Source organism: Streptococcus devriesei DSM 19639 (assembly GCF_000423725.1).
Taxonomy (GTDB): domain Bacteria; phylum Bacillota; class Bacilli; order Lactobacillales; family Streptococcaceae; genus Streptococcus; species Streptococcus devriesei.
This window is the reverse complement of the sequence record NZ_KE384085.1, coordinates 35,713-93,383: the sequence shown is the minus strand read 5'-3', so window position 1 is coordinate 93,383 and position 57,671 is coordinate 35,713. Positions and strand designations below refer to the sequence as shown.

General features: G+C 43.5%; 51 protein-coding genes (1 of these 51 running past the window's edge). 40 read left to right on the top strand and 11 right to left on the bottom strand.

Annotated elements, in window-relative coordinates; translation table 11 throughout:
• The 3 genes from G573_RS0110650 to G573_RS11360 form a co-directional block, all read right to left on the bottom strand.
• Nucleotides 1-1,077 carry the 5' portion of a tetratricopeptide repeat-containing protein gene (locus G573_RS0110650; RefSeq protein WP_027976719.1) on the bottom strand. 165 nt of this gene lie to the left of the window's left edge, so the window shows 1,077 of its 1,242 coding nt (coding positions 1-1,077); it begins with the start codon at nucleotides 1,075-1,077; its stop codon lies beyond the left edge, outside the window.
• 501 nt (nucleotides 1,078-1,578) lie between these two features.
• Complete coding sequence (ald, locus tag G573_RS0110645) at nucleotides 1,579-2,676, bottom strand: alanine dehydrogenase (RefSeq protein WP_027976718.1); 1,098 nt, start codon at nucleotides 2,674-2,676, stop codon at nucleotides 1,579-1,581.
• 604 nt (nucleotides 2,677-3,280) lie between these two features.
• Nucleotides 3,281-3,457 (bottom strand): DUF3042 family protein, encoded by a 177-nt coding sequence (locus G573_RS11360; protein WP_084522397.1) that lies wholly within the window; start codon nucleotides 3,455-3,457, stop codon nucleotides 3,281-3,283.
• A 72-nt stretch (nucleotides 3,458-3,529) separates the two neighbouring features.
• Here G573_RS11360 and miaA point away from each other — a divergent pair, with 72 nt between their 5' ends.
• The 15 genes from miaA (at nucleotide 3,530) to rfbB (ending at nucleotide 18,281) form a co-directional block, all read left to right on the top strand.
• The gene (gene miaA / locus G573_RS0110630; RefSeq protein WP_027976716.1) at nucleotides 3,530-4,426 is read left to right on the top strand and encodes a tRNA (adenosine(37)-N6)-dimethylallyltransferase MiaA; all 897 of its coding nucleotides are present in this window, start codon (nucleotides 3,530-3,532) and stop codon (nucleotides 4,424-4,426) included.
• Between the two features lie 214 nt (nucleotides 4,427-4,640).
• The gene (gene hflX / locus G573_RS0110625) at nucleotides 4,641-5,885 is read left to right on the top strand and encodes a GTPase HflX (protein WP_027976715.1); all 1,245 of its coding nucleotides are present in this window, start codon (nucleotides 4,641-4,643) and stop codon (nucleotides 5,883-5,885) included.
• Nucleotides 5,872-6,507 (top strand): hypothetical protein, encoded by a 636-nt coding sequence (locus G573_RS0110620; RefSeq protein ID WP_027976714.1) that lies wholly within the window; start codon nucleotides 5,872-5,874, stop codon nucleotides 6,505-6,507. Before hflX ends, G573_RS0110620 begins: the two co-directional genes overlap by 14 nt.
• Before the next feature lie 37 nt (nucleotides 6,508-6,544).
• Nucleotides 6,545-7,474: a ribonuclease Z gene (gene rnz / locus G573_RS0110615; protein ID WP_027976713.1), complete on the top strand. Its 930-nt coding sequence runs from the start codon at nucleotides 6,545-6,547 to the stop codon at nucleotides 7,472-7,474.
• Nucleotides 7,471-8,235 carry an SDR family NAD(P)-dependent oxidoreductase gene (locus G573_RS0110610; RefSeq protein ID WP_027976712.1) on the top strand — a complete coding sequence of 255 codons (765 nt, stop codon included), beginning with the start codon at nucleotides 7,471-7,473 and terminating at the stop codon, nucleotides 8,233-8,235. Before rnz ends, G573_RS0110610 begins: the two co-directional genes overlap by 4 nt.
• A complete protein-coding gene (recJ, locus tag G573_RS0110605) occupies nucleotides 8,232-10,442 on the top strand; it encodes a single-stranded-DNA-specific exonuclease RecJ (protein WP_027976711.1) in 2,211 nt (736 codons plus the stop codon). Before G573_RS0110610 ends, recJ begins: the two co-directional genes overlap by 4 nt.
• 219 nt (nucleotides 10,443-10,661) lie before the next feature.
• A complete protein-coding gene (locus tag G573_RS0110600) occupies nucleotides 10,662-11,174 on the top strand; it encodes an adenine phosphoribosyltransferase (protein ID WP_027976710.1) in 513 nt (170 codons plus the stop codon).
• A gap of 113 nt (nucleotides 11,175-11,287) precedes the next feature.
• Complete coding sequence (gene metA, locus G573_RS0110595; RefSeq protein ID WP_027976709.1) at nucleotides 11,288-12,232, top strand: homoserine O-acetyltransferase MetA; 945 nt, start codon at nucleotides 11,288-11,290, stop codon at nucleotides 12,230-12,232.
• 9 nt (nucleotides 12,233-12,241) lie between these two features.
• Nucleotides 12,242-12,943, top strand: coding sequence for a DnaD domain-containing protein (locus tag G573_RS0110590; RefSeq protein ID WP_027976708.1), 702 nt, complete (start codon nucleotides 12,242-12,244; stop codon nucleotides 12,941-12,943).
• Nucleotides 12,933-13,643: a tRNA (adenine(22)-N(1))-methyltransferase gene (locus G573_RS0110585; protein ID WP_027976707.1), complete on the top strand. Its 711-nt coding sequence runs from the start codon at nucleotides 12,933-12,935 to the stop codon at nucleotides 13,641-13,643. Before G573_RS0110590 ends, G573_RS0110585 begins: the two co-directional genes overlap by 11 nt.
• Nucleotides 13,621-14,409, top strand: coding sequence for a Nif3-like dinuclear metal center hexameric protein (locus G573_RS0110580; RefSeq protein ID WP_027976706.1), 789 nt, complete (start codon nucleotides 13,621-13,623; stop codon nucleotides 14,407-14,409). The genes G573_RS0110585 and G573_RS0110580 overlap by 23 nt, the downstream gene beginning before the upstream one ends.
• Nucleotides 14,410-14,460: 51 nt before the next feature.
• A complete protein-coding gene (locus G573_RS0110575) occupies nucleotides 14,461-15,564 on the top strand; it encodes an NAD(P)/FAD-dependent oxidoreductase (RefSeq protein ID WP_027976705.1) in 1,104 nt (367 codons plus the stop codon).
• A 61-nt stretch (nucleotides 15,565-15,625) separates the two neighbouring features.
• On the top strand, nucleotides 15,626-16,495 hold the full coding sequence (rfbA, locus tag G573_RS0110570; RefSeq protein ID WP_027976704.1) for a glucose-1-phosphate thymidylyltransferase RfbA: 870 nt from the start codon (nucleotides 15,626-15,628) through the stop codon (nucleotides 16,493-16,495).
• A complete protein-coding gene (locus tag G573_RS0110565) occupies nucleotides 16,495-17,088 on the top strand; it encodes a dTDP-4-dehydrorhamnose 3,5-epimerase family protein (RefSeq protein ID WP_027976703.1) in 594 nt (197 codons plus the stop codon). Before rfbA ends, G573_RS0110565 begins: the two co-directional genes overlap by 1 nt.
• Before the next feature lie 146 nt (nucleotides 17,089-17,234).
• Nucleotides 17,235-18,281 carry a dTDP-glucose 4,6-dehydratase gene (gene rfbB, locus G573_RS0110560; RefSeq protein ID WP_027976702.1) on the top strand — a complete coding sequence of 349 codons (1,047 nt, stop codon included), beginning with the start codon at nucleotides 17,235-17,237 and terminating at the stop codon, nucleotides 18,279-18,281.
• A 438-nt stretch (nucleotides 18,282-18,719) separates the two neighbouring features.
• On the opposite strand, the gene G573_RS0110555 is transcribed toward rfbB, so the two are convergent.
• The 3 genes from G573_RS0110555 to G573_RS0110545 all read right to left on the bottom strand — a co-directional run bounded on the left by G573_RS0110555 (nucleotide 18,720) and on the right by G573_RS0110545 (nucleotide 20,820).
• A complete protein-coding gene (locus tag G573_RS0110555; RefSeq protein WP_027976701.1) occupies nucleotides 18,720-18,914 on the bottom strand; it encodes a hypothetical protein in 195 nt (64 codons plus the stop codon).
• 63 nt (nucleotides 18,915-18,977) lie between these two features.
• Nucleotides 18,978-19,793 (bottom strand): sugar phosphate isomerase/epimerase family protein, encoded by an 816-nt coding sequence (locus G573_RS0110550; protein WP_027976700.1) that lies wholly within the window; start codon nucleotides 19,791-19,793, stop codon nucleotides 18,978-18,980.
• Between the two features lie 4 nt (nucleotides 19,794-19,797).
• The gene (locus G573_RS0110545) at nucleotides 19,798-20,820 is read right to left on the bottom strand and encodes a lactonase family protein (RefSeq protein WP_027976699.1); all 1,023 of its coding nucleotides are present in this window, start codon (nucleotides 20,818-20,820) and stop codon (nucleotides 19,798-19,800) included.
• Nucleotides 20,821-20,903: 83 nt separating this feature from the next.
• Here G573_RS0110545 and G573_RS0110540 point away from each other — a divergent pair, with 83 nt between their 5' ends.
• The 5 genes from G573_RS0110540 to budA all read left to right on the top strand — a co-directional run bounded on the left by G573_RS0110540 (nucleotide 20,904) and on the right by budA (nucleotide 26,376).
• The gene (locus G573_RS0110540; RefSeq protein ID WP_027976698.1) at nucleotides 20,904-21,383 is read left to right on the top strand and encodes an NUDIX hydrolase; all 480 of its coding nucleotides are present in this window, start codon (nucleotides 20,904-20,906) and stop codon (nucleotides 21,381-21,383) included.
• A gap of 61 nt (nucleotides 21,384-21,444) precedes the next feature.
• On the top strand, nucleotides 21,445-22,614 hold the full coding sequence (locus G573_RS0110535) for an AI-2E family transporter (protein WP_027976697.1): 1,170 nt from the start codon (nucleotides 21,445-21,447) through the stop codon (nucleotides 22,612-22,614).
• Nucleotides 22,604-23,833, top strand: coding sequence for a tetratricopeptide repeat protein (locus G573_RS0110530; protein ID WP_027976696.1), 1,230 nt, complete (start codon nucleotides 22,604-22,606; stop codon nucleotides 23,831-23,833). The genes G573_RS0110535 and G573_RS0110530 overlap by 11 nt, the downstream gene beginning before the upstream one ends.
• Nucleotides 23,834-23,965: 132 nt before the next feature.
• Nucleotides 23,966-25,645: an acetolactate synthase AlsS gene (gene alsS / locus G573_RS0110525; RefSeq protein ID WP_027976695.1), complete on the top strand. Its 1,680-nt coding sequence runs from the start codon at nucleotides 23,966-23,968 to the stop codon at nucleotides 25,643-25,645.
• Between the two features lie 14 nt (nucleotides 25,646-25,659).
• Nucleotides 25,660-26,376, top strand: coding sequence for an acetolactate decarboxylase (budA, locus tag G573_RS0110520; RefSeq protein WP_027976694.1), 717 nt, complete (start codon nucleotides 25,660-25,662; stop codon nucleotides 26,374-26,376).
• Between the two features lie 127 nt (nucleotides 26,377-26,503).
• Here budA and G573_RS0110515 read toward each other — a convergent pair whose 3' ends face one another.
• Entirely contained in the window at nucleotides 26,504-27,907 is a 1,404-nt protein-coding gene (locus G573_RS0110515; protein WP_027976693.1) for an amino acid permease, read from the bottom strand.
• 150 nt (nucleotides 27,908-28,057) lie between these two features.
• Nucleotides 28,058-29,707: an Rqc2 family fibronectin-binding protein gene (locus tag G573_RS0110510; RefSeq protein WP_027976692.1), complete on the bottom strand. Its 1,650-nt coding sequence runs from the start codon at nucleotides 29,705-29,707 to the stop codon at nucleotides 28,058-28,060.
• A gap of 148 nt (nucleotides 29,708-29,855) precedes the next feature.
• Here G573_RS0110510 and trpX point away from each other — a divergent pair, with 148 nt between their 5' ends.
• The 4 genes from trpX (at nucleotide 29,856) to G573_RS0110490 (ending at nucleotide 34,462) form a co-directional block, all read left to right on the top strand.
• Nucleotides 29,856-30,848, top strand: a complete 993-nt coding sequence (gene trpX / locus G573_RS0110505) for a tryptophan ABC transporter substrate-binding protein (protein ID WP_027976691.1) — start codon at nucleotides 29,856-29,858, stop codon at nucleotides 30,846-30,848.
• Nucleotides 30,849-30,976: 128 nt separating this feature from the next.
• The gene (locus G573_RS0110500; RefSeq protein ID WP_027976690.1) at nucleotides 30,977-31,846 is read left to right on the top strand and encodes an ABC transporter permease; all 870 of its coding nucleotides are present in this window, start codon (nucleotides 30,977-30,979) and stop codon (nucleotides 31,844-31,846) included.
• Nucleotides 31,843-32,604: an ABC transporter ATP-binding protein gene (locus tag G573_RS0110495; RefSeq protein WP_027976689.1), complete on the top strand. Its 762-nt coding sequence runs from the start codon at nucleotides 31,843-31,845 to the stop codon at nucleotides 32,602-32,604. Before G573_RS0110500 ends, G573_RS0110495 begins: the two co-directional genes overlap by 4 nt.
• A gap of 196 nt (nucleotides 32,605-32,800) precedes the next feature.
• Complete coding sequence (locus G573_RS0110490; RefSeq protein ID WP_027976688.1) at nucleotides 32,801-34,462, top strand: ribonuclease J; 1,662 nt, start codon at nucleotides 32,801-32,803, stop codon at nucleotides 34,460-34,462.
• Between the two features lie 64 nt (nucleotides 34,463-34,526).
• On the opposite strand, the gene G573_RS0110485 is transcribed toward G573_RS0110490, so the two are convergent.
• Nucleotides 34,527-34,844: a CHY zinc finger protein gene (locus G573_RS0110485; RefSeq protein WP_027976687.1), complete on the bottom strand. Its 318-nt coding sequence runs from the start codon at nucleotides 34,842-34,844 to the stop codon at nucleotides 34,527-34,529.
• A gap of 87 nt (nucleotides 34,845-34,931) precedes the next feature.
• Here G573_RS0110485 and G573_RS0110480 point away from each other — a divergent pair, with 87 nt between their 5' ends.
• From G573_RS0110480 to G573_RS0110440, 8 genes are all read left to right on the top strand, one after another.
• Nucleotides 34,932-35,723: an alpha/beta hydrolase gene (locus G573_RS0110480; RefSeq protein WP_027976686.1), complete on the top strand. Its 792-nt coding sequence runs from the start codon at nucleotides 34,932-34,934 to the stop codon at nucleotides 35,721-35,723.
• A gap of 92 nt (nucleotides 35,724-35,815) precedes the next feature.
• Entirely contained in the window at nucleotides 35,816-36,343 is a 528-nt protein-coding gene (locus G573_RS0110475; protein ID WP_027976685.1) for a DUF1307 domain-containing protein, read from the top strand.
• A 160-nt stretch (nucleotides 36,344-36,503) separates the two neighbouring features.
• Nucleotides 36,504-37,202 (top strand): M57 family metalloprotease, encoded by a 699-nt coding sequence (locus G573_RS0110470; RefSeq protein WP_027976684.1) that lies wholly within the window; start codon nucleotides 36,504-36,506, stop codon nucleotides 37,200-37,202.
• 341 nt (nucleotides 37,203-37,543) lie between these two features.
• Nucleotides 37,544-38,692: a non-hydrolyzing UDP-N-acetylglucosamine 2-epimerase gene (wecB, locus tag G573_RS0110465; RefSeq protein WP_027976683.1), complete on the top strand. Its 1,149-nt coding sequence runs from the start codon at nucleotides 37,544-37,546 to the stop codon at nucleotides 38,690-38,692.
• Between the two features lie 7 nt (nucleotides 38,693-38,699).
• A complete protein-coding gene (locus G573_RS0110460) occupies nucleotides 38,700-39,488 on the top strand; it encodes a hypothetical protein (protein WP_027976682.1) in 789 nt (262 codons plus the stop codon).
• Between the two features lie 145 nt (nucleotides 39,489-39,633).
• Nucleotides 39,634-40,944, top strand: a complete 1,311-nt coding sequence (locus G573_RS0110450) for a glycosyltransferase family 2 protein (protein ID WP_027976681.1) — start codon at nucleotides 39,634-39,636, stop codon at nucleotides 40,942-40,944.
• A gap of 11 nt (nucleotides 40,945-40,955) precedes the next feature.
• Nucleotides 40,956-42,065, top strand: coding sequence for a family 8 glycosyl hydrolase (locus tag G573_RS0110445; RefSeq protein ID WP_027976680.1), 1,110 nt, complete (start codon nucleotides 40,956-40,958; stop codon nucleotides 42,063-42,065).
• 152 nt (nucleotides 42,066-42,217) lie between these two features.
• Nucleotides 42,218-44,125, top strand: a complete 1,908-nt coding sequence (locus G573_RS0110440; RefSeq protein ID WP_027976679.1) for an ABC-F family ATP-binding cassette domain-containing protein — start codon at nucleotides 42,218-42,220, stop codon at nucleotides 44,123-44,125.
• A gap of 222 nt (nucleotides 44,126-44,347) precedes the next feature.
• Here the strand turns inward: G573_RS0110440 and gatD are convergent, their stop codons facing one another.
• Together gatD and murT are read right to left on the bottom strand one after the other, a co-directional pair.
• Complete coding sequence (gene gatD / locus G573_RS0110435) at nucleotides 44,348-45,136, bottom strand: lipid II isoglutaminyl synthase subunit GatD (RefSeq protein WP_027976678.1); 789 nt, start codon at nucleotides 45,134-45,136, stop codon at nucleotides 44,348-44,350.
• On the bottom strand, nucleotides 45,136-46,479 hold the full coding sequence (gene murT / locus G573_RS0110430) for a lipid II isoglutaminyl synthase subunit MurT (protein WP_027976677.1): 1,344 nt from the start codon (nucleotides 46,477-46,479) through the stop codon (nucleotides 45,136-45,138). The genes gatD and murT overlap by 1 nt, the downstream gene beginning before the upstream one ends.
• A 109-nt stretch (nucleotides 46,480-46,588) precedes the next feature.
• On the opposite strand from murT, the gene cdaA reads away from it, so the two are divergent.
• The 8 genes from cdaA (at nucleotide 46,589) to G573_RS0110390 (ending at nucleotide 57,547) form a co-directional block, all read left to right on the top strand.
• Nucleotides 46,589-47,443, top strand: coding sequence for a diadenylate cyclase CdaA (cdaA, locus tag G573_RS0110425; protein ID WP_027976676.1), 855 nt, complete (start codon nucleotides 46,589-46,591; stop codon nucleotides 47,441-47,443).
• The gene (locus tag G573_RS0110420; protein ID WP_027976675.1) at nucleotides 47,436-48,392 is read left to right on the top strand and encodes a CdaR family protein; all 957 of its coding nucleotides are present in this window, start codon (nucleotides 47,436-47,438) and stop codon (nucleotides 48,390-48,392) included. The genes cdaA and G573_RS0110420 overlap by 8 nt, the downstream gene beginning before the upstream one ends.
• 52 nt (nucleotides 48,393-48,444) lie before the next feature.
• Nucleotides 48,445-49,794 carry a phosphoglucosamine mutase gene (gene glmM / locus G573_RS0110415; RefSeq protein ID WP_027976674.1) on the top strand — a complete coding sequence of 450 codons (1,350 nt, stop codon included), beginning with the start codon at nucleotides 48,445-48,447 and terminating at the stop codon, nucleotides 49,792-49,794.
• A 197-nt stretch (nucleotides 49,795-49,991) separates the two neighbouring features.
• On the top strand, nucleotides 49,992-52,568 hold the full coding sequence (locus G573_RS0110410; protein ID WP_027976673.1) for an ATP-dependent Clp protease ATP-binding subunit: 2,577 nt from the start codon (nucleotides 49,992-49,994) through the stop codon (nucleotides 52,566-52,568).
• Nucleotides 52,569-52,803: 235 nt separating this feature from the next.
• On the top strand, nucleotides 52,804-54,141 hold the full coding sequence (lpdA, locus tag G573_RS0110405) for a dihydrolipoyl dehydrogenase (protein ID WP_027976672.1): 1,338 nt from the start codon (nucleotides 52,804-52,806) through the stop codon (nucleotides 54,139-54,141).
• Nucleotides 54,142-54,167: 26 nt separating this feature from the next.
• On the top strand, nucleotides 54,168-55,241 hold the full coding sequence (locus G573_RS0110400; RefSeq protein WP_027976671.1) for a thiamine pyrophosphate-dependent dehydrogenase E1 component subunit alpha: 1,074 nt from the start codon (nucleotides 54,168-54,170) through the stop codon (nucleotides 55,239-55,241).
• 16 nt (nucleotides 55,242-55,257) lie between these two features.
• Nucleotides 55,258-56,289: an alpha-ketoacid dehydrogenase subunit beta gene (locus tag G573_RS0110395; protein ID WP_027976670.1), complete on the top strand. Its 1,032-nt coding sequence runs from the start codon at nucleotides 55,258-55,260 to the stop codon at nucleotides 56,287-56,289.
• A 13-nt stretch (nucleotides 56,290-56,302) separates the two neighbouring features.
• The gene (locus G573_RS0110390) at nucleotides 56,303-57,547 is read left to right on the top strand and encodes a dihydrolipoamide acetyltransferase family protein (protein WP_027976669.1); all 1,245 of its coding nucleotides are present in this window, start codon (nucleotides 56,303-56,305) and stop codon (nucleotides 57,545-57,547) included.
• The last annotated feature ends 124 nt before the right edge of the window (nucleotides 57,548-57,671 follow it).

Here is a 57,671-nt window from a genome sequence, read left to right as displayed (position 1 = left end):
CCAAGTGTCATCAAAATTGGTTTCTTCTCGTCTGATATTTGCAGCTTCAGTTATACATGTTTTAGCAAAATGAACAGCTGTATAATAATATTCTTTAATCAATTCAATATCTTTTGTTATCATATATTGTTTTAAGAGAAGGGAGCAATAATTTCGAGCGCAATATAAATTACCACTCTCAAAGTTGGAACCATTCTTATAGTATCTTCTTGCTTGATCTAAATATCTAGCTTGGCCAGTTTGATTAAAGATGTTTTTGTTAATAGCAGCAATGATACCTAACAAATCTTCATGGGTTGTGGTTGATAAGTCAATTTTATTGTTAACGTAAGATAACGTTGACAATAGATTGTTTATAGATAAGTCCTTTTTATAACGACATAATATGTATTGAGAAAATACATCCTCGTCAAAAGTTAAACCTAATACTTTAAAATAATATTCTTCTGCCTTTTTAAAATCTTCATTTTCTTTTAATTCATTAGCTTTTAAAGTCAATGTTCGTATTGAATTACCTTGATCTATTGATTTAAGTTTTTTCTTTAATATGGGTTCTATCCTGTATAGATTTAAATCAAATACAGGACTATCAACATATTTATCATCAGCTTCGATACAAGTTTTTAATATTTGTTCTAATTTTTTTTGAATTGATTGCTTATATACTTCATTAGATAATATTTTCTTTCTGTGATACCTTAACTGTGGATTCATAGAGATATCAAAGAATGGATGTTTATTAATTGTATCCTCTTCGCAAAGAATTATTGTTGACTTTGGCCTCATTGCATGTCTTAATCCTAATTCATAAATTGCATTTTGATTAAGTGTACTAATATCAGCAATTACAATATCTGATAAAAATATTGACTGAATAAAGCTTTTACTAATAGAAATTGTAGTAGGCACCTCATCTCCACGATAAGCTTCTGTAGAATATATAGATTTTAAATGATTTCTTGATAATACAGGCTTTATAAAGTTAAAATAAATATCATCTAAATTCAGTTTAACTAAGGTTCCAGGAATCTTTTTTGTACCATACCCCATGACAACAAAACACGTTTTTTCCGTCATAACTTATCATCATCTCTTTTATTATTGTTTATGCTAATAGTATATTACTTTATAAAATATTTCAACTCTCATGCGTTCCAATGCTATATTAATCTTAAAACTAATATGGCCAAACATTAAGCTAATAAGTGTTCGTTGTAGTAACAACTGAAAAATGCTTAACTTTTTGAAGAACTATTTGTTTGATAATTTATCAATATAGTTAATCTTATTCAACTTGCGTAAGGTATTGCCATTGGCCTTAGCAATATCCTCACCACTCACCTTTAAGCATCAATTGTTTTTAGTAGTGATTTTATATTGTGACTAGCCATAGCTTTAACAATTGATATAGCCCAAATTAAAAGTTTGATTATCGAAACCTCCTCTTTGTTTATTCAATATTGACTATTCATAGTATAGAAGTTACTTGTCAAATGTTAAGATGTAAAATAAAAACTGTCAAAAAACCACGAACATCTCACCAGCTAAAGGCTTGAGAATAGTTCGTGGTTTTTGCTATTATAAATCGCTGTATTCCAGTCCCAGCGAGTCGGCTACGGCCTTGTTAGTTACTTTGCCGCGGTAAATATTGAGACCGGTGCGCAGGGCTGTGCTTTCAGCCACAGCTTTATCGGCGCCTTTGTCAGCTAATTCTAGGGCGTAAGGCAGGGTAGCGTTTGTCAGAGCGAGCGTAGATGTGCGAGCGACAGCTCCGGGCATGTTGGCAACGGCATAATGAACCACTCCGTCAACCAGATAGGTCGGGTCATCATGAGTTGTTACGCGGTCAGCTGTTTCAATGATACCGCCCTGGTCAACAGCAACATCAATGATGACAGAACCAGCTCTCATTTGTGCGACCATGTCTTTGGTTACCAGTTTTGGTGCGCGTGCTCCTGGAATCAAAACTGCTCCGATGAGAAGGTCAGCGTCTTTAACGCTTTCGGCGATATTGAGCGGATTAGACATAAGTGTCTGTACCTTGCCATCAAACTGCGCGTCCAGTTCAGCCAGGCGTTTTGGATTAACATCAATAACAGTGACTTTGGCGCCTAGTCCGACAGCCATTTGAGCCGCATTGACACCGACATTGCCGCCGCCGATGATGACCACATGGCCTTTTTTAACACCGGGAACACCGCCGAGCAGAATACCTGATCCGCCTTCGATTTTGGTCAGGAACTGAGCACCGAGCTGAGTTGCCATGCGTCCTGCCACCTCACTCATAGGATTGAGCAGCGGAAGCGTACCATTGTCGACAACGGTTTCATAACCGATGGCAATGACGTCTCCGTCAATCAGAGCCTGCGTCAATTCCGGTGCCGGTGCCAAGTGCAGGTAGGTGAACAGCAAAAGACCGGAGCGGAAGAATTGGTATTCACTTTCTAAAGGCTCTTTAACTTTGATGACCATATCAGCTGCCCAAGCTTCAGCAGCGCTTTCTTTGATAACAGCCCCCTGTTCTTGATATTCAGCATCGGTAAAACCCGATCCAAGACCCGCATCCTTTTCGACCCAGACGTCGTGTCCGGCTTGTTTGAGCGTCAGCACACCGGCTGGTGTCAGACCAACTCGATTTTCATTGTTTTTAATTTCCTTAGGTACACCAATAATCATATTGTAACCCCTTTCATTTGATAAAAGTATTTTCCCATATTGACAGGCAATAGTCAAGAAAAAATCAAAAGACACTTGAAAACAAAAGGGGATATGACTGTGCTGCGCGAACCAAATCTGCTTTTCTTAGTCTCATTGTCAGCTGTTCTTTTGTTTGCTGTAAGCTCAGTAATGAAAGAGACGAGAGGAGCTCTTGTGATTATACTGGGCGAGGAGAAGCAATACTTGTTTGGGAAAAATATTTCACAGGAAATAAAAAAATCGTCCTCAGAGACGATTTTTCAGGTTGTAGACAAACTTCCAAAACTAAATTCTCTCTAAAATTTCATCATAGAATAGTATCACTTTTCATTTTTATAAGGTGATACAAACATGAGCGAAGCCTAACCCGATACTTTCCGATGTAGCAAAAGAGGCAGAAACATTGAGTTTCTGACTCTCGGAGATTTTGAGACCCAGGCTCAAAATCTAGGTATGGAATTCCAAAGGAAGTCGCTACCGTCCGTGCTACCTAAGGAAAGTATCATAACAAAATATTATTTTTTGAGAAAATAGACTTTTTCTTCAGTCTAAAAAAATCGTCCTTAGAGACGATTTTTGTGTTTTAGTGAGTAACGCGGCGGCGGGCAGCTTTTTTACGATTTTCTTCAATAAAAGCGGCTTTCTTTTCTTCTGGGTCAATAATTGTTTTTTTAACAGCGAAGACAGCTCCGGCCACTGTTGCAGCAGTACCGATAACGCCTGTCGCAAGACCTTTAGCAAATGCGTGTTTTTTAGCCATAAATAAGACTCCTTTTATATGTTATAATAGTTATTATCTTAAAATTTACCGTTTTTTTCAAGGAAAAAGTACATGAAAGAAAAAATACTTGTGGTCCTAGGTCCGACAGCAGTCGGCAAAACGGCCTTGGGCATAGCGTTAGCTCAAAAATATGGCGGAGAAATCATCAGCGGAGACAGTCAGCAAGTTTACCGTAAACTGGATATTGGAACAGCCAAAGCAAGCGCCGCTGAACAGGCAGCAGTCCCTCATCATCTGATTGATGTGCGTGATGTCAGTGACGGTTACTCGGCTTTTGATTTTGTTGAGGAAGCAAAGGCTGCTATTAATGATATTGCCAGCCGCGGCAAGCTCCCGATCGTTGTAGGGGGAACCGGCCTGTATCTACAGAGCTTATTGGAAGGCTATCATCTGGGCGGTAGGGTTAATCAGGATGACGTTTTAAATTATCGTCGTGAATTAGAGAAGCTGTCGGATCAAGAGCTCTTTCATTTGCTGAAGGTTGAGGGCATTGAACTGCCGGAGTTAAACCGCCGCCGTGCTACGCGAGCACTGGAGCTTGACAAATTCAGCCAGGGCGTCCGCAACCATGAGAAGTCTTATGATTTCTTGGTGATTGGTCTCAGCGATGACCGTCAAGCACTGTATGAGCGGATTAATGAGCGGGTTGACCAGATGCTGGAACAGGGTTTGTTAGATGAGGCGAGATGGCTCTATGAGACTGCCCCTCAATCGCAGGCCAGCCGCGGTATCGGCTACAAGGAGCTTTTTCCCTACTTTGCGGGAGAAATAAGCTTGGAGGCAGCAGTCGCTCAGATTAAGCAAAATACTCGGCGTTTTGCCAAACGTCAGCTGACTTGGTTTAAAAACCGCATGGCAGTTGATTTTTATATGGTCAGTGAGGCAGGCTATAAGGAGAAGATTGATCAGGCGGTGGCTGATTTTTTAGGAGAAAATCCGTCGCTTTAGAGTAAAAGAGCACAGCGTATTTTTGGGGGAAATGGCTTTCTTCTTGAGTATATTTTTCTTATTTTAAATGTGTTTTACATTCGTTAAGAGCCTATAAAGAATAGAGAAATTGTCTGACTTTTTCAGGCAGCTGTGATATAATAATGTTTAAAATTACTAGTCTAAATGGCATAGAAAAGACTTCAAAACGGATGAAAGCGAGGGGCAGGAATGAATGATTGAAACCAGTCAAAAACAAGAGCGTGTTATTCTTGTCGGTGTGGACCTGCCGGATAGTGAGAATTTTGAAATGTCCATGGAAGAACTAGCCAGTCTCGCACAGACAGCAGGAGCCGAGGTCATCCATTCCTTTTCTCAAAAAAGAGAACGCTGCGACAGCAAGAGTTTTATCGGATCAGGAAAATTACGGGAAATCAAGCAGTTCATTGAAGCTGAGGCTGTTGATACCGTGATTGTCAATAATCAGCTGACACCTCGTCAAAACACTTATTTAGAGGCTGAATTGGGTCTTAAGGTAATTGACCGGATGCAGCTGATTTTGGATATCTTTGCCCTGCGGGCCAGAAGTCACGAAGGAAAGCTTCAGGTTCACCTGGCCCAGCTCAAATATATGCTGCCGCGTCTTGTCGGACAGGGAGTTATGCTTAGCCGTCAGGCTGGGGGAATCGGCAGCCGCGGTCCGGGTGAAAGTCAGCTGGAGCTTAATCGCCGCAGCATTCGCAAACAAATTGCCGATGTTGAAAAACAGCTCAAAGCTGTGGCTAAAAATCGGGAAACTGTTCGTGAGAAGCGGCTGGATTCAGAGACGTTTAAGATTGGCTTGATTGGCTACACGAATGCCGGCAAGTCAACAATCATGAACATTTTAACTGAGAAGAGCCAGTATGAGGCCAACGAACTCTTTGCAACACTCGATGCAACGACCAAGCAAATTTATCTGCTTGATCGTTTTCAGGCAACTCTGACAGATACTGTCGGCTTTATTCAGGATTTACCGACCGAACTTGTCGCCGCTTTTAAATCAACGTTGGAAGAGAGCCGTCAGGTTGATTTGCTGCTGCATATTGTTGATGCCAGTGATCCTAATCATGAGAACCATGAACGCGTTGTTCTAAATATCCTGTCTGATCTTGGGATGTCAGCTATTCCGCGTTTAGTAGTTTACAATAAGATGGACAAGGTTAAAAATTTTACGGCCAGTCAGTATCCTTATGTCAGTCTTTCGGCTAAATCTCAGGAAGGAGCCTCAATTTTACGTCAGGCTATTGTGGAGAAATTAAAGAGTATGTTTGTGCCTTTCACTCTTAAGATAACTGCTGAAAATGCCTATAAACTCTATGATTTGAGCCGCATAGCTCTGCTTGATTCCTATGATGTTGAGGATGGTAAAGAGATTAAGGGTTACATTGCAGAAAAAAACAAGTGGAGGCTGGAAGCATTTTATGTTGAACTATCTTGAGTTAGCTCTTAAATATGGCGGTTTTACCAGCTTAGATAAGGTTTATTTAAAAAACAAACTGGCGTCTCTGTCTGATGCAGATAAACTGGCCTTTATCACACCGCCGCCGAGTGTTATCAACGCCTATTTTGCTGAAATTTATCAAAAGCAATCGCCTCAAGCAGCAACAGACTATTATTTCGATTTAAGTCAGCAGCTGCATCTGCTGACTGATCAGCCTTCCTTTGACGAGCAAAAACCTTTTGTCCGCCTTAATTTGTCCGGGAAATCCTACGGTTTTGCCTATGAAAATGACGAGGAAGTTGCTCAGGTTTTCAGCGAGCAGGACGAGCCGGTTACAGATGGGCTTTTGTTTGAGCTGGCTCAGATTTTTCCCCAGTATAAGGTTTTTGTGGACGGTCAGATGATAAAAATGAAACCCTTAGCAGTTGAAGAAAGTGAGAGTGAGACAGTCGAAAATAAGTCAGCCCTTCTGACTGATATCCGGAAACTAAAAGATGGTTCCGTTAAGATTTCAAGTTTCAATCAGGAAGAAATCATGGAAGTGGCTAAGGCCTACCAAGGCCAGCGATATTACAGCTATGCTCAGCATCAGGCTGTGCTTTATATTATTGAAGATTAACCAGTATAGAAAAGTATAAACAGAAAGTATAGTCAGTATGGAAATTCAATTTTTAGGAACTGGCGCCGGTCAGCCGGCTAAGGCCAGAAATGTATCAAGCCTCGTTTTAAAACTTTTAGATGAAATCAATGAAATTTGGATGTTTGACTGCGGCGAAGGAACGCAGCGCCAAATTTTGGAAACAACAATCAAACCGCGTAAAATTAGAAAGATTTTTATCACCCACCTGCATGGCGACCATGTGTTTGGTCTGCCGGGTTTTTTAGCAAGCCGTGCCTTTCAGGCCAATGAAGAGCAGACAGATGTTGATATTTACGGCCCTGTCGGGATCAAAGGGCTGATAATGAGCAGCTTGCGGGCTTCGGGTGCCCGTCTGCCTTATCGCATTCATTTTCATGAGTTTAACGAGAAGCATCTGGGTAAGATTCTTGAAACCGATAAATTTACAGTCTATGCCGAAAAGTTAGACCACACGATTTTTTGTGTGGGTTACCGCGTCGTGCAAAAAGATTTGGAAGGCACGCTCGATGCTGAAAAGCTGACTGCTGCCGGTGTTCCCTTTGGTCCGCTTTTTGGCAAAATCAAAAACGGTCAGGATGTTGTTCTGGAAGACGGAACAAAGATTATTGCCAAAGATTATGTTTCAGCTCCCAAAAAGGGGAAAGTCATCACAATTTTGGGAGATACCCGCAAAACGGATGCCAGTATTCGTCTGGGTTTGGGTGCAGATGTCTTGGTCCATGAGTCGACCTATGGCAAGGGTGATGAAAAATTAGCCAAGCGTCACGGGCACTCAACCAATATGGAAGCAGCCAAGGTGGCAAAAGCTGCTTCGGCCAAGAAACTGCTGCTCAATCACATCAGCGCTCGTTTTCTGTCGAGGGATATCAGCAAGATGAGAAGCGATGCTCAGGAAATTTTTGAAGATGTCCACGTTGTCAGGGACTTAGAAGAAGTAAAACTATGAAAGAACGTATTATTGTTATCACCGGAGCGTCAGGTGGAATTGCTGAGGAAGTGATTAAGCGTCTTCCTCAGACAGACAGACTTGTATTGCTCGGCCGGAGCAAGGAAAAATTGGAAACTATGTATGCTCATCGCAGACCAGTGAGCTGTTTTTCAGTCGATATTACAGATGATGAGGCTGTAAAGGCTATGGTTGATACGATTTATCAAGAGTTCGGACGCATTGATATTTTTATCAACAATGCCGGTTTTGGTGAGTTCAAGGATTTTGATCAATTTTCAAATAGTGACATTCGAGAAATGTTTGATGTCAATACGTTAGCGACCATCAATTTTTCACGCTTTGTCGGTCAGAAAATGGCTGAGGCAGGTTCAGGCCATATTGTTAATATCGCCAGCATGGCGGGACTGATTGCGACGAGCAAGTCAACGATTTACTCAGCCACTAAATTTGCCGTTATCGGTTTTTCCAATGCCCTGCGCTTGGAGCTGGCAGACAAGGGCGTCTATGTGACCACTGTCAATCCCGGACCGATTGCGACGAAATTTTTTGATCAGGCCGATCCCAGCGGTACTTATTTGAAAAGTGTTGAAGAATTTACCCTGCAGCCGAGCGATGTGGCTAAAAAGATAATTGCCCTGTTGGGACAAAACAAACGAGAACTCAGCCTGCCTTGGACCTTGAAGGCAGCACACAAGGCCTATACCCTTTTTCCAAGATTATCGGATTTTCTAGCCAGAAAGGTATTTAATTACAAATGATCACCTCCAAATTTGATTGGAAAATAAAGCAAGAAAAGCCAGATGATGGCTTTTTTGAGCTGATAAAAAAAGAAAAACTCAATCTGACAGCTGCTCAAATTCTCTACGGACGCGGCTTGAAAGAAGCGGATGCTATTGAGAAGTTTTTGCACCCGGATTTGTCACAGCTTCACGACCCTTATCTGTTAAATGATATGGACAAAGCGGTTGAGCGAATTCGCCGAGCTATCGAAGCTGATGAAGCTATTTTAATTTACGGCGATTATGATGCTGACGGTATGACATCCAGTTCTATTGTCAAGGAGGCGCTGGAGATGATGGGAGCCCGGTCTGAAGTGTACCTTCCCAACCGTTTCACCGATGGCTATGGGCCTAATCAAAGTGTCTACAAATATTTTATTGAGCAGCAGGGGATTTCGCTGATTATTACGGTAGACAATGGCGTTGCCGGCAGCGAAGCGATTGCCTATGCGCAAAAGCAGGGAGTCGATGTCATTGTTACAGATCACCACAGCATGCCTGAGGAGCTGCCGGATGCCTATGCCATCATTCACCCGGAACATCCGGATGCAGCCTATCCTTTTCACTATTTGGCAGGCTGCGGCGTTGCTTTCAAACTGGCCTGCGCTCTTTTAGAGTCCATTCCTGTAGAAATGCTGGATTTGGTAGCTATTGGAACGATTGCTGATATGGTTTCTCTGACGGATGAAAACCGTGTCATAGTCAAATACGGCTTGGAAATGCTTAAGCAGACAGAGCGTATCGGTCTGCAGGAATTGCTGGATCTCTCAGGTGTTCAGGCAGACAGCATCAGCGAGGAGACCATTGGCTTTAAAGTGGCTCCGCAGCTCAATGCTCTAGGCCGCTTGGACGATCCCAATCCTGCTGTAGAGCTGCTGACTGGTTTTGATGAAGATGAAGCCCGAGCAATCGCGGTCATGATTAATGAAAAAAATGAGGAACGCAAGGCTATCGTTCAGACAATTTTTGATGAAGCCATGGCCATGGTGGACAAAACAAAACCCGCTCAGGTTCTGGCCAAAGAAGGCTGGCATGCCGGTGTTTTGGGTATTGTCGCAGGACGTATCATGGAAGAAATCAGCCAGCCGGTAATCGTTCTTAATATTGAGAACGGCTTGGCCAAAGGAAGCGCCCGCAGTCTCGATGCGGTTAATATTTTTGCGGCTTTAAATGAACACAGGGATTTGTTTATGGCCTTTGGCGGGCACAGCGGTGCGGCGGGGATGACCCTAGAAGCTGACAAACTGGAACAACTTGAACAAGTCCTCGTGTCCTATATTAAAGAGCACCACATTGATTTATCACAAAAGAACCTGCTGACGATTGATGCCGAGCTTTCTTTGCCGCAGCTGAGTCTTGAAACAGTTAAAGGTTTGGAAAAACTGGCGCCCTTTGGAATGGATAATGCCAAACCGGTTTTTCTGGTAAAGGATTTTAAGGTGAAGCAGGCCAGAACAATGGGGCAAGCTGGTACTCATCTTAAGCTTCGTCTGGCTCAGGAAGCTGCTGAGTTTGACCTGATTGCTTTTAACCAGGGAGCCTTGGTTCAGGAATTTCAGCAGGCTCAAAATCTGGAATTGGCTGTGACCTTGTCGGTCAATCAGTGGAATGGCAACACCAGCCTTCAGCTCATGCTGGTAGATGCTCGGATTGAAGGTATTCAGCTGGTGGACATTCGCTCGCGCAGCAGCGCCCTGCCTCAAGCTGTGCCGATTTTAGATGATAAAACAGCTAGTAAGGCTGTGGTCCTGCTGGAAGTCCCTGAAAATGAAACAGAGCTGCTGGAACTTTTTGCCGATCGCCATTTTGAAGCAATTTACTTCAAAAATAATATTAAGCACCGCTATTATCTGACCGGCTATGGAACGCGAGAGCAGTTTTCAAAGCTCTATAAGACGATCTACCAGTATCCTGAATTTGATGTCCGCTACAAGCTGAAAGAGCTGAGCCGCTACCTCAATATTCCTGAAATTCTCCTTGTCAAGATGATTCAGATTTTTGATGAACTGGATTTTGTCACTATCAAGGACGGTATTATGACCGTCAATAAAGAAGCCGATAAACGGGACATTGCTGAAAGCCGCATCTATCAGGACTTAAAGCGGCTTGTAAAATTTCAGGAGCTGATGGCCCTGGGCACACCGCAGGAAATTTATGATTATCTGACGTCGGGGCAGGAAGACTAAGCCTTGCCTTTAACCTGACCTTATAGTTTCAGGATAAGTCTAAGACGAAAGTGACAGACTCTCCTCACAGCGGACAGTGAAAAAACACCATTCACTAAAAGCCATGAGGAGAGTTTTTTCTGTTTTTTAGAGGGAAGATGCTTATTTCTATTTTTATAGCTAATGTGTTATAATAAAGAGTAAATGATTTTTTGGCAGATTGCCCTAGAAAGTAAGGAAATGGATTTAAAAGATTACATTGCAACTATTGAAGATTACCCGGAAGAAGGGATCCTTTTTCGCGATATCAGCCCCTTGATGGCCAACGGAAATGCTTATAGCTATGCTGTTCGTGAAATTGTTCAATATGCAACAGACAAAAAGATTGATATGATCGTAGGACCTGAAGCACGCGGCTTTATTGTCGGCTGTCCGGTTGCCTATGAGCTGGGAGTAGGTTTTGCGCCGGTCCGTAAGCCCGGGAAACTTCCGCGCAAGGTAATTGAAGCGAATTATGAAAAAGAATATGGTATTGATACGCTGACCATGCATGCCGATGCCATCAAACCCGGCCAGCGCGTGCTGATCGTTGATGATCTTTTGGCAACCGGCGGAACTGTTAAAGCAACGATTGAAATGATCGAAAAATTGGGAGGAGTCGTAGCCGGCTGTGCATTTCTGATTGAGCTTGATGAGCTTGAAGGGCGCAAGGCTATCGGCGATTACGATTATAAAGTGCTTATCCACTACTAAGGATATCTTATAGTTGTTTGCTATATCTAACTAGAGAAATTATATATTTGAAAACTATATCTCCCTGCTTTATAATATTAAAATAGATATTATGTAGAAATGGAGATGTTTTCATGCCAATTACTCTTGATAAAAAATTACCTGCGGTGGATATTCTAAAGTCTGAAAATATCTTCGTCATGGATAATAAAAGGGCAATTCATCAAGACATACGGCCAATGAGCATTCTGATTTTGAATCTGATGCCGACAAAAGTCGCAACGGAAACTCAGCTGCTGCGTCTTTTGGCCAATACGCCTTTGCAGATGAATGTTGACTTTTTATATATGGCCAGCCATCATTCGAAAAATACTCAGGCTGAGCATATGAAGACTTTTTACAAGACCTTAGAAGATATTAGAGGGCATTTTTACGATGGCTTGATTATTACGGGGGCACCTGTGGAGACGATACCTTTTGAAGAAGTTGACTATTGGGAAGAGCTTTGTCAGGTTTTTCAATGGTCTAAGACCCATGTCTATTCAACTCTGCATCTTTGCTGGGGAGCCCAGGCCGGACTTTATTATCGCTATGGTATTGATAAGGCTGATATGGGCGACAAGCTATCAGGTATTTACTGGCAGCAGGTAGAAAAGCCATATAGTCCCTTGATGAGAGGTTTTGATGATTGTTTCCTTGCTCCTCATTCGCGTCATACGGAAGTTCTCTTAAAAGATGTTGTCAATAAGACCAATCTTGAAGTAATTGCCAGCGGTGATGAGGTAGGGCTTTCCATTTTATCAAGCCGTGATATGCGGGAGATTTATAGTTTCGGCCATCTGGAATATGACCGGGAAACCTTGGGCAATGAGTACAAACGCGACCTTAAGGTCGGTAAAAATCCTAAGATTCCAAGAAACTATTATCGAAATGATGACCCAGCATCTTATCCTGAAATGCGCTGGAACCTTGCAGCCGCAACTTTTTTCAGTAATTGGATTAACTATGCAGTCTATCAAGAAACTCCTTATCGCTTGGAGGAGTTAGAAAATGATGTTTCATTTTATGGCTATCTGTAAGGAGGTCCTATGAGCTTTTTGCAACAGTATAAATCAGGGAACTTGGTTTTGCCGAGTGCCTTGCTTTTTCATTACAAAGATATTTTCAGCAGTACTGATGACTTTTTGGTCTGGCAGTTTTTCTATCTGCAAAATACAACAAAGATGGAAGAGATTGCTACCAGTCAAATTGCTGCGGCAGTCGGCAAGACCGTAGCCGAGGTCAATCGCTGCGTTTCAAATTTGATCAGTCAGGAACTCTTAGCCATGAAGACCATTGAGCTGGACGGTGAGAGCGAAGTAATTTTTGATGCCACTCTGGCTCTTAAAAAATTGGATGATCTGCTGGAGCAGCCCAAACAGGGCAAAGGTCAATCAGATTCGGAAGCCGATGGCAGCAATGCTCTTAAAGATTTGGTCGAAGATTTTGAAAGAGAACTGGGACGGCTGCTCAGCCCCTTTGAGCTGGAAGATTTGCAAAAGACTGTTGCTGATGACAAGACCGATCCGGATCTTGTTCGTGCAGCTCTGCGGGAAGCTGTTTTCAATGGCAAGACCAATTGGAATTACATTCAGGCTATTTTGAGAAACTGGCGCCGGGAAGGCATTACGACCCTGCGTCAGGTTGAAGAAAGACGGCAGGAGCGTGAAGAAGCTAATCCGGCTAATGTGACAGTTTCGGACGATTTTCTGTCTGCCATGAATTTATGGAGTGATTCGGATGCGAGATAATAAGAAGGGTATCAGCCTTTCTGAGCGTTTACAGGAAATTGCGAGCTTTGTACCTAAAGGTGCAAGGCTTCTTGATGTTGGGAGCGATCATGCCTATCTGCCGCTTTATCTGCTGGAAAATGGGCATATTGATTATGCCATAGCTGGTGAGGTGGCCAAAGGTCCTTACAGTTCAGCTTTAGAAAATGTGGATCAAGCTGGTTTATCGGATCACTTGGATGTCCGTCTGGCAGATGGCTTAGCGGCTTTTACGGCAGCAGATAAAATTGATGTGATTACGATTTGCGGCATGGGCGGCCGGCTGATGGCAGATATTTTAGAAGCAGGCAAGGCTAAGCTGTCTTTGGTAAAGCAGCTCATTCTGCAGCCTAATAATTGCGAAGATGACCTGCGCCTTTGGCTGATGACCAATGGTTTTGCTATCACGGCTGAAAAGATAGTGACCGATAAACAGAAATACTATGAAATAATAGTAGCTGAGCAGGGTCAGATGAATCTGTCAGCTGTAGATTTGCGCTTTGGCCCTTTCTTGCGTCAGGAACTGTCAGCAGTTTTTAAAGCAAGGTGGCAAAAAGAGCTGTCTAAATTAGAACAGGCCTTGATGAAGATTCCGGAGAAAAATGAAGAGGACCGGCTGGTCCTAAAGACCAAAATAACTCAGATTAAGGAGGTGCTTGATGAAAGCACGGCAAATTATTGAACGCTATGAGGCTTACTGTCCGCAGGATCTGTCTCTTGAAGGAGATATATCAGGTCTTCAAATCGGGACTTTGGATAAAGACGTCAGCCGTATCATGCTGGCTCTTGATGTGCGTGAAGCAACGGTCGCTGAAGCTATTGAACATAAAGTGGATCTGCTCATTGTCAAGCACGCCCCAATCTTTCGGCCCTTAAAAGATTTGACAGCGACTGCGCAAAATCAGCTTTATATTGATTTAATCAAGCATGACATTGCCGTCTACGTCAGTCATACCAATATTGATATTGTTCCTGATGGGCTTAATGACTGGTTTTGTGATTTGCTGGAAGTTACTAATCGCGATATTTTAAGTCCCAGCAAGGACGGCCATGGTATTGGACGTGTCGGAGACATTGCACCGATTAGGTTTGAAGATTTGGCCATGAAAGTCAAAACGATTTTTCACTTGGACAGCATTCGTCTGGTATCTTACGCTGAGGACAATCCTGTTATTTCGCGCTTAGCCATTTGCGGCGGCAGTGCTCAGAGCTTTTATCCTGACGCGCTGGCTAAGGGGGCTCAGGTCTATATCACTGGAGATATCTATTATCATACAGCTCAGGAAATGCTGACAAACGGCCTTTTAGCCTTGGATCCCGGCCATCATATTGAGGTGCTTTTTGCTGACAAACTGGCTGCCAAATTTGAAGCGTGGAAGTCTGAAAATGACTGGGATATTGAGATTTTGACAAGTCAGGCCAATACCAATCCTTTCTATCATTTGTAAGATGATATTCACAATAAATCTGGAGTAAAGCTAAGTAATGAGGACATTTTGATGAGAAAAGTTGCTGTTATCGGCGCAGGGATTGTAGGTTCAACAGCTGCCTACTACCTGTCTAAAGAAAAGGACCTTTCGGTGACTGTATTTGACCAAGGTGACGGCCAAGCTACCAAGGCTGCTGCAGGCATCATCTGTCCTTGGTTTTCTAAGCGCCGCAACAAGGCTTGGTACCGTTTGGCGGGTCTGGGTGCGGATTTTTATCAGACCTTAGTGGCTGATCTGCAAGCAGACGGTTATGAGGCTGATTTTTATGATCAGGCAGGCGTCTTCCTGCTAAAGAAAAATGAAGATAAGCTAGAGGAACTCTATCATATAGGAAAAGAGCGGCAAAAAGAGTCTGCCTTGATTGGACAGCTGCAGCTGCAAAAGCGAACGGACCTTGATGGAGACTTGGCTGATTTGAGCGGCTTTGACAATCTGCTCTATGCTTCCGGAGCGGCCCGTGTTGATGGTGCGAAACTGACACAGACGCTTCTTGCTGCCAGTCAGGCTGAGCTGGTCCGCGAAGAAGCTGTCTTAACAGTCAAAACTGATGGCTGTTACGATGTTTCCGGCCGGACTTTTGACGCCGTTTTGCTTGCCTGCGGCGCCTGGCTGCCTCAAATACTGGAGCCGCTGGGTTATAAAGTCGATGTCAGGCCGCAAAAGGGGCAGCTGAGAGATTTCTTTTTTAAGGATTTAAAAACAGGGCACTATCCGGTGATTATGCCGGAAGGTGAGCTGGATATTATTCCCTTTGCCGGAGGCAAGGTCAGTATAGGTGCTACTCATGAAAATGATCAGGGATTTGATTTAAGCATTGACCATGAGCGTTTAGATGGGTTAGAAAAAGAAGCGCAGCTTTATTTTCCAAAATTAAAAGATGCGGTTTCAGCAAGCGCCCGTGTAGGTATACGTGCTTACACCAGTGATTTTTCGCCATTTTTTGGAGAAGTGTCCGAGCTGCCAGCTGTCTATGCGGCAAGCGGTCTGGGGTCTTCCGGTCTGACAGCAGGACCTCTCATAGCCAATCAGCTGGTAAAAATGCTGACTGGTAAGCCTTTAGACTTGCCGGCCGGTGATTACAGTCTCTGCAACTATGTGATTAAGGGTAGTTAGTGACACCACTAACAAAAAGTGATAAAATGTAAGATGACTAATTATAAAGAGGAGACCTAGAATGAAGGGTATTATTCTTGCAGGGGGTTCTGGAACACGCCTGTATCCACTGACTCGCGCTGCTTCAAAACAACTTATGCCGGTTTATGATAAACCAATGATTTACTATCCGCTTTCAACTCTGATGCTGGCGGGAATCAAAGACATTTTGATCATTTCAACGCCTCAGGATCTGCCGCGTTTTAAGGAACTGCTTCAGGATGGTTCAGAATTTGGCATTAACCTGTCATATGCTGAACAGCCAAGTCCGGACGGACTTGCGCAGGCCTTTATCATTGGTGAAGAATTTATCGGTGATGATAACGTAGCCCTTATTTTAGGAGATAATATTTATTACGGTCCGGGTCTCAGCCGCATGCTGCAAAAGGCTGCCAGCAAGGAAAAAGGTGCGACTGTCTTTGGCTATCAGGTCAAGGATCCGGAGCGCTTTGGGGTGGTTGAATTCGACGACAAGATGAATGCCATTTCTATTGAAGAAAAGCCTGAAAAGCCTAAATCGCACTATGCTGTTACAGGTCTTTATTTCTATGACAATGATGTCATTGAGATTGCTAAAAATATCAAACCAAGTCCTCGCGGCGAATTAGAAATTACAGATGTTAACAAGGCTTATCTTGACCGCGGAGACCTGTCTGTTGAAGTTATGGAGCGCGGGTTTGCCTGGTTAGACACAGGAACGCATGAAAGTCTGCTGGAAGCTGCTCAATACATCGAAACCGTGCAGCGCATGCAAAATCTGCAGGTGGCTAATCTTGAAGAAATCGCCTATCGCATGGGTTATATCACTAAGGAGCAGGTGCTCGAACTGGCTCAGCCCCTTAAGAAAAACGAATACGGACAATACCTGCTCCGTCTGATTGGAGAAGCTTAATGACTGAAAACTTTTTTGAAAAAGAATTAGCCGCTCACAAAATTGCTGCCATTCCCGGGATGATCGAGTTTGACATTCCTGTTCACGGAGACAGCCGCGGCTGGTTCAAAGAAAATTTCCAAAAAGAAAAAATGCTGCCGCTCGGTTTTCCAGAGACTTTCTTTGCTGAGAGTAAACTGCAAAACAATATCTCTTTCTCCCGTAAAAATGTTCTGCGCGGCCTCCATGCGGAACCTTGGGACAAGTACATCTCAGTAGCGGACGAAGGTAGAGTTCTTGGGTCGTGGGTTGACCTGCGTGAGGGTGACACTTTTGGCAATGTCTACCAGACAGTTATTGATGCCTCAAAAGGAATTTTTGTTCCCCGCGGCATCGCTAATGGCTTTCAGGTCCTATCTGACAAGGTAGCCTACACTTATCTGGTTAACGACTACTGGGCCTTGGAACTCAAACCCAAATACGCTTTTGTCAACTATGCAGACCCGGCTCTTGGCATCAAGTGGGAGAATTTAGCTGCAGCGGAAGTCTCAGAAGCTGATAAAAATCACCCACTGCTTAAAGACGTTAAACCGCTGAAAGCAGAAGATTTGTAAAAAAGCTGGCAAAACGATCCCAATGTAAAGAAATTTAAAATAAAACAGGCTGAAAGTGCTGAAGAAAAGCTAGTGCACAGGTATATCTTGTTGAGGCTCTATCTTTCTTACGTTTCTTCATGCCTTTTGTATCTTATGGAGAAAATATGACTGAATTTAAAAACATTATCGTAACCGGTGGCGCTGGTTTCATCGGTTCAAACTTCGTTCACTACGTTTACAACAATCACCCGGACGTTCATGTGACTGTCCTTGACAAACTCACTTACGCCGGTAACCGCGCCAACCTTGAAGAAATTCTCGGCGACCGTGTAGAGCTGGTTGTCGGTGACATCGCGGATAGCGAATTGGTAGACAAATTAGCTGCTAAAGCGGATGCCATTGTTCACTACGCGGCAGAAAGTCACAACGACAACTCGCTCAAAGATCCTTCGCCATTTATCTACACGAACTTTGTGGGCACTTACACACTCTTGGAAGCTGCTCGTAAGTACGACATTCGTTTCCATCACGTGTCTACTGACGAAGTTTACGGAGACCTTCCTCTGCGTGAAGACTTGCCGGGTCATGGTGAAGGCGAAGGTGAAAAATTCACGCCGGAAACCAAGTACAACCCCTCATCACCTTACTCATCTACCAAGGCAGCCTCTGACCTGATTGTCAAGGCTTGGGTGCGTTCATTTGGTGTCAAGGCAACCATTTCCAACTGTTCAAACAACTATGGACCTTATCAGCACATCGAAAAATTCATCCCGCGCCAAATCACCAATATCCTGTCAGGTATTAGACCGAAACTCTATGGTGATGGGAAGAATGTCCGCGACTGGATTCACACCAACGACCATTCAACCGGTGTCTGGGCTATTTTGACCAAAGGACGAATCGGTGAGACCTACCTCATCGGTGCTGACGGTGAAAAGAATAACAAGGAAGTGCTTGAGCTCATCCTTGAAAAAATGGGTCAGCCCAAAGATGCTTATGATCATGTGACGGATCGTGCGGGCCATGATTTGCGTTACGCTATTGATTCGACCAAGCTGCGGGAAGAGCTCGGATGGCAGCCGCAATTTACCAACTTTGAAGAAGGTTTGGAAGATACCATCAAATGGTACACTGAGCATGAAGACTGGTGGAAAGCTGAAAAAGAAGCAGTTGAAGCTAACTACGCTAAAACTCAGAAAGTCATTAACTAAAAAAGCTGCTTTGGTTTTTCGCCAAGCAGCATAAGCAATCCTTGCCGCATCTATTTTTAGTAGACAGAACAAGGCTTTTGTATGAGTTCATAAAAAACGTGCCAAATTCTGGCACGTTTCAGACTGAAGAAAAAGTCTATTTTCTCAAAAAGTAATATTTTGTTATGATACTTTCCTTAGGTAGCACGGACGATAGCGACTTCCTTCGGAATTCCATACCTAGATTTTGAGCCTAGGTCTCAAAATCTCCGAGAGGCAGAAACTCAACGTTTCTGCCTCTTTTGCTACATCGGAAAGTATCGGGTTAGACTTCTTTCATTTTCTACATTATCTTATAAAAAATGAAAAGAGATACTATGATAAAATTTTAGAGAGAATTTAGTTTTGGAAATTTGTCTACAACCTGAAACGTGCCAAATTCTGGCACGTTTTCGCTTTTTATTTTCCGCCGAAAAGTCCTTTGACTTTGTCAGCGAGGCCGTCAAGACCCTTGCCGCCGTCAAGCAGGGCTTTAGCCTGATCAAAGTAATCTCCCAGATCATTTTTGTGCTGATCAATGAAATCCTGAGCAGCAGAGAAGTCTTGTTTTTCAACCAGTTCTTTGACGTGGTTAAACAGTTCAGTTGGGTTCATAGGTTTACCTCATTTCTTTTTCTCTATTAAACCATAAAAGGCGTGAATTTGGAAGTCCCTTTCTTATTTTTGTGCCAGCTGCAGCAAAAAATCATGGCTTTGCAGCTGCTCGCTAGGATCCAGCATGTTTTTAAGATTGATTTCATAGATGGAAGTAGCATCTGGATTGAGCAGCTTAAGAACGGCTTTCCAGTTGATTTTTCCTTGCCCCAAAGGCAGGCTGTCGTGTGTCTTGCCCATAGAATCCACTAAATGATAATGGACAACATGGTCTTTCAAAGTTTTCAGTGAAGCAAGGAGTTTGCGATTGCTGCCCTGCATTTTGATAAAGGCGTGTGAAACATCGTAGGCCAGCCGGTAATTTTTGGCAAATAGCAGAGCGTCATAAGCAGGGTCGCCAAAGTAAAAGAGGGGAGAGATGGAATTTTCAAACATGATGTAACCTCGGCCCAGCTCTGAAAACTTGTCCAGCTGGTCAAAAAGGTATTGATTGGCAGCTTCCCAGCTGCCGTAATAGGCCATCAAAGCTTGATTTCGCATTTCATAAGAACCGTGAAGCAGAACCTGAATATGATGGTCAAATGCCAGCTGCAGCAGGTCATGGGTTGATTTTTCCAAGAAATAAAAGGTCTTAGGAAAGAGCTCTTTAGGTACAATCATCTCCAGAAAATCACCTTGGAAAGTCATCGGCTGATGGAGAATAATTTTGTCTGTAGCGCGCTCCTTAACTTCTTGAATGGCCTCGCCTAGACGCTTGAGTCCGTCTTTTGAAAAATCAGCTTGGTCAGTATAAAATTCCAGCACCTCTGGCTGATGGATCAGGCGGCTGTTTAATTGTTCGGGGTCACTGCTGGTTTTTAAACCTAATTTTGGCACCATATCATCACTCTTTCTCATTTTTAAAGGCCACACAGACCACTTCAGGGACTTTAAAATCATGGCTGAGCTCTGTCAGCCGTCCTGTTTGCCCGTCACGTTTAAAAATGGTAATATTGTCGGAATCTTGATGGCCGACAATGAGGTGACGGTTATCCGGTGTGAGATTAAAGTCACGCGGCTGTCTGCCTGATGTTGGGATGATTTGCAGGCTCTCTAAATTACCCTCATCAGTGACCTTAAAGACTGCAATGGAGTCGTGTCCGCGGTTGCTGGCATAGACAAATTTGCCATCTGAACTGATGCGAATAGCAGCACAGGCATTTTCACCCCTGTAGGCTTTGGGGAGTGTCGAGACTGTTTGGCGGTGTGTGAACTGGCCGTAACCGCAGTAAGTTAGGACTTCTATGCTGGCGTTAAGCTCGCAAATGAGATAGGCAGTTTTTAAATGCGGGTGGAAGACAAGGTGCCGTGCTCCGGCGCCGGGAGCTGCCTGGTAATTGCCGATTCTTTCTGTCTGACCGTTGGGGCGGACAGCATAAGCCGTTACAACATCTGTTCCCAAATCACACGTGACCAGGCAGTTATCAGGTGTCAGGCCTGCAAAATGGACGTGAGCACTGGCTTGGTTAGGATGTATCCCGGAACCGTGATGAACCACTTTATTCACTAGGCTGAGTGTACCGTCATCAGCGATATTATAGATTAAAAGCTCACCCTTATGATAATTGGCACCATAGACTAAGCGGCGCTGCTCATCAACACTGAGGTGGCACAGCGGAGCGCCTGCCTCTAAGACGCGGCTGATGAGATGACCGTCCTGAGTAAAGCTGGCCGCTCCGCCCTTGTCAGCTTGTTTTGAGACGCTGAAAAGATGATTTTGCTTATCAAAAGCCAGATAAGTCGGATTTTCTGCGGCTGCAAACAGCTCCAAATCCGATAGGATTCCCTTTTCAGTATCGAAACGAGCAGTGTAGATACCCTTTGATGTGTGTTTGGTGTAAGTGCCAAAATAAACCCTTTCAATCATTTGAGCCTTCCTTTTAGTTTCTTGTCCAAATTATAGCATAATTTTTGTTATAATAATAAAGGAGAAAAGAGAGGACCTACGAAATGACAAAGTTAGCAACGATTTGTTATATTGATAACGGACGTGAACTGCTGCTCTTGCATCGCAATAAAAAAGAAAATGATGTGCATGAGGGCAAGTGGATCAGTGTCGGCGGCAAAATAGAAAAAGGAGAAAGTCCCGATGAGTGTGCGCGTCGGGAAATTTTTGAAGAAACCCATCTGCAGGTTAAAAAGATGGAGTTCAAAGGTGTCATTACCTTTCCCGACTTTACACCGGGCCACGATTGGTACACCTACGTTTTTAAGGTAACGGATTTTGAAGGGGAGCTTATTTCGGATGAGGAAAGCCGTGAGGGGACACTTGCTTGGGTTCCTTATGACCAGGTACTCCAAAAGCCAACCTGGGAAGGCGATTACGAAATGTTTAAATGGATTTTAGATGATGTTCCCTTTTTCTCAGCCAAATTTACCTATGATCAGAAAAAATTGATTGACAAACAAGTGACGTTTTATGATAAATAGCTTGACAAGCCTCAGCCAAAGAGCAGGCATAAGCTAAGGAATACTTGCTAGGAGGATGCGGATGGACAATAATCAAAGAAAATTTGATGTAACTTGGTTTTTTAAATGGTTCTTAAATAATAAAGCCGTAACAGTTTTACTGGTTTTGCTTTTGGTTTTTTTGAATGTTCTTGTTTTTACGAAAATAAGTCCTATTTTAAAACCCGTCCTTTCTTTTATGGCTGTTATCATGCTTCCCTTGGTCATTTCAGCTCTGCTTTATTATCTTTTAAAGCCTATTGTTGATTTTATTGAAAAGCGAGGTACCAGCCGGGTTACAGCTATTAGCATTGTTTTTGTGTCAATAGCCGGACTTCTGGTTTGGGGAGTTGCTAATATCTTTCCTATGCTCAATGATCAGCTGTCTTCTTTTGTCAGGCAGCTGCCCAGCTATGTTCGGTCTGTTGATAAGCAAGTTTCAGGCCTGTTAAAGAATGATATCTTAGCCAGTTTTCGCCCGCAGATCGAAGAAACGGTTACCAATTTCAGCCAAAAGGCTCTCGATTATGCGGAATCCTTTTCTAAGGGTGCGGTAACCTGGGCAGGCAATTTTGCTTCGGTTATTGCGCGTGTGACGGTTTCTATTTTGATTTCGCCTTTTATTGTTTTTTATCTTTTGCGCGACAGCAGCAAAATGAAAAAAGCCTTTGTCTCTTATCTGCCGACGAAAATGCGTCAGCCGACCCACCGTGTTCTCAGTGATGTCAGCCGTCAGCTGGCAAGTTATGTTCAAGGTCAGGTAACAGTAGCCATTATTGTTGGCTTTCTGTTTTCGCTGATGTTCAGCATTATCGGCCTGCGTTATGCGGTGACGTTTGGGATTTTTGCCGGGTTTTTGAATCTGATTCCCTATGTGGGCAGTTTTTTGGCTACCATACCGGTTTTAATTTTAGCACTGGTTGAAGGCCCGATTATGGTATTGAAGGTCATATTGGTTTTTGTTATTGAACAAACAATTGAAGGACGCTTTGTTTCGCCGCTTGTTCTGGGCAGCAAACTCAGTATCCATCCCATTACCATCATGTTTATTTTGCTGACAGCCGGCTCAATGTTTGGCGTTTGGGGCGTTTTCTTAGGCATTCCTGTCTATGCTTCCCTGAAAGTTCTTGCCAAGGAAATTTTTGAGTGGTACAAACCTGTCAGCGGACTCTATGAAAAAGAAGATGAGGTCAGTAAAGAAGATGTTAAATAGTGAAAAAATGATTGCCGCTATTCACAATCAGGATTTGGCGCATGCTAAAAAATATTTAAAACGAGCGCTGAGAGAAGATGATGCTGAAGCTCTTCTGTCTTTGGCGGACTATTTGCAGTCTATTGGTTTTTACCCGCAGGCTAAAGAAATTTATCTGCAGCTGCAGCCTGATTTCCCTGAAGTGGCTATCAATCTGGCTCAGATTGCAAGTGAGGACGGGCAGATTGACGAGGCGTTTATGTATCTGGATGCCATTGCTCCTGAGAGCCCCGATTATCTGGCAGCGCTTCTGGTTAAAGCTGACTTATACGATGCAGAAGGGCTTACGGATGTTGCAAGGGAAAAAATGCTGGAAGCCAGCCGCATCAGCCAAGATCCTCTTGTGATTTTTGGTCTGGCCGAAATTGAAATGAATTTGGAACTTTTTCAGGAAGCTGTCGAACATTATGCTCAGCTGGATAATCGGGAAATTCTGGAAGCAACCGGCGTTTCAACCTATGAAAGAATCGGCCGTGCTTACGCTGGTTTAGGTAAATTTGAAGCAGCTATTGAGTTTTTTGAAAAGGCCGTCGAAATTGAATTCGATGAGCAGACTGTTTTTGAAACGGCTGTCCTTCTCTATGATCAAGAAGAATACCAAAGAGCTAATCTCTACTTTAAGCAGTTAGATACCATGAATCCTGATTTTGCGGGCTATGAATATGTTTACGCTCTTTCTCTTCATGCTGAACACAAAGCAGAAGATGCCTTGCGCGTGCTGCAGCAGGGTCTGTCCAAAAATGAATTTGACAGCCGTCTGCTGCTGTTAGCTTCACAGCTGTCTTATGAGCTGCACGATAAAAAAGCGGCAGAAGATTATCTGCTGAAGGCTTTGGATGTTGCTGAGGATGATGAAGAAATCCTCATGCGGCTCAGCAACTTATATCTGGAAGAAGAGCGCTTTGAGGAAACGGTAAATCTGGACAATGAATCTATTGACAATGTGCTGACTAAGTGGAACATCGCTAAAGCCTATCAAGCCTTGGACGCTGATGAGAAGGCTCTCGGGATTTACGATGATTTGGCGGTCGATCTGGGCGACAATCCAGAATTTCTCAAGGACTATATCTATATTCTGCGGGAATTCGGCTATAAAGAAAAGGTTAATTCCTTGGCTGACAAGTATTTGCAGCTGGTACCGGATGACAGCGATATAGCAGATTTGCGGGCTCAGCTCTGAGCAGGCAGAAGAAGACATCCGTTTTTGAAAGAGTTTTCACAATTTCGCTCAAAAATTCACAAATAAAAATTCACAAAGTCTGTAAAAATCTGTGGTATAATTGACATGAAACTTGTGAAGAAAGGATTTTAAATGACAGAAAATAATAAGAAAAACCATGGGGCTGACTTGATTGTTGACAGCCTCATTAATCATGATGTCAAGTATGTATTTGGTATTCCGGGGGCTAAAATTGACCGCGTCTTTGATACCTTAGAAGATAAGGGGCCTGAGCTGATTGTGGCCCGCCACGAACAAAACGCTGCCTTTATGGCTCAGGGGATTGGACGGATTACCGGTGAACCCGGTGTCGTTATTGCCACCAGCGGTCCCGGTATCTCGAACCTAGCGACTGGTCTTGTGACAGCAACAGCAGAAGGAGACCCTATTTTGGCTATTGGCGGTCAGGTTAAGCGGGGAGATCTTTTAAAACGTGCTCACCAATCCATGAACAATGTTGCCATGCTGGAGCCGATTACCAAGTATTCAGCCGAAGTTCAGGATCCGCAAACACTGTCTGAAAATATTGCCAATGCTTACCGTCTGGCTAAAGCCGGCAAACCCGGAGCCAGCTTTCTTTCCATTCCTCAAGACGTGACAGACAGTCCTGTTTCTGTCAAAGCCATTAAACCTCTGACAGATCCTAAGCTCGGATCAGCGTCTGTTGCCGATATTAATTACTTGGCACAGGCCATTAAAAATGCTGTCCTGCCTGTCTTGCTTTTGGGAAATGGTGCATCAGCAGCGCCTGTCACAGCGTCTATTCGCCGGCTGCTGGGCGCTGTCAAGCTGCCGGTTGTTGAGACCTTCCAGGGTGCCGGTATTGTTTCACGTGACTTAGAAGATGATACGTTCTTTGGACGTGTCGGTCTGTTTCGCAACCAGCCGGGAGATATGCTGCTTAAACGTTCTGATTTGGTTATTGCTATTGGCTATGATCCGATTGAGTACGAAGCCCGGAACTGGAATGCTGAGATTTCAGCCCGCATTATCGTTATTGATGTAGCTCCTGCGGAGATTGATACCTACTTCCAGCCTGAACGCGAGCTGATCGGCGATATAGCAGAGACGCTTGATCTGCTCCTGCCTGCGGTCAACGGCTACGGGCTTCCGAATGGTTCAGTGGAATACCTTAAAGGTCTTCGCAACAATGTGGTAGAAGATGTCAAATTTGATAAGACACCAAAAGAAGGCCTTGTTCATCCGCTTGATGTGATTGATGTCCTGCAAAATCAGACCACCGATGATATGACTGTTACCGTTGATGTGGGCAGCCACTATATTTGGATGGCTCGTTATTTCAAGAGTTACGAAGCGCGTCATCTGCTCTTTTCAAACGGCATGCAGACCTTAGGGGTCGCTCTTCCTTGGGCGATTTCAGCAAGTCTTTTGCGGCCCAATACCAAAGTTATTTCTGTTTCGGGTGATGGCGGCTTTCTCTTTTCCGGTCAAGAACTGGAGACAGCTGTTCGTCTTAAGCTGCCTATCGTTCATATTATTTGGAATGACGGCAAATACAATATGGTTGAATTTCAGGAAGAGATGAAGTACGGCCGTTCATCGGGCGTTGATTTTGGGTCCGTTGATTTTGTCAAATATGCTGAAAGCTTTGGTGCCAAGGGCTACCGGGCTGACAGCAAGGAGCAGTTTGATGCTGTTTTGAAAACAGCTCTCAAAGAAGCCGAAAACGGCCCTGTACTCATTGACATTCCGATTGATTACAAGGATAATATTAAACTAGGTGAAACGATTTTACCAGATGAGTTTTACTAAAAAGGAGTTTGAAAATGGAAGCCAATAAATTGTTTCAATACAATACTCTGGGAGCCCTTATGGCAGGTCTTTACGGGGGTTCACTAACAGTAGGTGAGCTGCTGGAGTACGGTGATTTGGGTCTTGGGACACTTGATTCTATTGACGGAGAGCTTATTGTTCTGGATGGTAAAGCTTATCAGGCCAAAGGATCCGGAGACAAGCCCGAGGTTGTTGAAGTACCTGATGATATGAAAGTTCCCTATGCAGCGGTTATTCACCACCAAGCCGAGGTTATCTTTAAACAGCGCTTTGAAATGACTGACAAGGAATTGCAGGCGCGCATAGAATCTTATTATGATGGCGAAAATCTTTTCCGCTCGATTAAAATTCACGGAACTTTTGCCAAAATGCACGTGCGTATGATTCCGCGTTCGACATCAGACAAAAAATTTGCCGAAGTAGCAACCCATCAGCCCGAATACACGGCTGATAATATTACGGGTACCATTGTCGGTATCTGGACGCCGGAAATCTTTCACGGTGTCAGTGTAGCGGGTTACCACCTTCATTTCATTTCTGATGACCATACCTTTGGCGGTCATGTCATAGATTATGTGATAACAGAAGGTCAGGTTGAAGTAGGGGCAGTTGATCAGCTGGATCAGCGTTTTCCTGTTCAAGACCGCCAGTATCTTTTTGCGAAATTCAATGCCAAAGAAGTTCGCGGTGATATTGACAAGGCCGAATAAGTTATAAGCAAACAGCTGACAAAGGTTTAGATTAAGCCTTGTCTGCTCTGCTAAGCGCTGGGGCAGATTAAAACCGATTATAAAAAAGTGAGCTGCCGATTGGTAGCTCACTTTTTGTTTGACGTGTTTATGGCTGATTTTTAAATTTGAGCTTGCTGTAAAGGCCAAAGCCGATAATCCAAATCGTTGCACCAATAGCTCCGATGTAGGTTGAATCCTGCAAAAAGAGGGAAACAAAAACAAAGAGAAGAAAGAGTGTGGTGATAGGATTAGAAAGCTTATAAGCCGGCATCAGGTAGCCGTCCGCCATGAAATCACTGGATTGTCTGTATTTGTAGTGGGCAATCATAGTCAGGATATAAATTGCAATATAAACACCTGATGAGGACGCCGTAATCAGGGCGAAAGCATCTGATATTCCCGGAAGCACAGTGATGAAGGCTGAGATAGCAATGACAACTGCTGACATGATAATAGCTCTGCTTGGAACACCTGTCCGTGACAGGCGATTAGCCTTGAAATAACTTAGGACGGGGTTGGGCACTTCATTGGCCAGCTGGTAGAGATGCCGTCCTGTCGAATAAAGAGTGGAATTAAGCGCCGAAGCTGCTGAAGTCAAAACGACAAAATTGATTAAGGCAGCAGCCCATTTGATTCCGGCAAGTTTAAAGACCATGACAAAGGGCGATGCGTTAACCGGCAGAGCCCGCCATGGGAAGATAGCCATGATGGCAAGCAGGGCACCGATATAGAAGATAATAATCCGAACCGGAATTTCCTGAATAGCCTTAGGCAAAACCTTTCTGGGATTCTGTGTTTCTGAGGTTGTAATCCCGACAAATTCGATAGCCTGATAGGCAAAGAAGACCATTTGAAAGGCCATAAAGAATCTTGGCCAGCCTTTGGGGAAAAATTCGAAATGATCTGTGATATTAGCTAGACTGGCATGCCCCTGAGAGGTTTTAAAGTCAGTCAGTACCATGAAAATTCCGGTAGCAATCAAAGCCAAAATAGCAACGATTTTGATCATGGCAAACCAGAATTCTGTTTCTCCGAAAACTCTGACGGCAATCAAGTTGATAGATGACAGCAGTATCAAAAAGACAATCTGGATAATCCAAGCCGGCCATGTGGGGAACCAGTACTGAACATAGGTGGCAACAGCGGTAATTTCTGCCATGCCCAAAAAGATCAGTGACAGCCAGTAGGACCAGCCTGAAAAATGTCCCCAGTCCTTACCGACATACTTGGTAATAAAGTTAATAAAGGTGTGCTGGTCGGGGTCATAATAGAGCATCTCGCCGATAGCCCGCATCATCAGGAACATAAAAAAACCTGTAATCAGGTAAACGATGATGATCGATGGCCCGGTTAGGCTGATGGATCTTCCGGCTCCCAGAAAAAGTCCGGTTCCAATTGTTCCGGCGATAGCAATGAGCTGAACGTGGCGGTTCTGCAGACCGCGGACCATGCCGTTTTCCAGTTCTTTGGAACCCCGGCTGGTCTGTTTGGTATCTGATTGTTCTGACATAATTTCATCCTTTTCCATAATATCTTATTATTATAGTATTATTTTACAAAAAGCACAAATAAAGCTTAAAAAGAAGAGCGGCTTAACAGCAGAAAATAAGCGGGCGAGGGTGCAAACTTAACTGACAGAGCAAAGTTTAATCCCGCCTTTTTAGATTTTCATAGCCTTTATTTTATCTTCACGAGGAGTGACACGCAGGGTTTTTTGCCCTGTATAGGTGACAAAGCCCGGCTTAGCGCCGCTTGGTTTATTGAGCTTTTTGGCTTCAATCATATCCACCTGAACGAGGTTAGAAAGGCGTGCCTTAGAAAAATAGGCAGCTAATTCAGCGGCGTCCGTTTTAATTTCATCGCTAGGATTAAGATTATCCTTGATGAGGACGTGGCTGCCCGGAATATCTTTAGCGTGAAACCAGAGCTCACCTTTTTTGGCCATTTTAAAAGTCAGCTCATCATTTTGCAGATTATTTTTGCCTACCATGATGATGGTTTTACCGTCGGAAGCTAAATAGCGTTCCGGCTTTTTGCGCTTTTGAATTTTTTCCCTGTGGCGGCGTTTGACAAAGCCTGTTTCGACCAGTTCCTCTCGAATCTCGCTGATTTCAGAAAGGCTGGCTTGATTGAGGGCGTTGTCAACACTTTCTAAGTACTGGATAGTGGCTTTGGTCTCTTCAATTAATCCGCCCAGATGCTTGACGGCTTCTTTTAACTTTTGATATTTTTTAAAATAGCGCTGAGCATTCTGGCTGGGGGTCAGAGCCTTATCAAGTGCAATGGTCACTTTTTCACCTGTATAATAATTATCAAGCACCACCTGGTCTTGATTGTTGGGCACCTGATTTAGATAAGTTGTCAGCAGTTCTCCTTTTTGGCGGAAGTCCTCGGCCTTGTCGGTATCCTGCAGTTCTTTTTCTTGTTTTTTGAGTTTTTTCTTATTTTTTTCCAGTTCATTTTGAATGCGGTGAATCAAATCGCTGGCTTGCTGGGCAATGCGGTCGCGTTCAGCCTTGTCTTGGTAAAAATAATCCAGTAAATCAGAAAGGCCGGCAAATGTTTCCTGAGAGTTATTCCAGTTGACTGCTGAAAAGGATTTTTCCGTCAAAACAGGGCAGACCGGCAGGCTGAAAAACTGCTTAAACTGTTTCAGCCTGTCAGTATGCAAGCGCCTGCTTAATTCCTCAGCCGTATCACGCCCCAGTCCTTGAAAAAGTTTTTGCAGGCTGCGGGCCTCAAGATTCTGCGTCTGCAGGATTTCAAAGAGCTTTTCATCAGAGATGGTAAAGGGATTTTGCCCGCTCGTTTTTGGCGGTGCCAGATAGCTGGCGCCGGGGAGAATCGTCCGATAGCTGTTTTGGGAGAAACCGATATGCTTAATGGATTCAATGATTTTTCCTTCATTTTTATCAATCAAGATAATGTTGCTGTGCTTGCCCATAATCTCAGTAATGAGAGTAACCTTGATTTGATCTCCGATTTCATTTTTATTGGAGACGGTGATTTCGATGATTCGGTCATTATCAATCTGCTCGATCTGCTCAATCACTGCTCCCTGCAAGTACTTTCGCATAATCATAGTAAAAGTATTAGGATTTTGAGGATTTTGAAAATCCGTTTTCGTCACCTGAATCCGGCCGAAAACAGGGTGGGCCGAGAGCAACAGCTTATAATTTTGGCGATTATTGCGGACTGATAAAACCAGCTCATGTTCAAAAGGCTGATTAATCTTTTGAATCCGCCCCCCCAGGAGCTGTTCTTGTAATTCCAAGGTTAAATGGTGCAAAAAAAAGCCATCAAAGGACATGGTTTTTCCTCTTTTCTCTTAGTCTTTTCTATTATACCACACGAAAGCTCCAATGCATCTGCCAAGAGCAGGGAAAGCGTTTTTAAGCATATTGAAAAAAGCTGAAAATTGCAGTAAAATAAAGACAGGACTTATTTGAGGAGGAAACATGAAAAATAAACGTTTAATAGGGATTCTAGCAGCTCTGGCTCTGCTTGTTATCGGTATCCTTGTCTACCAGTCTCTCGGCAGGCAAAAACAAAAATCATCTCAATCAGATACTTTTAATGTTGGGGTGCTTCAGTATGTCAGTCACAATGCTCTGGATGAAATTTACCGGGGAATTAAAGACGGCATGAAAGAAGAAGGCTATTCCGGCAAAAAAATTAAAATTGATTTTATGAATGCTGAGGGAGATCAAAGCAAGGTTCAAACCATGAGCCAAACGCTGGTTAACCATAAAAATGATGTTCTGATCGGCATTGCAACGCCGGCAGCACAGGGATTAGCCAGTGCTACAAAGGATATCCCGATTGTTATGGGAGCTGTGACAGATCCGGTCGGTGCTAAGCTGGTTAAAAACCTTAAAAAACCAGACGGCAATGTCACGGGCGTGTCTGACAAGACGCCGATTAAAGCACAGGTTGATTTAGTAAAGACCTTGACACCAAAAGTTAAAACGATCGGTGTCATCTATTCAAGCAGCGAGGATAATTCTAAATCTCAGGTTGCAGAATTTAAGAAAACGGCAGAGAAAAAAGGCTACAAGGTACTTGAGTATGCCGTCCCTTCAACCAATGAAATTGCAACAACCATGAATGTTATGCTGGAAAAAGCAGATGCTGTCTGGATTCCGCTGGACAATACCATTGCCAGTGCCTTTCCGACGGTAGTGTCAGCCGCCAAGGCAGCAAAGAAACCTGTTTATCCAAGCGTTGATACCATGGTCAATGAAGGCGGCCTTGCTTCAGTTGTGGTCGATCAGTATGAGCTTGGTGTTGCTACCGGCAAGATGGCAGTCAAATTATTTGAAGGGGAAAAAGTCTCAGAACTACCTGTTAATATATTTGACAAGGGAACCCCTGTTGTCAATAAAAAAGTAGCTAAAGAACTGGGCGTAACGATTCCTTCTGACGTGCTTAAAAAGGCAAAAAATAAGTAAGTCAAGTCTACTCAAAAACAGATTTTCTTGATTAAGGGAGGAGACAAAGTCAAACATTCACAAATGACTTTTGTCCCCCTCCTTTTTTTGTGTTAAAATAGAAGATATTTATAAAAGAAGGATAGAAGATGTTACTTTCAACCATTTCACAAGGTTTTCTTTGGTCTATTTTAGGCTTAGGAATTTTTATGACCTTTCGGATTTTAGATTTTCCGGATATGACGACCGAAGGCTCCTTTCCCTTGGGCGGTGCCGTAGCGGTGACACTGATTACACAGGGAACTAATGCTTTGTTAGCCACTGTAATTGCTGCTTTGGCGGGCTGTCTGGCAGGCTTGGTAACGGGTCTCCTTTATACAAAAGGAAAGATTCCTACTCTTTTGTCGGGGATTTTGGTCATGACCTCCTGCCATTCCATCATGCTGATGATTATGGGACGTGCTAATCTGGGCTTGCTCAATGCCAGAAAATTACAAGATCTGCTGCCGTTTTCCGGCAGTGTCAACCTGCTTGTTCTGGGGCTTATCTTTGTCATTTTGGCAGTCGGCAGTATGATTTTCTTTTTGAATACCCGTCTGGGACAGGCCTATATTGCGACTGGTGACAATCATGACATGGCACAGAGTTTTGGGATCAATACCGATAAGATGGAGCTGATGGGCTTGGTCTTGTCTAACGGTCTGATTGCTCTGGCTGGGGCTCTTATCAGCCAGCAGGACGGTTATGCTGATGTTTCCAAAGGTATCGGCGTTATTGTCATTGGTTTAGCCAGCATCATTATCGGAGAGGTGCTCTTTTCAACAAGTCTGACCCTGCTGGAGCGCTTGATAGCTATTGTTGTCGGTTCTGTTCTTTACCAATTTTTAATTTTGGCAGTTATTTCTCTAGGCTTCAAAACCAACTATCTCAAGCTCTTTAGTGCGGTAGTGCTGGCTGTCTGCCTGATGATTCCGGAATTAAAAAAGAAATTTTTTAAAGGAGTGAAGCTATCCCGATGACTAAAAAAATTGTTGAATTAAAAAATGCCACGGTTAAAGTAAATAATGGTTTTGATGACTATAAAACAATTCTTGATGATGTCAGCCTTGATATTTATGAGCATGACTTTTTGACCATTCTTGGCGGTAACGGAGCTGGTAAATCCACGCTCTTTAATGTTCTTGCAGGGACGCTCAAACTGACCAGCGGCAGCCTTTCGATCATGGGAGAGGATATGACCGCCTATCCGGCTCAAAAACGTGCCAAATACCTATCGAGGGTCTTTCAAGACCCTAAAATGGGAACAGCGCCGAGGATGACTGTCGCTGAAAATCTTTTGATTGCTAAGTACCGAGGGGAGCGGCGCAGCCTTGTTTCGCGAAATATCCACGCTCATAAAAAGGAATTTCAAGCAGTTATTGATAAAATCGGCAACGGTCTGGAAAAGCATTTGGAAACACCGGCAGGCCTCCTTTCAGGAGGACAAAGGCAGGCTCTGAGCCTGCTGATGGCGATGATTAAGCGGCCTGAATTGCTGCTGCTTGATGAACATACGGCTGCTCTTGATCCCAAAACCAGCGTGGCTTTGATGGAGCTGACCGAAGAGTTTGTCAGCCGTGATCATCTGACTGCTCTCATGATTACCCACCGTATGGAAGACGCTCTCAAATACGGCAACCGGCTGCTGGTCATGAAGGAAGGCCGCATTATTCAGGATCTGTCCGCTGAAGAAAAGGCTGAAATGGACATTTCTGACTACTATGGCCTGTTTGAATAAATTGAAAAATACGCTAAAAAGTTGTATACTACTCGTGTATGCAATTTTTTAATTGCCCGCAGTAATTCGACTTGCCAGTCTGTGCACGAACGCAGGCGGCAGGGACCGTTTGTATGAAAATAAAGATAGTGAAAAATGACAAAAAGTCACCTGACTGCAGTTATCTAAAAACACTATGAAAACATAAGGAGAACTAATGACTGACATTAAAATTATGGCCCTGGGAGGAGTTCGGGAAAATGGGAAGAACTTCTATCTGGCAGAGGTCAATGATTCTATTTTTGTTCTGGATGCCGGACTGAAATATCCGGAGAATGAACAGCTGGGTGTCGATGTGGTAATACCCAATTTGGATTATCTGATCGAAAATAAAAAACGGGTGCAGGGGATCTTTCTGACACACGGACATGCTGACGCAATCGGCGCCCTGCCTTATCTCTTAGCCGATGTTAAGGCACCGGTTTTCGGATCGGAGCTGACGATTGAACTGGCTAAGCTGGTTGTCAAAAATAACGATGCTACCAAGAAATTTCACAACTTTCATGTGGTTGATGCCGAGACTGAAATTGAATTTAGCGATGCTTTGATTTCTTTCTTTAAAACCACTCACTCCATCCCTGAAAGCTTAGGAATCGTTGTGGGGACTAAGGAAGGCAGCATTGTCTATACTGGTGATTTCAAATTTGACCAAGCAGCAAGCAAACTTTATCAAACGGATTTAGCCCGTATTGCTGAAATCGGACGTGACGGTGTTCTGGCACTGTTATCGGATTCTGCCAATGCTGACAGCAATGTTCAAATTGCCAGTGAAGCAGAAGTGGGTGTTGAGATGGAGCAGGTTATCTCCAACTGGGAAGGACGCATTATTGTTGCGGCAGTGGCCTCTAACCTTTTGCGTATCCAGCAGGTTTTTGATTCTGCTGCTAATAATGGCCGCCGTGTCGTTCTGACTGGTTTTGATGTTGAAAATATTGTCCGTACGGCTATTCGTCTTAAAAAGCTCTCGGTCGTGGATGAAAAGCTCATTGTTAAGCCGAAAGACATGCACAAGTTTGAAGATCATGAGCTGATTATTTTAGAAACGGGCCGGATGAGCGAGCCTTTGAACGGTCTGAGAAAGATGGCTGTCGGCCGCCACCGCTATGTAGAAATTAAAGACGGGGATTTGGTATACATTGTGACAACGCCGACTATTTCTAAAGAAGCCGTTGTCGCTCAGGTTGAAAATCTGATTTATAAGGCGGGCGGCAATGTCAGACTGATTACGCAGGATCTCCGAGTATCAGGACATGCCAATGGCCGTGACCTTCAGCTGATGATCAATCTTCTTAAGCCCAAGTATCTTTTCCCGATTCAGGGAGAATATCGAGAATTGGCGGCTCATGCTGATTTGGCACTTGAAATCGGCATGTTCCCAGAAAATATTTATATCATGAAGCGCGGAGACATCATGGTTTACGGCAAAGATGGCTTTGTTCATGAAGGAGCTGTGCCTGCAGGAGATGTTATGATTGATGGCAATGCGATTGGTGACGTGGGTAATATTGTCATGCGTGACCGCAAGGTTCTGTCAGAAGACGGTATCTTTATTGTCGCATTGACCGTCAATAAGAAAGAAAAGAAGATTATTTCCAAGGCAAAAATTAATACTCGCGGCTTTGTTTATGTTAAAAAGAGCCGGGATATTCTGCGTGAAAGTGCTGATATTGTTAATAACGCTGTCGAGAATTATCTGGCTCAGGACAGTTTTGACTGGAGTGAGTTAAAGTCTCTTGTCCGTGATGAAGTCGGCAAATTCTTGTTTGATCAGACCAAGCGCCGTCCGGCAATTTTACCGGTTGTTATGGAAGTCAGGTAAAATATAAAAAAGAAGTGTCCAAATCGCTCGCTTTTTAGGTGAGGATTTCGGACGCTTCTTTTTATTACTTATCTGTAAAATAATAATCATAATGACGGCTGCAGCCAGGGTTGAAAGCGTGCCCGCAATATGGACAGGCATTCTTTCCTTTATACTCTTCAATAGTTAATTCCCTTTGACAGGCACCGCAAAAAACGACCTTGTCTTCTTTTAGATGCTCTGGATAGGGTACAAAATCATGCTCTTCATGACGGTTGTGGCACTTAAAACAAGGATAGTATTTCTGACAGGCAGAGCATTTAAGAGCCACAATATCTGTTGCGCCATGGTAGTCAGTACATCTTGTTTCCTTATCCATTACATCGCCGTAAATTATAACCATGTTTCTTTCCTGCCTTTCTTCTTAAGTTTATCAAAAGAACTTAAATTATGCTATAATGAGGGAAATAAATGGGGGAGAAATTGATTTATGGCCTTTTTTCAAATAGAATATCAATCACAAAGCTTAGATATGGTCCGTCATGTCAATGTTATTTATCCGGATGCTGCAGAAATCAAAGAACAGTATGTTAATGATACCGATATTCCTGTGCTCTATCTCTTGCATGGCATGGGAGGCAATGAGAATTCCTGGCAGAAGCGCACAGCTATTGAACGCCTGCTGAGAAAGACAAATTTAATTGTCATCATGCCATCAACGGATTTAGCTTGGTATACCAACACTGCTTACGGCCTTAATTATTATGACATGATTGCCAAGGAACTGCCGGAAGTGATGCAGCGCTTTTTCCCCAATATGACAAAAAAACGCGAAAAAACCTTTATTGCAGGTCTTTCTATGGGTGGTTACGGTGCTTATAAAATCGCTCTTTCCACGGATCGCTTTTCCCATGCAGCGTCGTTTTCAGGCGCGCTTGGCATCGGTATTGACGGAAAAAGTTTAACCGAAGCTACAGAAGGTTCGCCAAGTTATTGGCAGGGCATCTTTGGTGATTTGCAAGGGGAAGAGCTGCAGGAGCATTTGTTGACCACACTGGCAAAACAATCAGATAAAAAGACAAAATTTTATGCTTGGTGCGGTTATGAAGATTTTCTCTATCCAGCCAATGAAATAGCTGTTAAAAAGTTAAGAGAACTGGGGCTTGATATTGACTATCGTACGGATCACGGCCGGCATGAATGGTATTATTGGGAAAAACAGCTGGATTTTCTTTTGGAATGGCTTCCGATTGATTATCAAAAAGAAGAACGTTTGTCTTAGCCGTATGGCAGAGCCTCTTTTTTACAGACCTTGACATGTTATTTGTAAGAGGTTACAATAAAAGGTATAAATGGAAAGTGAGGAACTTATTTATGAAAAAGAAACTCATCCTTATTTTAGGAACATTTGCTGCGGTCTTGCTTGCAGCCCTGTTGGTTCAAGGAACAGCCAGCGCCAAGTCATCCAATACAAGAGCTGTCTATTATCAAATGTTTAAAGAAGGCAGTGCAGATGTTCGGCTGACTTACTATCATAGAAAAGGAAGCGACCGCGTCACTAAACAGGTGACACAAAACACGATAACCTATGCAGCTCTTAAGGTAGATGATGCAGAAGCAGCCAAGGAAAAGCTTTCTGACGAAGCAGAAAAATACCAAGGTATTACAGGTGTCAAAGAAAGCATCGACTATAAAGATACCTATTTGGTAGAAAAAGTCAGTGTTGACTATAACAAAGCTGATCTTGATGAGTTGGCAGAAAAACTGCCGGAAATAGATCTTGACACACCTTCAGGCAAAAGAGCAGCTTATATTAGTTTAAAGAAAAGTGAAAAATTGCTTAAGAAACAAGGATATACCAAAGTTAAAAAAGGACAGTTTCAAAAACTGAACCTTGAGTAGAAGTTATGTAAAGCGAGACAGCTGACTGTCTCGTTTTTCTTTTTTTACAAATCTGTGATGAGGGAAAAAATCCTTGCTTTTTATGCGCATGCCTGCTATACTTAAATTCAATTTGAAAGTTTTGGGTCTTTTCTAACAAAAAACGAAAGGACATCTCCCCATGAAAACAATCGTTAAGATTTTATTTTTTATTCCTAGGTTAATTTTCAGCCTGATTTGGAGTCTTCTTCGAACGGCAATTATCCTAGCAGTCATTGGATTAGCCTTTTTCTATTTCACCAGCAGCAACAAAGCTGACTTTGGAGCTGCCGTTTCTAATCAGCTTAATAGGTTTTCAACCTTTTTTAGCAGTGATTTCAACCTTCGAGATACCATGTCCAAATTATCTACTGATAACTATGAGCATGAAGGAGGCAGCCGCTGGGCTGAGAATAAGGCTTCGGTCTATATAGCTTCAACTGATGAGACTTTTATTAAAGCTTATCAAACAGCTCTTGCTAATTGGAATGCAACAGGAAGTTTTACTTTTACTATTGTCTCTAATAAAGACTCAGCAGATATTATAGCAACTGATTACACAGATGCTGCTTCTCAGGCTGCCGGTCTGGCCGAATCTGAAACAAATGCTGTTACTAACCGTATCAGCCATGTTGATGTCAAGCTCAATCGCTACTATCTCTTAAATAAGGATTATGGCTACAGTTTTGAGAGAATAGTCCACACGGCAGAGCACGAATTGGGCCATGCAATCGGTCTTAGTCACGATGATAATGAGACCTCGGTAATGGCTTCATCAGGTTCTTATCACGGTATTCAGGATGTTGATGTTGCAGCTGTCAAGAAGCTCTATGCTAATTAAATGTGAGACGGTTTAAGTAATATAATATCTCTATCATATTCATTTAATATTGTTGTTATCTATGAAATAGTAGCAATTGTCAGATTTTGTCATTTTTAGTATCTCATTAGAGAAATATGATGTTCTGCTTAAAGCCGGTTGAAGGTTAGTAAAACAAGGATTTTAAATAATTGAAGACTCTTATTTAATAAGGGTCTTTTTTAATATAATCATAAAATAAAGGAAAACTTTTTTAAAAAATTCAAAGCTATTTGTCTTGAATTTGTAATAAAATAGTGATATTATGACAAAGATGTATCATTTTAGTATACATTAATTTAAAATTATCATAAAGAGGAAACATGAAAAAAATTAAAGTTATGCTTGTTTTCGGTACAAGACCGGAGGCCATTAAGATGGCTCCTTTAATCAGGTCTTTGAAGCAGCAGACCGATCGCTTTGATGCAGTAACAGTGGTGACTGCCCAGCATCGGCAGATGCTTGATCAGGTACTGGAAACATTTCACATTGACCCTGATTATGATTTGAACATTATGAGTAGGCAGCAGACCTTGTCAACGATTACAACCAATGTGATCAACAAACTTGACCAAGTCTTAAAGAGTGAAAAGCCTGATGTTATCTTAGTGCATGGTGACACGACCACAACTCTTGCAGCCAGTATCTCTGCTTTTTACAATCAAATCAAAATTGGTCATGTTGAAGCAGGCCTCAGGACATGGGATAAGTACTCCCCGTTTCCTGAAGAGGTCAACCGTCAGGTAACTGATGTGGTATCGGACCTTTACTTTGCACCGACGAATCAAAGCCGGGACAACCTGTTAAAAGAGAATCATCCTGCTGAGCAGATCTTTGTCACTGGGAACACTGCTATTGATGCGCTGTCTCTGACTGTGAAAGAGGACTACCATCACAAGGTGCTTGATGCCATTAATCCCGATAATCGGATTATTCTAGTCACTATGCATCGCCGTGAAAATCAAGGTGAACCCATGCGCAGAGTGTTTAAAACGATGAGATCTGTTCTGGCTGACTATCCTGATGTCGAAATTGTTTATCCGGTTCATCTCAGTCCTTCTGTGCAGGAAGCAGCCAAAGAGATTTTGGCAGATGCTGAACGCGTTCATCTGATTGAACCGCTCGATGTTGTGGATTTTCATAATCTGGCTAACAAGAGCTATTTCATTATGTCTGATTCCGGCGGTGTTCAAGAGGAAGCTCCTTCACTGGGTAAGCCTGTTTTAGTACTGCGGGATACGACCGAACGTCCGGAAGGCGTAGCTGCCGGGACTTTGAAACTGGTAGGTACCCAAGAAGATGCTGTGAGAAGTGCTATGACAGACTTGCTGGATAATAAAGAGGCCTATGATCAAATGGCTCAGACCAAAAACCCTTACGGGGACGGTCAGGCTTCTGAACGCATTTTAGACGCTATTTCTTATTACTTTAACGGCGGCGAGCGGCCGGAAGATTTTGGAATGGGGGAATGAGTTCAGAATGAGACGATTACTAAATTTTTCCGGCATGCTCTTGCTTTTGATCTTGGCGGCCGGTTCAAGTATCTACGTTGCTTTTCAGTACGGACCGACAATTGCGGGTATTTACGGCTTTCTTATTTTCATGGTTGTGCTGACGCCCTGGTTCTTAACTGATTTGCTGGTAACATGGACAGAACTTTTTGCCCTTATTATCAGTGCCTTTATTCTTGTGGTCGGTATTTCTTATATTCCATTGAGAGACCGCTTAGTTTTGATTTTTGCTCTGCCTATTATTTTAATGATTGCCAATCGGCTGGAAGATCTGACTTTGGAGAAAAGAAGTGCTATTGCCGTTCAGACTTCTAAGGCTAAGAGCTACTATGAATATTATGCCCGCAAGGCTCAGCATTTTGATGACATTACCATTCAGACCATGCTGGTCAGCTGGGCTCATGCTGAACAGTTTAAGCAAACGCAGCCCAAAGAATACTATGCCAGTATCAAGCGGATTAACCGAGCTATCTTTAAGTCAAAAGAAGACAGCGACAGGGTCTTTTATTTGAGAAATGGTTTATTTCTTATTATTCAGACCAGCTCAGATCCCAATTGGCGTAAGGGGCTTGAAGAAGAAATCAGCATTAATCTGAGCAAGATTCGGTTTACTAACGAAAACAGTACTCATGAGATCCAATTCCAGTACGGCTATCAGTTGGTTGATCATGAAAATTGGCAGCGTTATGCCTATTATGAGGATATTCTTAGGAGGCTGGAACGTCTCTTGGAAACTCATATCATTGTAGAATATTAGGTGAGTGGAGTTATGAATTTAACAAATGTATTTTTTAATATCGGGCTTGGCATAAGTCTCTTTTTTGCGGCCTGTTTTGTCATCTTATTCATTAGCTATTTAGTTATTCTTGAAAGAGTCAATAAAAACTTTAAGGCGGTGGATGATGATTAGTCAGATTTTAATGATTATTAGTTTAATCTCAATTTGGTCTTCCTTGGCGATGGCCTTGATTATTCTTATGTCGGCAGTGCATTTCTGGTTTAAACACACTGATTTTGACGTTGACACCAGTCCTCTGCCTGAATATCCGATGATAACGGTGGTTGTTCCGGCCCATAATGAAGATGTGGTTATTGCTCAGACAGCCAAGGCTATTTTAGATATGAATTACCCTCATGACAAGATGGAAGTTATTCTCTTTGCGGATAACTGTGAAGATAATACCTATCTGGAAATGCAAAAGGTGAAAGCTCTGCCGGAATATGCTAACCGTGATTTAACCTTGATTGACCGTACCGGTACAGGCGGAAAAGCTGGCGTTTTGAATGACGCTCTTAAAATGGCTAAAGGGGATTACATCTGTGTTTACGATGCTGATGCCATGCCTGAAAGAAACGCTCTGTATTTCCTTGTACAAAAAGTGATGGAGGATCCGGAACGCCACGTTGCAGCTTTCGGACGCAATAAGACGCGTAACGCCAATCAGAATTTCTTAACACGCTGTATCAACCAAGAAATCGTTGTTACACAGCGGATTCAGCACGTTGGTATGTGGCATTTGGGTAAGATCGGCCGGATTCCCGGAACGAACTTTATCATTAACACAGAATTTGTTAAGAGTATTGGCGGCTGGCGAAACGGTGCGCTGACAGAAGATACGGACATCTCCTTTAAAATCATGCAGAGCGGAAAACTAATCGCTCTGGCTCATAATTCTGAAGCCTTCCAGCAGGAACCTGAAACGCTGAGATCTTATTACTTGCAGAGAAAACGCTGGGCTAAGGGGAATTATGAAGTGGTTATTGCCAACTTCAAACATCTGTTTGGCCGCGGCAACTGGCGTGTAAAATGGGAAGTTTTCTATTATACCTGTACCTTCTTTTGGTTTAATGCGGCCATCGTTTTATCAGATATTCTTTTCTTCTCCAATCTGATTGCTTTGTTTGTCGGCTTATTTAAACCCGGTGTGCAAATCCCGTTTGCATTTGATACGAATAATGTATACATGGCTCAGCTGCTGCTGTTTAACTGGTTCTTGATGATTCTGCTCTATTTGCTGCAGATTTCTATCTCACAGGCCACTCAATACGGTCAGGCAACTGTTCGGCAGATTTGGACGGCGCTGTTGTCCTACTTTACTTATACACAGCTCTTTATCATAGTATCAATCTCATCGATTAGTTCTGTTATCATGGATAAAATCTTACGCCGTGATGGAACGAAATGGGTTAAAACGAAACGATTTGCAGGCTAAAGGAGAAAGAAGTGAAAAAGAAGAAATTAAAATATATTTGGTTTGTCCTCTTTCTTGCAATACTGACTGCAGGATTTTACGTCATTCGTATTAAAAGCACTGATGATATGAAGCAAAATATTTATGAAGAATGGTCTAAATACTATGTGGTAACCCATGGCAAAAGCGCCTATGTGAAGACGGCAGCAAACGAAGATGAAACAACAGCCCTTTCTGAGGGACAGGGCTACGGAATGTACATTGCTGTTGAAGCTGCCCAAAAGGGTGCTGACAGTAAGTCGGAATTCAGCAAGCTCTATCAATACTATATGGATCATCGTACCGCAGGTACACAGCTGATGTCTTGGAAGCAAGACATCAAATCAGACGGTACGATTAAAGATTTGTCTAACAGTGCTACAGACGGGGATCTCTATATCGCTTATTCGCTGATTAAGGCTGCTGAACTCTGGTCAGATAAAGCGGACACCTATAAGAAACAGGCTAAGCTCCTTTTAAATGATATTTTGGCCTACAATTATAATTCAGAAACCAAATCCCTGACTGTCGGAAATTGGGCTGTTAAGGGAAGTGATTACTATGATTTGGTCAGAACATCGGATGTTCTGCCGGAGCAGTTTGATGTCTTCTATAAGTTTAGTAAAAATGACACTTGGAAGACCATTAAATCTTCAATGCTTGCTAGCTTGGAAAAAATGAGTGATCAGCACAAGTCAGGTCTTTTCCCAGACTTCATGTGGGTTCGCAAGTCCGGCGAGGTTAAGGCGGCCAAAGCCAATTTAGTTGCCAGCAAGTATGACGGTGATTATTATTACAATGCCTGCCGTATGCCTTATAACTTAGCCAGAAGCAAAGACAAGCAAAGCCGGAAGATGCTCAAAAAGATGATGAATTTCTTTATGAAACAAAAAGCCATCTATGCGGGCTATAAGCTAAACGGCAAACGCTTGGATGCTCATCAGTCTGCCAGCTTTGATGCTCCCGTCTTTTATGCGGCTAAAAAGCTGGAGCACAAATATGAGCGCCTGCACCAACAGGAAAAGAAAGTCTTTGTTGACGGTTTGTCTTCAACGAATTACTACGATTCAGCTTTGACTACCATGGCTGTTTTGGGAGACTGATGCTTTCCTGAAAAGCAGCAGGACAATTAAGAAACAATTATAAAAAGAGCGGTTTGCTTCAAACTCTGACAATCCTGTCTGAGAGCTGAGCAGCCGCTCTTTTTTTGCTATTGCGGCTGGCTTAGTTGAAGGAGTTTTGATAGAATAGACATATGATTATTTTACAAGGAAACAAGATTGAGCGCTCTTTTGCCGGTGATGTCCTCTTTGATAATATTACTATTCAAGTGGATGAACGGGATCGCATTGCCCTTGTCGGACGTAACGGTGCGGGAAAGTCAACCCTTTTAAAAATACTGGTGGGAGAAGAAGCAGCAAGCTCGGGAAGCGTTGATAAAAAGAAGGGCTTGTCCTTGTCCTACTTGGCACAGGACAGCCGTTTTGATTCGGAAAAAACCATTTTTGATGAGATGCTCCATGTTTTTGACGATTTACGTCAGGACGAAGAGCGTCTGCGTCAGCTGGAAATGAAAATGGGAGAGCTGACAGGCTCTGAATTAGATGACCTCATGCAGACCTATGACAAGCTATCCGAAGATTTCAGGATCAGGGGCGGCTTTACCTATGAGAGTGATATTCGTGCCATTTTAAATGCGTTCCAATTTGATGAGTCCATGTGGGACATGAAAATTTCAGATTTATCAGGCGGTCAGAATACGCGTCTGGCCCTAGCCAAGATGCTCTTAGAAAAGCCGGAACTGCTGGTTCTTGATGAGCCGACCAATCACTTGGATATTGAAACTATTGCCTGGCTGGAAAATTATCTGACGCATTATCAAGGAGCCTTGATTATCGTCAGCCACGACCGCTATTTCTTAGATAAAGTCGCAACCATAACGCTTGATTTAACCAAGCATTCGCTGGATCGTTATGTTGGCAATTATTCTCGTTTCATGGAGCAAAAAGCCCAGAAACTTTTAGCTGAGGAAAAACTGTTTGAAAAGCAGCAAAAGGAAATTGCCAAGTTAGAAGATTTTGTTCAGCGCAATATTGTCCGCGCTTCAACGACCAAGCGTGCCCAGTCGCGGCGTAAGCAGCTGGAAAAAATGGAGCGCTTGGAAAAGCCTGACAGCAATGCTAAAAAGGCTCACATGACCTTTAAATCAAGCAAGCCTTCCGGCAAGGACGTTTTAAAAATTAGCGACGCAGCTATTGGCTATGAGGGTGAGATTTTGTCTGCCCCTATTAATTTGGACGTCAGCAAGTATGATGCTATAGCTGTTGTCGGCCCTAACGGCATCGGCAAAACAACCCTGATAAAGTCAATTCTCGGGACCGTGCCTCTTATTAGGGGCGACGTCAAATACGGTGCTAATGTTCTGCTGGGTTATTATGACCAGACACAGTCTAATCTGACAGCGCGCAATACCGTTTTGGAAGAACTCTGGTCTGCTTTTCCGACAAGTCCGGAAGCAGACATCAGAAACCGCTTGGGAGCTTTTCTGTTTTCCGGCGATGATGTGCAAAAGACAGTTGCCATGCTGTCAGGCGGCGAAAAAGCCCGCCTGCTGCTGGCTAAATTATCCATGGAAGACAATAATTTCCTGGTTTTGGACGAACCGACCAACCACCTGGATATTGACAGCAAAGAAGTGCTTGAAAATGCCCTGATTGACTTTGACGGCACCCTCATTTTTGTCAGTCATGACCGCTATTTTATTAACCGCCTGGCGACTAAGGTCTTGGAGATTTCAGAAAATGGTTCTAAACTTTATCTGGGTGATTATGATTATTATTTAGAGAAGAAATCTGAAGAAACTGCTAAACGTGAAAATCAAGCACTTGCAGCATCAGCAGCCAATACGGCTCAAGACTATCACAGCCAAAAGGCCGGTCAAAAAGAACTTAGGAAGGTTACCCGCCGTCTTGAAGAAGTTGAGAAAACCTTGGAACAGCTTGAAAATCAGCAAGAAAGTATCAGTGAGCAGATGGCGGCAACTAACGATGCCAATCAGCTCATGGATCTGCAAGGGGAAATTGATCAGTTAGTGCTTCAGCAAGAAGAGCTTATGGAAGAATGGGCAGCCTTGTCTGAAAAGGCAGAAGAGTATAGTAGTTAAACAGCATCCTGTTTATCAGATAAAAATTGCTGATTAAATAAAAACAGCTGACAGTGCTTTGGCAGCTTGTGCCAGACAGCTAAAAAAGGGCGGAACGACTGTTCTGATCCTTGCGAATTTGAACTGTTAAATCATAGCTGCAGCCCTCCAAAGATAGATAAAAATCAAGAGAGTGAGCAAAATCAGAAATGTTTGATTTTGCTCACTCTCTTTTAGTGATGACTAGTTAGTAAATTCTGCCTTGCTTTTGACATCACCGTATTCTTCGGGGATTTCGAGACTGAGAATATCTTGATAGCTTGGCAGACTGATGTCCTGACCGTATTTGTTTTTAAGAGCTGTAGTGACCAAACGATAGGCGAGATTGGCATTGCGTGACAGCAAAGGGCCGTGAAAATAAGAACCAAAGATATTTTTATAATGAACGCCTTCGGTAGCGTCTTCCTTATTATTGCCATTGCCGTAAATCACTTTGCCCAGAGGTTTTTCATCTTCAGCCAAAAACGTCCGGCCCTGATGATTTTCAAAACCATAATAGGTTTCATTGAATTCTTCGTTGTGGATTTTAATATCACCAATATAGCGATTGTTATTCTGATTAAGCGTATAATGACCCATGACACCGATGCCGTCAATCTTTTTGCCGTCAGCTTGAATGTAGTACTGTCCTAAAAGCTGAAAACCGCCGCAGATAGCAAGGCCGACGCCGCCTTTGTCAATAAACCGTCCGATAGCCTCTTTTTTACCGGGCAGATCCTTGGCGACGATAGACTGTTCATAGTCTTGGCCGCCGCCGAAGAAAATCATATCGTAGTCCTTTTCGTTAAAGGAATCTCCCAGTGAGACAATATCAAAAGTCATTTGAGCCTTTAATTTTTCACCGACATACTTGAGCATCAGTACATTGCCGTTATCGCCGTATGTGTTGAGCAGATTGCCATAGAGATGGGCAACTTTGAGCTGATAGCGATAATCAGGCCTGTCAGGAGATTGTAAAGATGTATAAACCATTAGTTCATCTCCTTTCCGACAGCGTGTTTGCTTGCTAAGAGACTGCGAAATTCCAGCATGGCAGTATAAGTTGCCAGAATATAAGCATGGTCTGTTTCCTGCTGTTCAATCATCGTCATAATATCCTCTAATTTTTCAGCCTGATGGATTTTATTTTCATCATATCCTGTTACCCGCAGACGTCTGGCAATTTCTGAATGGCGGATGCCGCCTGCAAAGATTTCAGGGATATCCATCTCTAAGATGCTTTCAAAATTGGCATCCCAAATCCAGCTGGTATCAATTCCGTCAGCATAATTAGCATTGAGAAGCACAGACAAGCTGAAAGGATAAGGAGCCAATTTTATCATATCAAGCGCCTGACTGGCACCGACAGGATTTTTGATGAGAATCAGCGTACAGGATTTATTGCCGATTTTAAAGGTTTCCTGGCGGCCAAAGACAGCACGGCTCTTGTCAAAACCAGCCTTAATCTGTTCCGGTTCAACCCCGAAAAATTCGGCGACAGCAACAGCAGCTAAGGCATTGTAAATATTATAAAGGCCGCCGACGTTAATCTTGTAGCTGTTCTTATCAATGATAAATTCAGAAGCTGTATTGGTAATCTTGGTCAGATCCGTCAGTGCATAGTCCAGCTGAGGCCGCTCAAAGCCGCAGTTCTGGCAGATATAATCCCCCAGATTAGCATAGGTGTTGAAGCGGTATTTTAAGATATGCTGGCAGTTGGGACAGAGAATACCTTCCGTATTGTAATGTGCCAATTCAGGTTCATGCTTGTCAATGTCAAAGCCGTAGTAGCGCATAGGATTGACCGTTTTGACAGAATGAAAAAGCGGACTGTCTCCGTTAGCCAAAATAACAGCTTCAGGAGCCTTGGCTGCACCGTCTAAAATCATCTGATAGGTGGTATAAATTTCTCCGTAACGGTCCATCTGATCACGAAAGATGTTGGTGAAGACGAAAAGACTGGGTGTCAGGTATTCTGTAATCTTAGGGAGGCTGGCCTCATCAATCTCTAAGACCGCAATCTTTTTGCCGTTCTTGCTTTTTTTAGCGGTTAAAAAGGTCGCTGTAATTCCTGTAATCATATTGGCACCGCTGGGATTCGTCAGCACCTCGCCGTAGGCTTCCTTCAAAATACCGACTGTCAAAGCAGTGGTCAGGGTTTTACCATTGGTTCCGGTGACAACGACGATTTCGTAATCCTTAGCCAGAGTGTTTAAAATATCTTTATCGCATTGAAGAGCAATTTTCCCCGGCAAAGTTGATCCGCGGCCCAATTTACTGAGAACAAAATGGGCTGTTTTACCGGCAATAATGCCTAATTGTGTTTTAAGAGTCATAAGAACATTTTATCATAAAAAAAGAGTTTGAGATACAGAAAAATCGCTTGAAAAGTGATATAATGGTAAAGCATGTATTTAGCTAGTTTTTACTAAAAGAGAGAATTGTATGAGTACTTTATTTGATGTTAATGCTAATTTTTGGGCCAGTCTGTTTGACAGCCCGCTGAAAATTTTAATTCACGTCCTTGATATTGCCATCGTATCCTGGCTGATTTACAAATTTATCAAGGCTCTGGCCGGGACTAAGGTCATGGCGCTGGTTCAAGGGGTTGTCTTATTTGTTCTTTTTAAATTTATAGCAGAATTTCTGGGATTTACGACAATCGCCTTTTTGATGAATCAGGTGATTACTTACGGGGTTATCGCCGGCGTTATTATCTTTGCTCCTGAAATTCGTTCGGGGCTGGAACGTTTCGGCCGAACGCCCCAGTCGCTCATTCAAAGACAGCCGCTCAGCGATGAGGAAAAGCTAGTCAATGCTTTTGTAAAAGCTGTTGCTTATATGAGCCCGCGAAAAATAGGAGCATTGGTTGCTGTTGAAGAGACGCAGACCCTGCAGGAATATATTGCGACGGGAATTCCCTTGGATGCAGATGTTTCAGGAGAGCTGCTGATTAATATTTTCATTCCTAATACGCCCTTGCATGATGGAGCTGTCATCGTTCAAAACAATAAGATTGCGGCTTCCTGTGCCTATCTGCCTCTCTCTGAGTCCAGCCATATTTCCAAAGAATTTGGAACAAGGCACCGGGCAGCTATCGGACTTTCTGAAAACTCTGATGCCTTTACCTTCGTCGTTTCTGAGGAAACAGGAGCTATATCCATTGCCTACAAAGGAGATTTTGTCCACGATCTGTCTATCGACGCTTTTGAAGTCTTGCTGCGTGATCATTTTATCAAAGAAGAACCTAAGAAAAAGAACCGTCTGAAACAATTCTTTGGAGGTCAACATCATGGTTAAACGAATTTTTACAAAACGCCTGGGGCTGGCTCTTGTTTCAATCTTCTTTGCAGTTTTGCTGTTTTTAACAGCTAATTCTGTTAATTACAGTTCAAGAAATCAAACGAGCGGCCTCTTGCAGACCTACAGCCATACCTTGGAAAATGTTCCTATTGATATCAAGTATGACAGCAATAAATACTTTATCAGCGGTTATTCCTATGATACAGAAGTCTACCTGACCTCCACCAATCGGGTTAAATTAGATTCTGAAATCAATGATGACACCAGACATTTTAAAGTAGTAGCTGACTTATCCAATGCCAGAGAAGGAACCAACAGAGTGCCGCTGGAAGTAAAAGATCTTCCGAGCGGCGTCAGTGCGGAGTCTTCACCGACTACGATAACGGTAAATGTCGGCAAGAAAAAGACGAAGACTTTTAGAGTTGAAGGAAAGGTTACTGCTGATCAGATCGCAGACGGCTACAGACTGGAAAAGGTATCAACCGGTGTGTCTGAGGTGGAGGTAACCAGTGATGAAGCAACCATCAATCAAATTGATCATGTAGCGGCTATTTTGCCGGAAGAGCAGATCCTGTCCAAGGATTACAGCAGCATGGTGACCCTGCAGGCGGTTTCTGAAAGCGGCAAAATTTTGCCAAGTATCATTAATCCAACTAAAACAGACTTGGATGTTGATGTGGGGGAACTGTCAAAAACCGTTCCGATTGTTGTTGAACTGATCGGTCAGCTCAACAATAGTCTGTCAGACATTCGCTATGAACTGCAGACTAAAGAAGCCGTTGTCTACGGTAAACAGGCCGAACTTGATAAGACACCTTACGTTAAAGTTAAAGTCAATATTTCCGATGTCACCAAGGATACAACTAAGACTGTTAATCTGTCGGCCGGAAAACTTAAGGTCAGTCCTGATAAAGTTGCGGTTAAGTTGACAGCAAAGAAAAAATAATATTATAATGACATTAGATTAAAGGGAGGAAGATGCCTAGCATCAAATAATTATGGGAAAATATTTTGGTACCGACGGTGTGCGCGGTGAAGCAAATGTTGAGTTAACGCCGGAGTTAGCCTTTAAACTCGGCCGTTTTGGCGGTTATGTGCTCAGTCAGCATGAAAAAGAAAATCCAACAGTTTTTGTAGCGCGTGATACACGTATTTCAGGTCAGATGCTTGAAAGTGCTCTGGTTGCAGGCCTTTTATCAGCAGGGATTGAGGTCTATCAGCTGGGAGTTTTAGCAACACCCGGTGTGTCTTACTTGGTTCGCACCGAGAAGGCCAGTGCCGGTGTTATGATTTCGGCCAGCCATAACCCCGCCTTGGATAACGGCATTAAATTCTTTGGCAGCGATGGTTTTAAACTGGATGATGACCGTGAACTGGAAATTGAAGCACTTTTGGATGCTGAAGAGGACACTCTGCCGCGGCCAAGTGCGGCTGGTTTAGGAAGACTGATTGACTATCCTGAGGGTGTCCGTAAGTATGAAAAATTCCTCGTTTCTACCGGTGTAGATTTGGAAGGGATGAAGGTTGCTATTGATGCAGCCAACGGTGCAGCCTCGTCATCGGCACGTCAGGTCTTTCTAGATTTAAATGCGGACATTACCGTCATTGGCGATGAGCCTGATGGTCTTAATATCAATGATGGTGTGGGCTCAACCCATCCTGAACAGCTGCAGGAGCTGGTTAGAGAATCTGGTGCAGCTGTCGGACTTGCCTTTGATGGCGACAGTGACCGTCTTATTGCTGTTGATGAAAATGGTGAGATTGTTGATGGCGATAAGATTATGTATATTATCGGTAAGTATCTTGCTGAAAAAGGAAAACTGGCTAAAAACACTATCGTGACAACAGTCATGTCCAATATCGGTTTTCACAAGGCGCTGGATCGGGAAAATATCAACGAGGAGATTACTGCAGTTGGTGACCGCTATGTCGTTGAGGAAATGCGCCGCTCCGGCTATAATCTGGGCGGAGAACAGTCCGGCCATGTGATTATCATGGACTATAACACTACCGGAGACGGTCAGCTGACAGCCATCCAGCTGACCAAGGTCATGAAAGAAACCGGGAAGTCTCTGTCCGAATTAGCCGGTGAAGTCACCATCTATCCGCAAAAACTGGTCAACATTCGTGTTGAAAACGGTATGAAGGATAAGGCTATGGATGTACCGCTGATTGCAAATGTGATTGAAAAGATGGAAACAGAGATGGCTGGCAACGGCCGCATTCTGGTTCGTCCGAGCGGAACAGAACCGCTTTTGCGTATCATGGCAGAGGCGCCTAGTCTCGAAGAGGTTGACTATTATGTTGATACGATTGCTAGGGTCGTAGAAGCAGAAATCGGCATTTAAAACAAGGCTGGCCTTAATTGCCAATGATGCTGTTTTGTATCATGAAGAATATAATAGGAGTCGAAAGCAGCTTTATTCGGCTCCTTTTTGTTTGCAGGCATTGAGCTGTCTGGATAAGTGTCAGAAAGTATAATTTGTGCTATACTAAACGTAGATTAGAAAATGTAAGCGTTTAATAAATGAGAAGGGGTGATTTCATGGCAGATAAGATGACTCAGGTGGTTGAGGATTCTTTGGCAGAAGCTAAAGAGCTGGCAGTGTCTCACCGCAATTATCAGGTGGATATTCCTCACCTATGGTCAGTTTTAGTGCGGCCTGAGCAGTTTGCTTTTCAGTTTTATGAATCTGTAGGAATAAACGGCCATCAGCTGCTGAACGTGATTGACCAGGAAGTTGCCAAAATCCCTGCTTTTTCAACTACCGAAAAAAGCAGCTACGCACGTCTGTACAGCCAGCGTCTGAAAAACCTTCTGGATGATGCACAGAAAGAGATGACGGATTTAGGCGATCAGGTTATAACTGCAGAACACCTCATTCTGGCGCTTTTTAACCAGCAGCGCAATCCAATCACCGTTTTTTTGCTGGAACATGGACTTACCAAAGATATGCTCTATCAAAAAATGAACAAGATGCGTAAGGGAAAGCCGGCGATTTCTTCCAATCAAGAGGCCATTTACGATGCTTTAGAGAAATACGCTGTTAATCTTAACCAGCGTATTCTGGACGGGCACGCCAATAAAATTATTGGCCGTCAGGATGAAATCAACGACATCATTCGAATCTTATCGCGGAAAACCAAAAACAATGCTGTTTTAGTAGGAAATCCGGGTGTCGGCAAAACGGCTGTTATGGAAGGCTTTGTTCAGCGTCTGGTCAAAAATCAGGTGCCTAAAAATCTCCAAGGCAAGCTGATTTACAGTCTTGATATGGGAGCTCTGCTGGCCGGAACTAAATATCGAGGCGAATTTGAAGAGCGGTTTAAGGCTCTCTTAAATGACATTATAGCGTCTGAAGGCAGAATTATTCTTTTTGTGGATGAGATTCATTCGATTGTCAGTGCCGGCCGGACAGAAGGTTCGGTTGATGCCGCCAGTATTTTAAAACCGCTTCTGGCAAGAGGCGATATTCGGATTTTAGGCTCAACCACCTATGCGGAATATCGGGAAAGCATTGAGTATGATAAGGCTCTGGAAAGACGTTTCCAAAGAATTCTGATCCACGAACCGGATACAGAGCAGACCATGGAGATTTTAAAGGGTCTGCAGCCGATGTATGAGAACTTTCACGGGGTCAGGCTTGCCGAAGACACGCTGGAGGCAGCAGTATCACTGTCCAAACGTTATATTTCTGATCGTTTTTTGCCGGACAAGGCTTTGGACTTGATTGATGAGGCCTGTGCGGTCAAGCAAATTGCTGCCAGAGCCTATCCTAAGCAGATAGATGACTTGTCTGTTCAGATTGTTTCTCAGAAAATTCATCTGCTGCGCTTGGCCGATTCTGAAGAAGCAGCCCCGTTAACAGAGCGCTTAGCAAAATTGGAAGAGCAGAAAAAGGCTTTGTTGGCACAGTGGCAAAATGAGCGCCAGCTTTTGGATCAGGAGCAGGAAATTCAGCGGCAGCTGGCAGACTTAGAAGATCAAGCTGACCGTGCCTTAGAAGAAGATCAGATCGCTGAGTACGTTGATTTAAAAGACAGTAAAATTGCAAACCAGCGTCACATTATTGAGGATTTGGAGCAGAAGCGCCTGTCTCAAACAGCAATGATCGATGTTTTAGTCACCAGAGAAGATATTGCCGCCATTGTTGAGCGCTTGACTGGTATAAAGGTGCAAGGTGTTATGGAAAACGAACGTGACCGTCTCTTGCATCTGGAAGATTTGCTGCATGAAAAAATCATCGGGCAAAATCAGGCTGTGCAAAAGGTATCACAGGCTATTATCCGTTCGCGTGCCGGGATTCAAAATCCTAAACGGCCGATCGGCTCTTTCCTTTTTTTGGGGCCGACAGGTGTCGGAAAGACTGCCTTAGCCAAACGCCTAGCTGAAGTACTCTTTGGCAGTGAACTTGAAATGGTGCGTCTGGATATGTCTGAATATATGGAAAAGCATGCCGTTGCCCGTTTGGTGGGACCGCCTCCGGGCTATGTCGGCTATGAAGAAGGCGGCCAGCTGACAGAAGCAGTGCGGCAGCGGCTGTATTCTATCGTTCTTCTTGATGAGATTGAAAAAGCCCATCCGGACGTTTTCAATACCCTGCTGCAGGTTCTGGATGAGGGTCGGCTGACAGACTCTAAAGGACGGACCATTGACTTTAAAAATACTATTTTGATTATGACCAGCAATATTGGTTCATCCAAAATTTTACAGAGCCTGCAGAACTATGGCCGGCTGACAGACGAAGTTCGCAAAGAAGTTTTGGAGGAGTTAAATCACAGTTTCAGGCCTGAATTTCTCAATCGGATTGATGAGACTGTTGTCTTTAATGCGCTCTCTGCAGAAAATATGATCGGTGTGGTTAAGGTCATGATTGCTGATTTGCAAACACGTCTCTTGGATCAAGATGTCCATCTGGAGCTGACAGAGCCTGTTTACGCATTTCTGGCACAAAAGGGATTTGATGTGGCCTTTGGCGCCCGTCCAATACAGAGAACGATCATGCAGGAATTGGAAAATCCGCTTGCCCTGCACATTATTAAGAATCAGACGGACTCTAAAAAAGAGCTCTATGCTAAGGTGTCGCTTGAAAATGACAAGCTCTCCTTTAGCTTTTCTTAATTTTCTAATATTTCACTAATTTTTCAGTCTTTTTAAAAAACAAACCATCGGTTAATGCATTGATAAAGCGCATTAGCTGATGGTTTTTTAGCTTAAAAAAGTATGATAAAAAGAAATTTCACAAACTTTTTTTGCTTGAAATTCCCTATGGAAAGTACTACAATCAAGTTAGAGAAAGCGTTTTCAACAACAATATATAATGCCCTTTAGTTTTTGGAGAAAGGAGCGTGATATTTTGGCTAAGTACGACGTTTTAATTATTGGTGCCGGACCTGGAGGCTATGTTGCCGCTGAAGAAGCTGCCAGGCTTGGCAAGAAGGTTGCCGTTGTTGAAAAGAAGTTTATCGGCGGTACCTGTCTGAATGTCGGCTGTATTCCCTCAAAGGCCTACCTTCAGCACAGCCATTGGCTCTTGTCAATGAAGGAAGCCGCAAAGCACGGAATTTCAACCAATCTTGAAGGGATTGATTTTGAAAAGTTAGTCAATCGTAAAGATCAGGTTGTCTCTGCCTTGCAGGGCGGCATCCATGCGACGTTTAAAACACTGAAAATTGATTACTATGAAGGTGAGGCGATATTTGATAAGGATAAGACTTTCATCGTCAATGGCGAAAAAATTTCAGGAAAAGATGTCATTCTGGCAACCGGAAGCTATCCGTTTATTCCGCCTATTAATGGGATTGACTCGGCAGCCTATCTGACAACAGACACTTTTTTTAGTCTAAAGGTTCTGCCGAAAAAATTTGTCATTATCGGCGGCGGTGTGATTGCTATTGAATTGGCTTTTGCCATGAAACCGCTGGGTGTGGACGTTACAGTTGTCGAAGTGGCACCGCAAATTCTCTTAACAGAGGATGAAGCTGCGCGCAGCATTATCAGAAATAAGCTAAAGGCATTAGGAGTGCGTATCTTTGAAGGCGCTTCAATAAAGGAAGTGACGAAACAGGCAGTTGTTCTGGAAGACGGCGGCGCTCAGGAGTTTGACCAATTATTGGTAGCGACAGGGCGCAAGCCAAATACAAAACTGGCTCAGAAAATGGGTGCTGCTTTGACAGAGCGAGGATTCATCAAGGTTGATGACTACTATGAAACATCAATTCCCCATGTCTACGCTATTGGTGATCTGACAGAAAGTTATATGTTGGCTCATGTTGCCAGCATGGAAGGCATCAAGGCAGTCAAGGCTATTTGCCGCAGGGCAGAAGAGCCTGTAGATGCTCTGGGTGTGCCGCGGTCGCTGTATACAAGCCCGGAAGTGGCCTCTTTTGGGCTCAGTGAAGAAGAAGCCAAAGAACAGGGATATGATGTTCAGGCTGAGCAGCTGCCGTTTTCGTTCAACGGCCGGGCTCTGGCAGCAGCCGAATCAGAAGGATTTGTAAAACTCATCTCAGAAAGGAGGTACCATCAACTATTAGGAGCTGTTATTGTTGGCGAGCACGCAACAGATTTACTGCAGCAGCTGATTTTACTGAGGCAGGCAGAGGGAACCTTGGATCAAGTTGTTGACACTGTCTTTGCTCACCCAACTATTTCAGAACTGATACAGGAAGTTGCTAAACGAATTGTTCAGTAAAGACTTTAACATAGGAGGGAAGCAGAATGCCAAACTATAAAGATTTACCACAAGAATTAACGAGAACCAGAAGCAATACATCTGTTTCAGAACTTGTTGACCTGAGGGTTCACACGGCAACGGACATTGAAGCTGAGGAAGTTTCAAAAGAACAGGCTAAGGACATGTACAAGACCATGTGGGATATCCGGAATTTCGAAGAAAATGCCCGCCGCTTCTTTGCAGCTGGACAAATTCCGGGCTTTGTTCACCTTTATGCAGGTGAAGAAGCAGTCGCTACAGGGGTCTGTGCTAATCTGACAGATAAGGACTATATTACCAGTACTCACCGCGGCCACGGCCACTGTGTGGCTAAGGGCGGCGATCTGAAAGGAATGATGGCTGAAATTTTCGGTAAGGCGACCGGTCTTGGCAAAGGCAAGGGTGGCTCCATGCACATTGCGGACATCGATAAGGGAATTCTGGGTGCCAACGGTATGGTTGGCGGCGGTTTTGGTCTGGCGACCGGAGCAGCTATGCGCAACAAGTATCTCAAAACCGACAATGTCGCTGTCTGCTTTTTCGGTGACGGTGCCGCTAATGAAGGGCTGTTCCACGAATGCCTGAATATGGCATCTATTTGGAAACTGCCTGTCATCTTTGTCAATGAAAATAACCTCTTTGCTGAATCTACACCTCAGTGGTATTCATCCGCATCTCCAACAATTGCTGAAAGAGCTCTGGCTTACGACATGCCGGGTATCCGGGTTAACGGTAAGGACCTCTTTGCTGTTTATCAAGTGGCTAAAGAAGCAGTTGAACGGGCCAGAAGGGGTGAAGGACCAACTCTTATCGAAGCTGTTACTTACCGTAATTACGGTCACTTTGAAGGTGATGAGCAAAAATACAAGGCACCAGACGGTGAAGAAAAAGAATGGGCAGATGTTGATCCTTTGGAAGTCTTCCGTGATCATGTGATTGAACACGATCTGCTGACTGAAGAAGAATTGAACGAAATTCTGGAAGAATCTAGAAAAGACGTCGAAGAGGCTATCCAATACGCTCAAGACAGTCCGATTCCTGCTCCAGAATCCCTGCTTGAAGATGTATTTGCTGAGTAAATGAAGGAGGTTAGAAATGGCTAGAGAACTGTTATTTATGAAAGCAATTAACGAAGCGCTTGATATGGCAATGGCCAAAGATGACACAGTTGTTTTACTTGGTGAAGATATCGCAGGCGGTGTCAAAGTTAAACATTTGGAAGAACAAAATGAAGAAGCTTGGGGCGGTGTTATGGGCGTTACCACCGGACTTATGCCTAAATACGGCCGTGACCGTGTTATTGACACCCCTCTTTCAGAACATGGCTATATGTCAGCTGCAGTTGGGATGGCTCTGACGGGCTTACGTCCGATTCCTGAACTTATGTTCAATGATTTCTTGGGCTTTTGCTTTGATGCTCTGATCGGTCAAGGATCCAAAGTACGCTACATGTTCGGCGGTAAGGCCAAGGTGCCCATGACTGTAAGGACCATGCACGGTGCGGGAGCTTCAGCAGCTGCTCAGCACTCAGGTTCCTACTATGGTATTTTCGGATCGATTCCGGGCCTTAAGGTCGTTGTTCCGGCAACACCTTATGATGCTAAAGGTCTTCTTCTTTCATCTATTGAAGACAACAACATTGTCATCTTTTCAGAAGACAAGACTCTCTACGGATTAAAAGGTGAAGTACCGGAAGAATACTATACGGTTCCAATCGGTAAAGCTGCTGTCCGCCGTGAAGGCAGTGATTTAACTATTGTAACGATCGGCAAGATGCTCTATGTGGCTTATGAAGTAGCTGACCGTTTGGCCCAAGACGGTATTTCTGTTGAAGTGATTGACCTGAGAACTGTTGCACCTTGGGATCAGGAAACAGTCATCGAATCGGTTAAGAAGACAGGGCGCTTGATTGTTGTGGATGAATCCAATCCGCATAACAACACCGCGACAGATATTGCTTCTGTTGTCAATGATAAAGCATTTGACTACTTAGACGGCCCAATTAAATGTGTCTGTGCACCAAATGTGCCGGTGCCATTTGCTACCAATCTTGAACAATTATACATCCCTAATGCAGACCGTGTCATTGAAGAAGCAGCTGAATTGATTGATGACTTGAAGGCCTAGAAGGGGGGATAATATGGCAACAGAAATTGTGATGCCTAAATTAGGTTTAACGATGTCAGAAGGACTGATTAACAAATGGATTGTCAAAGAAGGCGATACCGTTGCTGCGGGCGATCCTGTGTTGGAAATCAGTTCTGAAAAATTAACAAGTGAAGTTGAAGCTCCGGCAGCCGGCGTCATTTTAAAAATTGTCAGAGGTGAAGGAGAAACGGTTCCTTGCAAGCAAGTCATTGCCTGGGTAGGCCAAAAAGGTGAAGCTGTTCCCGATGCAGAAAGTACAGAGCCTGAACCGGATCTGACAGCAGAAGAGAGCAGCACTTCTTCAACCGCAACTGAAGCGACAGAAGCAGCTCCGGCTGCTGCAGCTGTCAAGCATGAAGGCGGACGTATCTTTATCACACCGTTGGCACGTAAAATTGCTGAGGAGAAGGGTCTGGATATTTCTTATATCAAAGGAACAGGCGGCAATGGCCGGATTACACGGCGGGACGTTGAAGCCTTTAATCCGGCAAGTGTTCCGGCTGCTAAGCCTGCTGCTGTCAGGGCAGCTGCTCCTGTGTCCGCTGCCTACGGAGCTGGTCTGACAGGTATGCGCAAGGTTATTGCTGAACGCATGATGAACAGCCTGCAGACAAGTGCGCAGCTAACCATTCACCGTAAGGCTGATGTCACGTCTTTGCTGGCTTTTAGAAAAGATATTCAGTCTAAGGTTAAGGAACCGCTGGAAAATGGTGAAATTGGAATTACAACACTTTTAACCAAGGCGGTTACCAAAGCCTTGCGAGACCACCCGGAAGCCAATGCCTGGTATGCTGACGGGCAGTATCAAGTCCAATCAGAAATTCACATTGGTATAGCGACTGCTTTAAGCGATGGTTTAGTAGTACCGGTTATCCGTAATGCAGACAAGCGGACCTTGTCGGATTTGGGCCGGACTATTAAAGAACAGGCAGCACAAGCTAGAAAAGGAACTCTGGATGCTTCTCTTTATTCGGGTTCAACATTCAGTATTACCAGCCTTGGCGGTCAGGGCGTTGAATACTTCACGCCAATTCTAAATACACCGGAAGTGGCTATCTTAGGTGTTGGTACTATTCAAAAAGCTCTTGCTTTGGATGAAGAAGGACAGGTAGTTGAAAAACAATACCTGCCGCTCAGCCTGAGTATTGACCATCAAGTTTTAGATGGGGCACCTGCTGCTGAATTCTTAGGAACAATTGTTTCCTACTTGGAAGACGCTTACAGCCTCATATTCTAACTAGCTGCAGACCTTACAGCTAAGCATGTAAAGAGTTTGGGACAAAAGTCTCAAACTCTTTCAATTTATGAAGTATCACATATTTAACGCAGTGGTTTATTGGAAGTCCTTATCCCTTGCTACG

What these genes read in the sequence shown, in the direction of transcription:
- ald (WP_027976718.1), bottom strand. Translation starts at nt 2,676, where the DNA reads ATGATTATTGGTGTACCTAAGGAAATTAAAAACAATGAAAATCGAGTT.
- G573_RS11360 (WP_084522397.1), bottom strand. Translation starts at nt 3,457, where the DNA reads ATGGCTAAAAAACACGCATTTGCTAAAGGTCTTGCGACAGGCGTTATC.
- miaA (WP_027976716.1), top strand. Translation starts at nt 3,530, where the DNA reads ATGAAAGAAAAAATACTTGTGGTCCTAGGTCCGACAGCAGTCGGCAAA.
- hflX (WP_027976715.1), top strand. Translation starts at nt 4,641, where the DNA reads ATGATTGAAACCAGTCAAAAACAAGAGCGTGTTATTCTTGTCGGTGTG.
- rnz (WP_027976713.1), top strand. Translation starts at nt 6,545, where the DNA reads ATGGAAATTCAATTTTTAGGAACTGGCGCCGGTCAGCCGGCTAAGGCC.
- G573_RS0110610 (WP_027976712.1), top strand. Translation starts at nt 7,471, where the DNA reads ATGAAAGAACGTATTATTGTTATCACCGGAGCGTCAGGTGGAATTGCT.
- recJ (WP_027976711.1), top strand. Translation starts at nt 8,232, where the DNA reads ATGATCACCTCCAAATTTGATTGGAAAATAAAGCAAGAAAAGCCAGAT.
- G573_RS0110600 (WP_027976710.1), top strand. Translation starts at nt 10,662, where the DNA reads ATGGATTTAAAAGATTACATTGCAACTATTGAAGATTACCCGGAAGAA.
- metA (WP_027976709.1), top strand. Translation starts at nt 11,288, where the DNA reads ATGCCAATTACTCTTGATAAAAAATTACCTGCGGTGGATATTCTAAAG.
- G573_RS0110590 (WP_027976708.1), top strand. Translation starts at nt 12,242, where the DNA reads ATGAGCTTTTTGCAACAGTATAAATCAGGGAACTTGGTTTTGCCGAGT.
- G573_RS0110585 (WP_027976707.1), top strand. Translation starts at nt 12,933, where the DNA reads ATGCGAGATAATAAGAAGGGTATCAGCCTTTCTGAGCGTTTACAGGAA.
- G573_RS0110580 (WP_027976706.1), top strand. Translation starts at nt 13,621, where the DNA reads ATGAAAGCACGGCAAATTATTGAACGCTATGAGGCTTACTGTCCGCAG.
- G573_RS0110575 (WP_027976705.1), top strand. Translation starts at nt 14,461, where the DNA reads ATGAGAAAAGTTGCTGTTATCGGCGCAGGGATTGTAGGTTCAACAGCT.
- rfbA (WP_027976704.1), top strand. Translation starts at nt 15,626, where the DNA reads ATGAAGGGTATTATTCTTGCAGGGGGTTCTGGAACACGCCTGTATCCA.
- G573_RS0110565 (WP_027976703.1), top strand. Translation starts at nt 16,495, where the DNA reads ATGACTGAAAACTTTTTTGAAAAAGAATTAGCCGCTCACAAAATTGCT.
- rfbB (WP_027976702.1), top strand. Translation starts at nt 17,235, where the DNA reads ATGACTGAATTTAAAAACATTATCGTAACCGGTGGCGCTGGTTTCATC.
- G573_RS0110555 (WP_027976701.1), bottom strand. Translation starts at nt 18,914, where the DNA reads ATGAACCCAACTGAACTGTTTAACCACGTCAAAGAACTGGTTGAAAAA.
- G573_RS0110550 (WP_027976700.1), bottom strand. Translation starts at nt 19,793, where the DNA reads ATGGTGCCAAAATTAGGTTTAAAAACCAGCAGTGACCCCGAACAATTA.
- G573_RS0110545 (WP_027976699.1), bottom strand. Translation starts at nt 20,820, where the DNA reads ATGATTGAAAGGGTTTATTTTGGCACTTACACCAAACACACATCAAAG.
- G573_RS0110540 (WP_027976698.1), top strand. Translation starts at nt 20,904, where the DNA reads ATGACAAAGTTAGCAACGATTTGTTATATTGATAACGGACGTGAACTG.
- G573_RS0110535 (WP_027976697.1), top strand. Translation starts at nt 21,445, where the DNA reads ATGGACAATAATCAAAGAAAATTTGATGTAACTTGGTTTTTTAAATGG.
- G573_RS0110530 (WP_027976696.1), top strand. Translation starts at nt 22,604, where the DNA reads ATGTTAAATAGTGAAAAAATGATTGCCGCTATTCACAATCAGGATTTG.
- alsS (WP_027976695.1), top strand. Translation starts at nt 23,966, where the DNA reads ATGACAGAAAATAATAAGAAAAACCATGGGGCTGACTTGATTGTTGAC.
- budA (WP_027976694.1), top strand. Translation starts at nt 25,660, where the DNA reads ATGGAAGCCAATAAATTGTTTCAATACAATACTCTGGGAGCCCTTATG.
- G573_RS0110515 (WP_027976693.1), bottom strand. Translation starts at nt 27,907, where the DNA reads ATGTCAGAACAATCAGATACCAAACAGACCAGCCGGGGTTCCAAAGAA.
- G573_RS0110510 (WP_027976692.1), bottom strand. Translation starts at nt 29,707, where the DNA reads ATGTCCTTTGATGGCTTTTTTTTGCACCATTTAACCTTGGAATTACAA.
- trpX (WP_027976691.1), top strand. Translation starts at nt 29,856, where the DNA reads ATGAAAAATAAACGTTTAATAGGGATTCTAGCAGCTCTGGCTCTGCTT.
- G573_RS0110500 (WP_027976690.1), top strand. Translation starts at nt 30,977, where the DNA reads ATGTTACTTTCAACCATTTCACAAGGTTTTCTTTGGTCTATTTTAGGC.
- G573_RS0110495 (WP_027976689.1), top strand. Translation starts at nt 31,843, where the DNA reads ATGACTAAAAAAATTGTTGAATTAAAAAATGCCACGGTTAAAGTAAAT.
- G573_RS0110490 (WP_027976688.1), top strand. Translation starts at nt 32,801, where the DNA reads ATGACTGACATTAAAATTATGGCCCTGGGAGGAGTTCGGGAAAATGGG.
- G573_RS0110485 (WP_027976687.1), bottom strand. Translation starts at nt 34,844, where the DNA reads ATGGTTATAATTTACGGCGATGTAATGGATAAGGAAACAAGATGTACT.
- G573_RS0110480 (WP_027976686.1), top strand. Translation starts at nt 34,932, where the DNA reads ATGGCCTTTTTTCAAATAGAATATCAATCACAAAGCTTAGATATGGTC.
- G573_RS0110475 (WP_027976685.1), top strand. Translation starts at nt 35,816, where the DNA reads ATGAAAAAGAAACTCATCCTTATTTTAGGAACATTTGCTGCGGTCTTG.
- G573_RS0110470 (WP_027976684.1), top strand. Translation starts at nt 36,504, where the DNA reads ATGAAAACAATCGTTAAGATTTTATTTTTTATTCCTAGGTTAATTTTC.
- wecB (WP_027976683.1), top strand. Translation starts at nt 37,544, where the DNA reads ATGAAAAAAATTAAAGTTATGCTTGTTTTCGGTACAAGACCGGAGGCC.
- G573_RS0110460 (WP_027976682.1), top strand. Translation starts at nt 38,700, where the DNA reads ATGAGACGATTACTAAATTTTTCCGGCATGCTCTTGCTTTTGATCTTG.
- G573_RS0110450 (WP_027976681.1), top strand. Translation starts at nt 39,634, where the DNA reads ATGATTAGTCAGATTTTAATGATTATTAGTTTAATCTCAATTTGGTCT.
- G573_RS0110440 (WP_027976679.1), top strand. Translation starts at nt 42,218, where the DNA reads ATGATTATTTTACAAGGAAACAAGATTGAGCGCTCTTTTGCCGGTGAT.
- gatD (WP_027976678.1), bottom strand. Translation starts at nt 45,136, where the DNA reads ATGGTTTATACATCTTTACAATCTCCTGACAGGCCTGATTATCGCTAT.
- murT (WP_027976677.1), bottom strand. Translation starts at nt 46,479, where the DNA reads ATGACTCTTAAAACACAATTAGGCATTATTGCCGGTAAAACAGCCCAT.
- cdaA (WP_027976676.1), top strand. Translation starts at nt 46,589, where the DNA reads ATGAGTACTTTATTTGATGTTAATGCTAATTTTTGGGCCAGTCTGTTT.
- G573_RS0110420 (WP_027976675.1), top strand. Translation starts at nt 47,436, where the DNA reads ATGGTTAAACGAATTTTTACAAAACGCCTGGGGCTGGCTCTTGTTTCA.
- glmM (WP_027976674.1), top strand. Translation starts at nt 48,445, where the DNA reads ATGGGAAAATATTTTGGTACCGACGGTGTGCGCGGTGAAGCAAATGTT.
- G573_RS0110410 (WP_027976673.1), top strand. Translation starts at nt 49,992, where the DNA reads ATGGCAGATAAGATGACTCAGGTGGTTGAGGATTCTTTGGCAGAAGCT.
- G573_RS0110400 (WP_027976671.1), top strand. Translation starts at nt 54,168, where the DNA reads ATGCCAAACTATAAAGATTTACCACAAGAATTAACGAGAACCAGAAGC.
- G573_RS0110395 (WP_027976670.1), top strand. Translation starts at nt 55,258, where the DNA reads ATGGCTAGAGAACTGTTATTTATGAAAGCAATTAACGAAGCGCTTGAT.
- G573_RS0110390 (WP_027976669.1), top strand. Translation starts at nt 56,303, where the DNA reads ATGGCAACAGAAATTGTGATGCCTAAATTAGGTTTAACGATGTCAGAA.